General features: G+C 44.2%; 43 protein-coding genes and 1 tRNA gene. 30 read left to right on the top strand and 14 right to left on the bottom strand.

What is annotated here, in order from left to right; all coding sequences use genetic code 11:
- The first annotated feature begins 418 nt into the window (after positions 1-418).
- Complete coding sequence (locus ACTIE0_RS07235) at positions 419-3,862, top strand: CHAT domain-containing protein (protein ID WP_439516865.1); 3,444 nt, start codon at positions 419-421, stop codon at positions 3,860-3,862.
- A 390-nt stretch (positions 3,863-4,252) separates the two neighbouring features.
- Here ACTIE0_RS07235 and ACTIE0_RS07230 read toward each other — a convergent pair whose 3' ends face one another.
- Positions 4,253-4,462 (bottom strand): hypothetical protein, encoded by a 210-nt coding sequence (locus tag ACTIE0_RS07230; protein ID WP_006668464.1) that lies wholly within the window; start codon positions 4,460-4,462, stop codon positions 4,253-4,255.
- 179 nt (positions 4,463-4,641) lie between these two features.
- On the opposite strand from ACTIE0_RS07230, the gene ACTIE0_RS07225 reads away from it, so the two are divergent.
- The 3 genes from ACTIE0_RS07225 (at position 4,642) to ACTIE0_RS07215 (ending at position 7,018) form a co-directional block, all read left to right on the top strand.
- A complete protein-coding gene (locus ACTIE0_RS07225; RefSeq protein WP_006668463.1) occupies positions 4,642-4,899 on the top strand; it encodes a hypothetical protein in 258 nt (85 codons plus the stop codon).
- 272 nt (positions 4,900-5,171) lie between these two features.
- Complete coding sequence (locus ACTIE0_RS07220; RefSeq protein WP_006668462.1) at positions 5,172-5,531, top strand: hypothetical protein; 360 nt, start codon at positions 5,172-5,174, stop codon at positions 5,529-5,531.
- Between the two features lie 29 nt (positions 5,532-5,560).
- A complete protein-coding gene (locus ACTIE0_RS07215; RefSeq protein WP_006668461.1) occupies positions 5,561-7,018 on the top strand; it encodes a hypothetical protein in 1,458 nt (485 codons plus the stop codon).
- Positions 7,019-7,055: 37 nt separating this feature from the next.
- Here ACTIE0_RS07215 and ACTIE0_RS07210 read toward each other — a convergent pair whose 3' ends face one another.
- The 4 genes from ACTIE0_RS07210 to pgl form a co-directional block, all read right to left on the bottom strand.
- The gene (locus ACTIE0_RS07210) at positions 7,056-7,409 is read right to left on the bottom strand and encodes an FHA domain-containing protein (RefSeq protein WP_235720159.1); all 354 of its coding nucleotides are present in this window, start codon (positions 7,407-7,409) and stop codon (positions 7,056-7,058) included.
- 323 nt (positions 7,410-7,732) lie between these two features.
- Complete coding sequence (locus tag ACTIE0_RS07205; protein ID WP_006668459.1) at positions 7,733-8,437, bottom strand: PRC-barrel domain-containing protein; 705 nt, start codon at positions 8,435-8,437, stop codon at positions 7,733-7,735.
- Positions 8,438-8,569: 132 nt separating this feature from the next.
- Positions 8,570-9,409 carry a double zinc ribbon and FHA domain-containing protein gene (locus tag ACTIE0_RS07200; RefSeq protein WP_006623806.1) on the bottom strand — a complete coding sequence of 280 codons (840 nt, stop codon included), beginning with the start codon at positions 9,407-9,409 and terminating at the stop codon, positions 8,570-8,572.
- 79 nt (positions 9,410-9,488) lie between these two features.
- Positions 9,489-10,214, bottom strand: a complete 726-nt coding sequence (gene pgl / locus ACTIE0_RS07195) for a 6-phosphogluconolactonase (RefSeq protein ID WP_006668458.1) — start codon at positions 10,212-10,214, stop codon at positions 9,489-9,491.
- A gap of 688 nt (positions 10,215-10,902) precedes the next feature.
- Here pgl and ACTIE0_RS07190 point away from each other — a divergent pair.
- From ACTIE0_RS07190 to ACTIE0_RS07170, 5 genes are all read left to right on the top strand, one after another.
- Positions 10,903-11,205: a hypothetical protein gene (locus ACTIE0_RS07190; protein WP_006623809.1), complete on the top strand. Its 303-nt coding sequence runs from the start codon at positions 10,903-10,905 to the stop codon at positions 11,203-11,205.
- Between the two features lie 238 nt (positions 11,206-11,443).
- A complete protein-coding gene (locus ACTIE0_RS07185; protein ID WP_006668457.1) occupies positions 11,444-13,831 on the top strand; it encodes an ATP-binding cassette domain-containing protein in 2,388 nt (795 codons plus the stop codon).
- Between the two features lie 188 nt (positions 13,832-14,019).
- Positions 14,020-15,174, top strand: coding sequence for an AAA family ATPase (locus tag ACTIE0_RS07180; protein WP_235720158.1), 1,155 nt, complete (start codon positions 14,020-14,022; stop codon positions 15,172-15,174).
- Positions 15,168-15,698, top strand: a complete 531-nt coding sequence (locus ACTIE0_RS07175) for a DUF4276 family protein (RefSeq protein WP_006668455.1) — start codon at positions 15,168-15,170, stop codon at positions 15,696-15,698. The genes ACTIE0_RS07180 and ACTIE0_RS07175 overlap by 7 nt, the downstream gene beginning before the upstream one ends.
- A 149-nt stretch (positions 15,699-15,847) precedes the next feature.
- On the top strand, positions 15,848-17,401 hold the full coding sequence (locus ACTIE0_RS07170; protein WP_006623815.1) for an FAD-dependent oxidoreductase: 1,554 nt from the start codon (positions 15,848-15,850) through the stop codon (positions 17,399-17,401).
- A gap of 91 nt (positions 17,402-17,492) precedes the next feature.
- On the opposite strand, the gene psaK is transcribed toward ACTIE0_RS07170, so the two are convergent.
- Both psaK and ACTIE0_RS07160 read right to left on the bottom strand, forming a co-directional pair.
- Positions 17,493-17,741 (bottom strand): photosystem I reaction center subunit PsaK, encoded by a 249-nt coding sequence (psaK, locus tag ACTIE0_RS07165; RefSeq protein WP_006623816.1) that lies wholly within the window; start codon positions 17,739-17,741, stop codon positions 17,493-17,495.
- Positions 17,742-17,909: 168 nt separating this feature from the next.
- Positions 17,910-18,566: a class I SAM-dependent methyltransferase gene (locus tag ACTIE0_RS07160; RefSeq protein ID WP_006668454.1), complete on the bottom strand. Its 657-nt coding sequence runs from the start codon at positions 18,564-18,566 to the stop codon at positions 17,910-17,912.
- 103 nt (positions 18,567-18,669) lie between these two features.
- Here ACTIE0_RS07160 and hemH point away from each other — a divergent pair, with 103 nt between their 5' ends.
- The 10 genes from hemH (at position 18,670) to glmU (ending at position 26,937) form a co-directional block, all read left to right on the top strand.
- Positions 18,670-19,833, top strand: coding sequence for a ferrochelatase (gene hemH / locus ACTIE0_RS07155; protein ID WP_006668453.1), 1,164 nt, complete (start codon positions 18,670-18,672; stop codon positions 19,831-19,833).
- Positions 19,834-19,913: 80 nt separating this feature from the next.
- The gene (gene ureE / locus ACTIE0_RS07150; protein ID WP_006668452.1) at positions 19,914-20,354 is read left to right on the top strand and encodes an urease accessory protein UreE; all 441 of its coding nucleotides are present in this window, start codon (positions 19,914-19,916) and stop codon (positions 20,352-20,354) included.
- Between the two features lie 32 nt (positions 20,355-20,386).
- Entirely contained in the window at positions 20,387-21,070 is a 684-nt protein-coding gene (locus ACTIE0_RS07145; protein WP_006668451.1) for an urease accessory protein UreF, read from the top strand.
- A 29-nt stretch (positions 21,071-21,099) separates the two neighbouring features.
- Complete coding sequence (locus ACTIE0_RS07140) at positions 21,100-21,858, top strand: TIGR04283 family arsenosugar biosynthesis glycosyltransferase (RefSeq protein ID WP_006623821.1); 759 nt, start codon at positions 21,100-21,102, stop codon at positions 21,856-21,858.
- A gap of 129 nt (positions 21,859-21,987) precedes the next feature.
- Positions 21,988-22,473 carry a photosystem I reaction center protein subunit XI gene (locus ACTIE0_RS07135; protein WP_006623822.1) on the top strand — a complete coding sequence of 162 codons (486 nt, stop codon included), beginning with the start codon at positions 21,988-21,990 and terminating at the stop codon, positions 22,471-22,473.
- A 96-nt stretch (positions 22,474-22,569) separates the two neighbouring features.
- Positions 22,570-22,686, top strand: a complete 117-nt coding sequence (locus tag ACTIE0_RS07130; RefSeq protein WP_006618478.1) for a photosystem I reaction center subunit VIII — start codon at positions 22,570-22,572, stop codon at positions 22,684-22,686.
- A 164-nt stretch (positions 22,687-22,850) separates the two neighbouring features.
- Positions 22,851-24,167 carry a calcium-binding protein gene (locus ACTIE0_RS07125; protein WP_006623823.1) on the top strand — a complete coding sequence of 439 codons (1,317 nt, stop codon included), beginning with the start codon at positions 22,851-22,853 and terminating at the stop codon, positions 24,165-24,167.
- A gap of 99 nt (positions 24,168-24,266) precedes the next feature.
- Complete coding sequence (locus ACTIE0_RS07120) at positions 24,267-24,530, top strand: hypothetical protein (RefSeq protein ID WP_006668450.1); 264 nt, start codon at positions 24,267-24,269, stop codon at positions 24,528-24,530.
- A gap of 75 nt (positions 24,531-24,605) precedes the next feature.
- The gene (locus ACTIE0_RS07115) at positions 24,606-25,523 is read left to right on the top strand and encodes a tRNA (5-methylaminomethyl-2-thiouridine)(34)-methyltransferase MnmD (protein WP_006668449.1); all 918 of its coding nucleotides are present in this window, start codon (positions 24,606-24,608) and stop codon (positions 25,521-25,523) included.
- Between the two features lie 46 nt (positions 25,524-25,569).
- Entirely contained in the window at positions 25,570-26,937 is a 1,368-nt protein-coding gene (gene glmU, locus ACTIE0_RS07110) for a bifunctional UDP-N-acetylglucosamine diphosphorylase/glucosamine-1-phosphate N-acetyltransferase GlmU (protein WP_315639555.1), read from the top strand.
- A gap of 160 nt (positions 26,938-27,097) precedes the next feature.
- Here the strand turns inward: glmU and ACTIE0_RS07105 are convergent, their stop codons facing one another.
- From ACTIE0_RS07105 to ACTIE0_RS07095, 3 genes are all read right to left on the bottom strand, one after another.
- Positions 27,098-28,204: a hypothetical protein gene (locus ACTIE0_RS07105; RefSeq protein WP_006623827.1), complete on the bottom strand. Its 1,107-nt coding sequence runs from the start codon at positions 28,202-28,204 to the stop codon at positions 27,098-27,100.
- A gap of 6 nt (positions 28,205-28,210) precedes the next feature.
- Positions 28,211-29,734: a DNA methyltransferase gene (locus ACTIE0_RS07100; RefSeq protein WP_108614729.1), complete on the bottom strand. Its 1,524-nt coding sequence runs from the start codon at positions 29,732-29,734 to the stop codon at positions 28,211-28,213.
- 198 nt (positions 29,735-29,932) lie between these two features.
- On the bottom strand, positions 29,933-30,865 hold the full coding sequence (locus ACTIE0_RS07095; RefSeq protein WP_046320663.1) for a DUF1517 domain-containing protein: 933 nt from the start codon (positions 30,863-30,865) through the stop codon (positions 29,933-29,935).
- A 2-nt stretch (positions 30,866-30,867) separates the two neighbouring features.
- On the opposite strand from ACTIE0_RS07095, the gene ACTIE0_RS07090 reads away from it, so the two are divergent.
- The 4 genes from ACTIE0_RS07090 (at position 30,868) to ACTIE0_RS07075 (ending at position 37,037) form a co-directional block, all read left to right on the top strand.
- On the top strand, positions 30,868-31,053 hold the full coding sequence (locus ACTIE0_RS07090) for a hypothetical protein (RefSeq protein WP_008053128.1): 186 nt from the start codon (positions 30,868-30,870) through the stop codon (positions 31,051-31,053).
- Positions 31,053-31,652: a hypothetical protein gene (locus tag ACTIE0_RS07085; RefSeq protein ID WP_006623831.1), complete on the top strand. Its 600-nt coding sequence runs from the start codon at positions 31,053-31,055 to the stop codon at positions 31,650-31,652. Before ACTIE0_RS07090 ends, ACTIE0_RS07085 begins: the two co-directional genes overlap by 1 nt.
- A gap of 22 nt (positions 31,653-31,674) precedes the next feature.
- Positions 31,675-35,133, top strand: coding sequence for a WD40 domain-containing protein (locus tag ACTIE0_RS07080; RefSeq protein WP_006623832.1), 3,459 nt, complete (start codon positions 31,675-31,677; stop codon positions 35,131-35,133).
- Positions 35,134-35,231: 98 nt separating this feature from the next.
- Positions 35,232-37,037, top strand: coding sequence for an ABC transporter ATP-binding protein (locus tag ACTIE0_RS07075; RefSeq protein ID WP_006623833.1), 1,806 nt, complete (start codon positions 35,232-35,234; stop codon positions 37,035-37,037).
- Between the two features lie 17 nt (positions 37,038-37,054).
- Here ACTIE0_RS07075 and ACTIE0_RS07070 read toward each other — a convergent pair whose 3' ends face one another.
- Both ACTIE0_RS07070 and ACTIE0_RS07065 read right to left on the bottom strand, forming a co-directional pair.
- The gene (locus ACTIE0_RS07070; RefSeq protein ID WP_081587741.1) at positions 37,055-37,882 is read right to left on the bottom strand and encodes a tetratricopeptide repeat protein; all 828 of its coding nucleotides are present in this window, start codon (positions 37,880-37,882) and stop codon (positions 37,055-37,057) included.
- A 64-nt stretch (positions 37,883-37,946) separates the two neighbouring features.
- Positions 37,947-38,552: a hypothetical protein gene (locus ACTIE0_RS07065; RefSeq protein ID WP_006623836.1), complete on the bottom strand. Its 606-nt coding sequence runs from the start codon at positions 38,550-38,552 to the stop codon at positions 37,947-37,949.
- A 119-nt stretch (positions 38,553-38,671) separates the two neighbouring features.
- Between ACTIE0_RS07065 and ACTIE0_RS07060 the strand changes: the two genes are divergently transcribed.
- A tRNA-Ser gene (locus ACTIE0_RS07060) sits at positions 38,672-38,756 on the top strand.
- 270 nt (positions 38,757-39,026) lie between these two features.
- On the opposite strand, the gene ACTIE0_RS07055 is transcribed toward ACTIE0_RS07060, so the two are convergent.
- Both ACTIE0_RS07055 and ACTIE0_RS07050 read right to left on the bottom strand, forming a co-directional pair.
- On the bottom strand, positions 39,027-39,368 hold the full coding sequence (locus ACTIE0_RS07055; RefSeq protein ID WP_006623837.1) for a hypothetical protein: 342 nt from the start codon (positions 39,366-39,368) through the stop codon (positions 39,027-39,029).
- Positions 39,369-39,891: 523 nt separating this feature from the next.
- Complete coding sequence (locus tag ACTIE0_RS07050) at positions 39,892-40,062, bottom strand: ribbon-helix-helix domain-containing protein (RefSeq protein WP_006623838.1); 171 nt, start codon at positions 40,060-40,062, stop codon at positions 39,892-39,894.
- 117 nt (positions 40,063-40,179) lie between these two features.
- On the opposite strand from ACTIE0_RS07050, the gene ACTIE0_RS07045 reads away from it, so the two are divergent.
- From ACTIE0_RS07045 to ACTIE0_RS07020, 6 genes are all read left to right on the top strand, one after another.
- Positions 40,180-41,106: a hypothetical protein gene (locus tag ACTIE0_RS07045; protein ID WP_006623839.1), complete on the top strand. Its 927-nt coding sequence runs from the start codon at positions 40,180-40,182 to the stop codon at positions 41,104-41,106.
- Positions 41,103-41,261 carry a hypothetical protein gene (locus tag ACTIE0_RS07040; RefSeq protein WP_006623840.1) on the top strand — a complete coding sequence of 53 codons (159 nt, stop codon included), beginning with the start codon at positions 41,103-41,105 and terminating at the stop codon, positions 41,259-41,261. Before ACTIE0_RS07045 ends, ACTIE0_RS07040 begins: the two co-directional genes overlap by 4 nt.
- The gene (locus ACTIE0_RS07035; protein ID WP_006669822.1) at positions 41,258-41,461 is read left to right on the top strand and encodes a hypothetical protein; all 204 of its coding nucleotides are present in this window, start codon (positions 41,258-41,260) and stop codon (positions 41,459-41,461) included. Before ACTIE0_RS07040 ends, ACTIE0_RS07035 begins: the two co-directional genes overlap by 4 nt.
- Positions 41,462-41,550: 89 nt before the next feature.
- A complete protein-coding gene (locus ACTIE0_RS07030) occupies positions 41,551-42,036 on the top strand; it encodes a hypothetical protein (RefSeq protein WP_006623842.1) in 486 nt (161 codons plus the stop codon).
- Positions 42,037-42,092: 56 nt separating this feature from the next.
- Positions 42,093-42,353, top strand: a complete 261-nt coding sequence (locus ACTIE0_RS07025; protein WP_006669821.1) for a hypothetical protein — start codon at positions 42,093-42,095, stop codon at positions 42,351-42,353.
- Positions 42,344-42,940, top strand: a complete 597-nt coding sequence (locus tag ACTIE0_RS07020; protein ID WP_006623844.1) for a hypothetical protein — start codon at positions 42,344-42,346, stop codon at positions 42,938-42,940. The genes ACTIE0_RS07025 and ACTIE0_RS07020 overlap by 10 nt, the downstream gene beginning before the upstream one ends.
- Positions 42,941-43,012: the final 72 nt, after the last annotated feature.

The raw sequence follows: 43,012 nt of genomic DNA, 5'->3' as shown, positions 1-43,012 counted from the left end.
TGATTGCAGTTCCCCCATTGGAACAAGCTCAGTTGATTTGGCAGTTATCACGGGAAGAACTTTTGGCTCGCTTTTCCCGTGACATATAACCGGGGGGGTTAAGAAACCCGGTTTCTCCGAGTATACCCCATCCCCACAGAGGGAGCCGACAATATCCAAGAGGCGATCGCTTCCTGACAAGGGGCCTGTACATCCTCGTTACCCCTATAGGGCCTCAACACCCCACGCGACCTCGGCTCTGACCCGCAAAACTGGGAAATCGCCGCAGGCTAAGACCAGGCCATTTGCGCCGTGGATGCCCAATGAGCTGAGATTAACCCGGTTGCTCGGAGTCGCCGGGTGGGGTATAATCGAGTTGGGGTCGCGCGAGGCTTCACCGCACCGACTACACCGAAACAAGACTCAGGGAGGCGGAACCATGTCCAGTTGGCGTGAGAAATGGAAAAATCTATGGCAGAGGCTCAACACGCCTTTATTCACCTCCCAGCCTCCCAGAACCTCCCACCTGACTGTTGAGGCGATATCCCCTAAGTATTTAGCGATTTGGTTAGAAATCCTGGAAGCCAAAAAAAGCGGGTTAAGCGGGAAAGCAGTTTATCCCATTTTCCAAAAATACCAAGACCAACTCGACCTTGAGTTTGCCGAAACCCTCACCCAATGGTTTCACTCCCAACTCGACCTTAATTGTATTAGTAAAAATCAAAACCTCGCCGCAAATCTTAATAATTTTGCCATCGATATTCAGCAATTCCCGTTAGGCAGTCGAGCCAATAATCTGGAAATTGCCATTGTTGCCTACCAAGCCGCCTTAGAAGTCTACACCCGCACCGCCTTTCCCTATGAATGGGCAACGACTCAATGGAACTTGGGAGAAGCCTACCGTAACCGCATCCGGGGAGAGCGAGGGGACAATATTGAGGAGGCGATTCGCTGCTACCAAGCCGCCTTAGAAGTCTTCACCCGCACGGCATTTCCCGAATATTGGGCAAGGACTCAAATGAACTTGGGGAGTGCCTACTTATACCGCATCCGGGGAGAGCGAGCCGACAATATCGAGTCGGCGATTCGCTACTACCAAGCCGCCTTAGAAGTCATAACCCGCACCGCCTTTCCCGAAAATTGGGCAACGACTCAAAATAACTTGGCGGTTGCCTACTTATACCGCATCCGGGGAGAGCGAGCCGACAATATCGAGTCGGGGATTCGCTACTACCAAGCCGCCTTAGAAGTCTTCACCCGCACGGCATTTCCCGAAGAGTGGGCAACGACTCAAATGAACTTGGGGATTGCCTACTCAGACCGCATAAAAGCAGAGCGAGCGGACAATATTGAGGAGGCGATTCGCTACTTCCAAGCCGCCTTAGAAGTCTTGACCCGCACGGCATTTCCCGAAGAGTGGGCAACGACTCAAATGAACTTGGGGAATGCCTACTGGAGCCGCATCCGGGGAGAGCGAGCCGACAATATCGAGTCGGCAATTCACTGCTACCAAGCCGCCTTAGAAGTCTTCACCCGCACGGCATTTTCCCAATATTGGGCAATGACTCAAATGAACTTGGGACTTGCCTACTCAGACCGCATCCGGGGAGAGCGAGCCGACAATATCGAGTCGGCGATTCGCTACTACCAAGCCGCCTTAGAAGTCTTCACCCGCACGGCATTTCCCGAAGATTGGGCAAGGACTCAAATGAACTTGGGGGCTGCCTACTCTGACCGCATCCGGGGAAAGGGAGCCAACAATATCATCAAGGAGGTAATTGGCTGCTTCCAAGACGCTTTAGAATATTACAGCCGCATGACATTTCCCGAAAAATGGCCAGCTACTCAAAATAACTTGGCGACTGCCTACCAAATCCGCTTTCGGGAAAAGGAAGCCAACAATATCATCGGGAAGGCGATTCGCCGCTTCCGTACCGATTTTCCTGAAGATTGGGCAAGGGCTAAAAATAACTTTGCGATTGTCTACTCAAACCGCATCCGGAGAGAGCGAGCGGACAATATCGAGTCGGCAATTCGCTCCTACCAATCCGCCTTAGAAGTCTACACCCCCTCCTCCTTCCCCCTCTACTGCCTCCAAACCGGACGCAACCTCGGCAACCTCGGCTATGACCTGCAAAACTGGGAAATCGCCATCGAAGGCTACGACAACGCCATCCGCGCCGTGGAACAGAGCCGGGACTGGGCCACCTCCCCGGACACCAAACGGCAAATCCTGGAAGATGCCCTGCCCCTCTATGGCAAAATGATACAAGCCTGCATCCACCTGGAACGCTACGAGCAAGCCCTGCTGACGGTCGATCGCAGTAAGTCCCGCACCCTCATGGAAATGCTCACCAGCGCCGACCTGGTTCCGAAAAACGCCACCCCCGAACAACAGGAACAATACCGCCAACTCAACCGGGAAATCGCCGCCCTGCAACAATCCTTCGCCCCCACGGAGAACCCCACCGACGGGAAGACCGGGACACCGGGAAGCCGGGAAATCCGGGCAAACCTGGAACTCGCCACCGCCACCGAGGCACGGGGAACCACTCCCCTGCAAAGCCTGCTCCAACAACGGCAAACCCTGCTGGCGGAAATCAACGACCCCGCCTTTAACGCCTTCCAGACCGTGCGCCCCCAACTCCCCGACTTTCGCCAACTCCTGACCCCGGAAACGGCTCTCATCGAATGGTATCTCCCCCAAGACCCGAACTTGGGAGCCTGGGCGTTCACCGTCACCCTAGACCAAGACCGCCCCCATATCGACGTTCACTGCTACAGCGCCGACCAACGCCAGCGCCTCGACCAATTCAACCAAACCTACTTCGCCGACTACCGCCAAGGGAGTTGGTATCAAGCTCTAGGCGATCGCCTAGATGACCTCACCGAATATCTTCACCTATCGGATATCATCGCACCCCTGCCGCCGATTTGTCAACGGCTGATTCTGATTCCCCACCTCTACCTGCACCTGTTCCCCCTCCACGCCTTATCCGTTGACCTCAACGCCCCCGCCACCCCCTTACTGGAGCGCTTTAGCCAAGGGGTCAGCTACGCCCCCAGTTGCCAAATCCTGGACTACCTCCACCACCGCCCCCAACCCGCCACCGCCCCCCAATTCTTCGCGGTGCAGAACCCCACCAAAGACCTCAAGTATGCCCAAATGGAGGTCGAGTTCATCCGCCCCTACTTCGACCCCAACTGCTATATCCTCAGCCAGGAAGCCGCGACCAAATCCGCCCTCAATCGCCTGGAAACCCTAGAGAAACTGCGCGAGAGTCATCTGATTCATTTTTCCTGTCACGGAGCCTTTGACGGCGAAAATCCCCTCAATTCGGCTATTATTTTGGCAGGGGATGCACCCCCCGAATCTCCCCCCACGGAGAAAGAACGCCAGACCCTGACCCTCCGGGATGGTCGCCGCTTCGACACGGGACAGCAAGGCTTAACCCTAGGGGAAATTTATCGGAATTTAGACATTCCCGCCTGTCGTCTGGTGATGCTTTCGGCTTGTGAGACGGGACTGATGGGGAGTTTATTAACGGATGAATATATTGGTTTAGCGAGTGGATTTTTGTATGCGGGAACTCCGACGGTAGTGAGTAGTTTATGGTGTGTGGATGATTTCGCCACGGCTTGTTTAGCGATTCGTTTCTATTATGAATTTTGGAAAGATGCGCGGGTCGTGATGGCGTTACATAAGGCACAAAATTGGCTAAGGGAGGTTTCGGCGGCGGGGTTTTTAGAGTGGTGTTCTGAGGGTCTAAAAATGACAGAGGAGGAGTGTGATAAAATCGATTTGAAGTTGATGGATTATGATGAAAGTTGCCCGTTTGGCGATCGCCGTTACTGGTCTGCTTTTGTGGCGATCGGCTTGTAATCAATTAATAATTAATAATTAACAATTAATAATGAATTGTAGGTTGGGTGAAGCGCAGCGCAACCCAACACCCAGTCAATAATGAATAATGAACAATTAATGAATTGTAGGTTAGGTGAAGCGCAGCGCAACCCAACACCCAGTCAATAATGAATAATGAACAATTAATGAATTGTAGGTTAGGTGAAGCGATCGCCCAATTAGTTAAAGGGGCAATGACTCATTCCCCGAATAAACAGAGTCAGGACCAACAATTTGAATTCCATAGGGCTGAAGAGCAGGGTTCCGCATCGAGCAGATTCAACGATAGGACGAGCTTCGGAATGACGCGGATCTTGACTTAGCAACGCCCCAATAAAAATTCCCGCATCCAAAAAGACTAAATCGGGGTTACTCATGGTAAATCGCGTCTTTCCACCCTTGGGGTACATAACCATCAAGTTTCGGTAAAGGTGGGAGTTCTAGGCTGGCTTTAATTCTCACCACTTCATGGGTAGAAACTTGCACGATTAAAGTTTCTTTTTGTCTTAATAAGCTCAAAAAATCCTCAATAGAAAGGTTTTTGATAGTTTCGAGTGTGATTTGGGTTGTGGAGTCCATTTAACTAGCCTCATGTGAGTGGCGGCATCATTGGGGTTTGTATGAGTATAGCATGGGTTGTCAATTCTTCGTGAGTTACAATAGGGTAGGTTGGGTGAAGCGCAGCGGAACCCAACACGGAACCCAACCAGCAACCCAACAGCCAGCGATTGTAATTGATAATTGGAGGTAAACAACAGATGACAGCCCGAGAACAACTAATTAAAGCCATTGAAACCCTGCCAGAATCCCAGTTAGCTAAGGTTTTAGCCTATATTAATCAGGTCATAGCTGATGAGGGTAAAACGCCACAAAAAGACTCTGATTCTCAGGGATATTTTGATAACAATTGGTGGAATAACTTATCTGAGTTTACGCCGGACTTTTTAGAAGTTCGAGAACAACCTCAAATAAATTGTAGGTTGGGTGAAGCGCAGTCAATAATTAATAATGAATAATTAACAATTAATAATGAATTGTAGGTTGGGTGAAGCGCAGCGGAACCCAACACGGAACCCAACCAGCAACCCAACACGGAACCCAACACGGAACCCAACCGGAACCCAACACGGAACCCAACCGGAACCCAACACGGAACCCAACCGGAACCCAACCCAAGAAGCCACAGCCAAAACCAAGTGGTAAAAAAGGGGGGTTTCTGTGTTAAAATGAGGTAAGACAGCTTAAATGCTGCCAGAAACAGGGTTTTCTAATCTAAGGAGATTGTACCATGAGCGATCGCATTCCGTCAGATTTCTTACAAATTATTGAAGACTTCCTGACCTGGCTGGAACAAGCAAAAACCGACCCCCAAAATTACCCGCAACTGTCGGAAAATCTACAAGCATTAGAAGACGAATTGACCGCCGCCGAGGATAAAACCTTAAAGCTGGCTAAAATCATTAAAGGCTGGTGCAACAAGCATCAAATCACCTTCAACCGAGAACAGTTAATAACTGTGCGCCTTCACATGGCTCAACAAGGGGATGAAATCCCGAAGCCAGCGGAGGGAGAACGCCCAGAAATTGTCTATAATAAGGCTTTATTAGTGGCTAGGGTGCGAGAGGGGAAAGAAGCAGCGCAGTCTTAACCTTTTTAGCCAACTTAGCAGCCAGAAACATGAGCGATAAAATAGCCCCAATTTATGCCCCTAGTTTATATTGGTTCGCCTATCAATATCATCGAGGGTTAGTGACATCAAATGATGATACCCCCGCCCAAACTTTAGACGACATTAACCCCCAATGGGTGCGGGCAAAATATGGCAGTATTTTTAACAAGTTCAAGGTAGACTTACCGCTAGATATTCGGTTAGATGAACCCTCCCAAAATTTCGATTTGCTCGTGGGGGCTGATGATAAAAGAGCTATCAAATTTTTTACCACCAAACAGGATTTGGAAGGGTTTATTTATCCTCAATGTCTCCATGATAGTTATGCCCTAAATCTGAATATTTACCAACCGGAAAACCCCGGACAAGATGAATATCAACTGGCGGATTTAGCTAAATTTAACCCGGAGAATTGCTTTAAACCGGAACCGGAATCGGCTGCTAATTTAGGGCAAACTCTGTTATTAAGTGCCTATTTAAACACGACAAAACCGGAGCATATCCGCGACTTGGAACCCTTGGCTAGAGAGGGCTGGATTAAGTTTTTTCACCTGGAAAATGGCGAAAATTTACCCCGTCTCTATCGCGCTTATAATCTGCTGGGGGGATATCTCTACGAGTACGGTAGTCCGAAGGCGGATTTACAGGAAAATCCCTACGGTCATTTATTGACTTGGTTTCTATTTGAAGAACAGCCAACTGTAATCCTGCAAAAGTGTTATTGGGAATTGCCGGAATTACTACTATATTATCACAAAATCGCCAAAAGTTTTCAAGATAGTCGGATTTATTACCATCACGCCGATCGCATTGTGACGGAAAATGAAATCCAATTAAGTGAGTTACATCAAAACTATCTGAATCGGGAAAAAACGGAAACGCTGTCCGCCGCCGAATTGCAAAAGTTGAAAATCACGTTAAAAACGCTGCTGGCGACTTCCCTCAACTATTCTCAACAACTGCGAAATATGGAATATGCGCGCAATACGATCGCCATCAATAGCAAAAACTATCAAACGACCTTAGAACGCATGGAACAACTAGCGGACACCACCCTAAAAGATTGGCGGTTATTTTACGAAAAGGAAGCGATCGCCTTTCAGGAACAAATCCGCGCCGATTTAAACTATTTTAACCCGGGTTCCAACCTACTTAATCAAGCCATTGCGACGATTCGGGGATTAGTAGAAATTGACCAAGCGGAACGCGATCGCCACATACAAGAAAAGCAGCAACAACTAGAGGATCACATTCAGGCGTTGGGGGTAGGAATTGCTGGGGGTGCGATCGTTGCTTCCTGTAGCGGATTGTTATTTGAACAGCAACGGATGACCTTTCCCTGGGAAGCAGAATTTGGCAAATATCCCCATCCGTTTTTGAGTGCGATCGCTATCAGTAGCCTGATAGCTTATTTAGCCTTCAAAGCTGCTCAATATGGGATTAAAAAAAGGCGATCGCGATCGTGATTTGACCAGATTAAAGCTAGTTAAATTCCCTGAATGTTTAATCATCATCATCATCATCAAACTCGATCCGGGTGGTATGACCTGGGTCGGATTCCGTGATATCATTGGCTGCTAAATCTTCTAAATCGGGGATATCTAATTGCTTGTTGAGTTGAATATCATTAACAAGTTTTAAGCGAATTAAAAGCCGGGGTCCGGTATGTCCTAAACGGACTACCATACCATCTACAATTCGCCTCTTGTTAACCATCTGATTATTAACATAAGTGCCATTAGCACCAAAATTGACTAATTCCCATCCAGAGGTTTTATTCCACAATTCCAGATGATGTCTTGAAACCACGGCACTACCAATAGTAACATCATTATCTTTCGAGCGACCAATACGCAAGATCGGTTTATCCTAAAAAGTCCAACGATGCAAAGGAATAGGTCGGCTAGAATGAAGCAGGATGAGAGTAATCACACCAAAATTTAATAGGCAAAAATATACAACAAACTGGTGAAGGATAGATAACCCACCTATAAGTTATAGTGTGATTAGCAGAGCAGATTTTGAGCCTTTTCTGCTAAGTTTTTCACTGGTCATCATAGGTGTAATCAATGACTACAGACAGCTTTAATATCAAATAAGTAAGTTTCCCAAAATCAAGACTAAGCCTTATATATGGTCATGGGAGGCATTTGGATCACCTACTTATTAATCTGATTCATCTATTGTGGCTGGCTTGAATCCTTAGAGCCAACTTTTTCGCTATCATCTTCGCGATCATCTTGATCAGCCACCCTTTCCAATGATTTAGATAACTTTTGGGCTTCTTGTTTTAAGCCTTCCAGGTCGCTGAGAGTCCTTTCCAAATCCTCCTGTAAAAATTCCGCCGCCTGACGAATTTTTTGATCTAAGCCTTCTGTATACTGGGGCGGATTTTCAACCATTGATTCTGACACAATTACTCGCTTACTACCCGCACTGGTCATGGCTGATGCTGGCATAATATAGACTCCCTGTAAAATGCCTCGCAAACCACCATCAGTTTTGAACAAATAATTAGTCACTGTACCCGTATCATTTTTAATTAGATAGTCAACCAGAACCCCCACTTTTTTACCAGCATTAGTCCACACTTCATGATTAATGCTAGAATCAGCATTTTCTGGCAATATAAAATTGCCCTCATCTGAGGATTTATTCACCAGAACAGCATCGACCCCAATAGTCTCAATTTGTTGCCAACTAAATGCCCGTTTTTTGCCTCCCACTGGTAACATTCCTGACTTGGTAGTGAAGCCTATCACTTGGTTGGAGTTCAGATCTGCTGCTCTTTCTTCGATGTGGCCTAATTGTTCGACACTTTGGCGATCGAGGACTAGGCGACCGATTCGGTCACTACGTTTGATGATTCCTTTCTTAGCGTTCATAGCCAATTTTTCCTTTTACAGTTACAGCCATTATTAATTGTAACATAATTGTTGACAAAGCACAGCCAATGTGTTAAAAATCATCCCGGTTTCCAGTGAGTTTTGAGTGGCTGGCAATTGACGGGTCAGGTCTTAGGACAACTGAAAAATAAACGACACCAGATCCCCTTTACCTAAAGCGATGCGATCGCCTGGTCGCAACCGATGACGGTTTCCTTTTGGCAGAGGAATATTGTTAATATATGTTCCGTTAGAACTACCCACATCCTCAATATAATAGGCATCGCCTTCTAGGCGAATATTAGCATGGGTTCGCGAAACGATTTCCGCATTAGTAAACCCAGAAACATCTATATCCGGGGGAACTAGATCATTAGGTTTACCAATATGAATCACGGGTAAGTTTTGGGGGATTTCTAGCGGAGTTGTACTTTGAACATGAATCAATTTAGCAGTTTGTTGCTGAAGTTGGGTGGCGTGAGTTCCCGCGCTCACCACTGCTGCTGGGGGGGGTGAGGATGGTAGGGGTATGGCTGTGGTGGGGACTGTTGTTGACTGAGTTGGGGGTTGTACTGGGTCTGGGTCTGGGTCTGGGTCTGGGTCTGGGTCTGGCTGAGGTGGCGGGAAAGATGGACTAGGACTAGCAACGGGTGAGGGACCTGATTTTTGTAAATTCACAGCCGAATTAGAACCAGATGCTACTGTGGGGACCTCTTCATCTGGTAAGGGGTCAGGAAGTACCAAATCTGGTAGCGGCGGAACTACTGTCGGAATTAAATCAGGGTTCTGGTTTTCTTCACCGCCTGGGGTCGGTAGCAAATTATAACCACACTGACCGCAGAAAGAAGCATCGGCTTGGACTGTTGCGCCACAATTGGGACAACTGGTGGTCGTGGGAAGGGGAGTATAACAAGATTCGCACTGAGTTGCGCCCTCTGGGTTCTGATGATTACAGTTTGGACAGACAATCATAGAGTTCTCCTTACGCTATCGAAAGCGATCGCACCATAGCTAACAATTAGATCCTAACCTAGCATCAGTCTCTAAAATCTCAGCTTTTCTGGATTTCTTCTCCCGCCGCCGCATCAAGTAGCCACCAAAGTTCACCCTGGGGTTGAATGAAGCGACTGGGGTAGGCGTTTGCATCCCCTGTGGGTGCAAAAACTTCAGCCAAAGCCGATCGCTTACTAGCCCCGGCTACCAGGAAGACGACACAATCAGCTTGATTGATTAGGGGAATGGTGAAGGTGATGCGAGGTTCACCGTCTTTATTGCCAACTGTTACTAGGCGATCGCACACTTGTAGTGCATCTGTAAAAGGAAACAGAGAGGCTGTATGGGCATCATCCCCCATTCCCAACAATATCATATCAAATCTGGGAAATTCTCCGGGAGCCACCCCAAAAAATTCTCGAATTTGGCGATCGTGCTTTTCTGCGTCTACTTGGGGATTGCCACTACCTGTGGGCATAGGATGAATGTTAGACTCTGGGAAGTTTACCCGATCTAACCAAGCACTGCGAGCCATTTTTTGGTTACTATCTGGGTGGTCTGGGGGTACATAGCGTTCATCTCCCCAGAAAATATGGATCTGGTCTAGGGGTAGATCTTGTTTGGCTAAGGCCTCATAAACGGGTTTGGGAGTCCCTCCCCCAGCTAAGGCTATGGTAAACCGATTTCGGCTTTGAATCGCCGCCTCCATTTTGCTGAGGATGATTTCTGGCGATCGTCTGACTATTTCCTCGCGGGTAGCTAAAACTTCGATTTTTTTGTCCATCATGTCCTCAAAATCAGCTTTCACCACATCATAAAGCCTTTTTCTGGCAAATCGTCAATTAGTTACCGAGTCTACCCTCACCGGGACAGTATAGCCTCCGAAAAATCACGGATTCAAGATCACAAGTCCTAGGTGTTTCATATCACAATCATATCTGATCAATTTCACCTGAACAAGGGCATAGTATCACTGAAATAAGAGATGTTTCCCACAATAATGAACATACAGGGCATAGTTTTTAGAGTTCATACCGATTTCAACCCAACTCTAACCCTCTAGTCCTCCCGCCCCTGATCTGTAAAGACTGAGGGCGATTTGATCAGAATTAAGCAGATGGATACTCAAATTGGTTACAAAAAACTAAAGTCTAATCCATTCACCACTTACCGTGACCCCATAAGTGGCAAATGGATCGTGATCAAGTCTGAGGAAAAAAAAACTCAAGCACAAGCGGCTTGAAGTGGCCAGAAACCTCAGAGTTAAACAATGGTCATGACAGTTGAAAGGTCGCCAAACACCTAGGTTGACATCTCAGTTATTATGCCAGTCTTTCTGGTTTTGGGTGACTACTACAGATCTAAATTTGATGGTTTTGGGAACTGTCACAGTTCAAATACTGTCACATACACTATCCCAAAGTTAATCAGACACTGGGTATATTACAGTTATCGAGTTCACACAAAAAACGATGACATCTACCATTTTTTCCCCTACTACCTCCGATGTTGAATCCAATTCTTGGCTATATCTAATTGCCGATGAGGTTGATCACTTTACTGGAGATGATTGGCTGGCCTTGTGTCCAGATATTGACGAAGGCGAACTTTATCGCGACTGGTTTATCTGGTATGATGCCGATGTTAATGGCAGTTGGGAAGCCTACGACCACTTAACAGGTGAACAAATTATTTCTCCTGATTTGGAGTGGATTAAGTCCCAAATTGATGCTATTGAAAATCGCCGACAACTGTCATATATTCATATAGCATAAACTTCTCTATTGGTGAAGAAAATTTTGATAAAACCCTATCAATTCTTGGGGATATTACCCCAGATTACTAAAATTATCCAACTGATTCAACCCTCGGCTACTTCCTTCGGTCCCCCTAATTCAGGGGGATTTTTAATTGTCCCTAGTCCCTAGTCCCCTGTCCATAGTCCCTGGTCTGTTAACTCAACAGGTGCATATATTTGCTATGCTGACCTGATAGGATTTGGGAGGTGTAGGGATGACGCGTTTAAATGGGAAGTCCAACTTATCTAAGAAGTCCCCCTATTTAGAATTAAACAATCAGGGACAAATTATCACCTTTGAATTGACCCAAAATCAGCATATTTTGGGGCGCGATCGCAGCCGCGCTGATTTAGTAGTTCCCGAAACCTGGCTGGTGATTTCCTCCGGTCATCTAATGCTACGCCAAATCGGAGACACCTACCATATTTTTGACGGAGACGGACAGCAACCCAGCACTAATGGTCTGTTTGTCAACCATACTAGAATTACAGTTAAGGAAGGCTATCGACTACATAGTGGGGTGGAAATTACCATCGGTCAGAATCCCAAAAATCAGATTAGGTTGCGCTACTTTGACCCTAATAATCCCAGCACCTCCCCCTATTCAGCCATTCCGGCTATCTCTTTAAAAGAGCGATCGGTGATGTTAGGTAGAGACTCCACCGCGACAGTACAGTTAGATTCCCCTATTGTATCACGATGTCATGGGATTATTGAACCATTAGACACGGGTCATTATATTTTAAATGATTATAGTGCTAACGGCATATTTGTTAATGGTAAAAGAATCGAGAAAGCTACGCGATTGCTAGATGGCGATACCATCAGAATCGGTCCGTTTACCCTGATGCGTCAGGGGGATAATTTAGAAATCATGGATTTAGGCGATCGCATTAGATTAGATGCTCAAAGATTGCTGCGATTAGTTCGCGATCGACGAGGGAAATCGAAGGTATTATTAAGTGATTTAACCTTCGCCATTGAACCCGGACAATTTGTAGCATTAGTGGGGGGGAGTGGTGCAGGAAAATCTACCCTAATGCGAACGTTATTGGGTCTGAGTCCGACTACTAAGGGTTCCGTTTATTTGAATGGTGACGAATTACAACAAAACTTTAATCTCTATCGTCATCAAATAGGTTATGTTCCCCAGGATGATATTATTCATCGCCACTTAACGGTAGGAGAAGTTCTCACCTATGCGGCTAAATTACGCTTACCCCCAGACGCAGATATTGAAGCCACAGTTACTAAAACTCTCTATGAAATAGAAATGCTCGATCGCCGTGATGTCATGGTGTCGCAACTTAGCGGCGGACAACGAAAACGGGTTAGTATCGGGGTGGAATTGTTAGCGGATCCTAAGTTATTTTTTCTTGATGAACCGACATCAGGACTTGATCCGGGGTTGGATAAAAAGATGATGGAATTGTTGCGTCGTTTGGCTAACCAAGGACGGACAGTGATTTTAGTTACCCACGCCACCGCCAATATGATGATGTGCGATCGAGTCGTGTTTTTAGGAAGGGGAGGAAGGTTATGTTATTTTGGACCCCCAGGGGAAGCCTTCGAGTTTTTTGATTTAGATACGGGAGATTTTGCCGATATTTATAATTTGTTGGAAGAGGGAGAAGCGATCGCTCAAGATTGGTCTTTACGGTTTCGCAAATCTCCCCAATTTCAGAATTATGTAGTTAATCATCTAACTGGGGGAGAAACACCCGAAAAACAGCGGCAACCTGCCACGCAAAAACTCGCCAATATTCCCCAACAATTATCAATTTTAACTCAACGCTATTGGCGGCTTATTAAGCGAGATCCGTTTAATTTATTACTGAATTTGCTAACCGCGCCTGTGGGAATTTTATTGATTAGGTTAGCTATAGGCGATCGAGACCCCTTTCTGGGAGATGCTGACATCAGTTTAGCATCTTTAGCGCGACAAGTGTTATTTGTTTTTACCTGTGCCTCTATCTGGGTGGGTTTATCTAGTTCTCTGCAAGAATTAGTGAAAGAAACCGCTATTTATACCCGCGAAAGGTTAGTAAATTTACGGATTGTTTCTTATTTAGGATCCAAATTCATTGTCTTATCAGGATTGGCCCTTTTACAAACCCTGTTCATGGTAGGGATAATTGCCATCTGCTTTCAATCTCCATCAACCCCTTTATTCCCATGGATTTTAGGGGTAAGTATTACCACCTTTTTGACCCTCATATCAGCCATGGGTTTAGGTGTGTTAGTATCCGCTTATGTGCAAAATAGCGCCCAGGCTAATAGTGCATTACCCCTGCTATTATTACCACAAATTATTTTTTCTGGGGTATTATTTCAAATGTCAGGAATTAGCCGAGTAGTTTCTTGGTTAATGGTCAGTCGCTGGTCTATGGGTGCTTATGGTTCCCTGGTCGATATAAATTCCCTAATTCCCCCACCCGTAACCCTCCCTGATGGCACAATTATTCCCCAACCCTTTGAGTTATCATCAGTTTATGAACCCACCTGGGAAAATTTATTATTAAATTGGGGTATATTGGGGTTACATTTATTTATTTATTGGGGATTAACTGCGATTATTCAGAAGCAAAAAGACATCATTTAGACTACTTACTATTTTACCATATACCCCGGCTAGGCTGCCAATCTTGGAGGATGGCTATAGTATGGCTACAGTAATCTCTCTGTCAAAATTGACCATGAGCCGGGATTTGTGTTATATTAGATTAGACCTATTTACCTATTTACCTATTTAAAAATTTAATGGTGTCCCAGTTTATTCATAGTCTAAAGTTGCGAAACTTGCTCTCCTACGGGAGTGATACAGAACCGCTTAAATTAGAGTCTTTAAATGTATTAATCGGTCGTAACGCTTCCGGTAAATCTAATTTAATCGAAGCCTTGGGGATTTTAAAAGCCACTCCTACAGATTTAACTACTCCCATTCGTCAAGGAGGAGGAATTAGTGATTTCCTGTGGAAAGGAACCCAAAAAATTCCTATAGCCGAAATTGACGCAACTATTGCACCCCTAGAAGGTTCAATGAATCTGCGCTACAGAATCAGTTTTACCGAAACTGGTCAGAGGTTAGAAATCATTGATGAAGCAATCGAAAATGAACAGCCTTATCCAGGAGAAAATGAACCATATTTTTTTTATCGTTATCAAGGGGGTCGTCCAGTTATCAATGAGGCTACCGAAGTTGATGGATACAAAAAAAGAGCCTTACGTCGAGAAACTCTGAGTCCCGAACAATCAGTTTTATCCCAAAGAAAAGATCCAGATATGTATCCTCAGTTAAGTTATCTGGCTGCTCAATTTGCACAGATTAATCTATATCGTAACTGGCAAATTGGCAGATATTCTGAACCCAGATTGGCTCAACAAACTGATTTACCTTCCCACCCAATATTAGAAGATATTAGTAACCTGGGATTGGTGTTAAATAACTTACAATATCAATTGGGAAGTCGGGAAATTATCGAGAATTTACAAAAATTTTACGAAGAAGCCGAGGAACTGATCATCAAAATTTATGGTGGTACAGTCCAGATATTTATTCGCGAAAAAGATTTAATTCAGCCGATCCCAGCTACTCGTCTTTCTGATGGTACACTGCGTTATTTATTTTTAATGGCTTTACTACTTGATCCGACACCAGGACCGATTTTATGTATAGAAGAACCCGAAATAGGTTTACATCCTGATATACTCCCAATGATTGCTGAAATGCTAATATCCGCCTCAGAAAGAACTCAACTGATTGTTACAACCCATTCTGATGCTTTAATATCAGCACTTCCGCCGGAGTCAGTATTAGTATGCGATCGCCATGAAAGTGGAAGTTTTATTCGTCGATTGGAAGCCGATAAACTCAAAAAATGGCTGGAAAACTACACTCTGGGAGACTTATGGAGAATGGGTGAAATTGGGGGAAATCGATGGTAAAGGAAATTCGCATTTATATTGAAGATGGGGGAAATAGTAAAAATACTAAAGCTCGACTTAGAAGTAGTTTTAATCAGTGCTTTAGAGACTTGGTAAAAAAGGTTCGTGTTCGCCGGATCAAATGGAATATAATTATCTGTGGCTCGCGGAATAATGCCTATGAATGTTTTACCAAGGCTTTAGTAGATCATCCGAATTGTTGCAATATTTTATTAGTTGACTCAGAAGCACCTGTCACCAATAACAACCCATGGCAACATTTAAGAAATCGAGATCACTGGAATGATGCCCAAGTTAGCGATCGCTACTGTCATCTTATGGTACAAGCAATGGATGCTTGGTTTATTGCTGATATTGATGCCTTAATTAAGTTCTACGGAAACGGATTTAGAAAAAACTTAATCCCTGAAAATTCTAATGTGGAAATCATAGCCAAGGACAGATTACAAACTATTCTCAATGAAGCAACTCGTCATACCCAAAAAGGCAAATATCAGAAAATTGCTCATGGTTGCCAGCTTTGAGAAATCATAGACATTAACAAAGTTCGTGCTGCTTCTAGTTATGGCGATCGCTTTTTCAGAACTATGGAAGAAATTATCGCAGAATAGAGTTAGAATATGAATAATTATTCCCAGTGTATTATCAAACTTGAAGATAACTTGTAAACGCCATGTCTCTGACTCAACAAATTCTGTCGCAAATTCCGGGAAACCCTCTCACCGGACTACAAAACGCCGATCGCCTTTGGGAAGCTATCAAAAACCATAGCCTACCCATACCAGAAACCGTCACAGAAACCGATCAACCCCTTAACCAAATTGATTATGATGTCATAGTTTGTGGGGGAACATTAGGAATTATTATCGGTGCGACCTTAGCCAAAAAAGGATGGCGCGTCGCCGTCTGTGAACGCGGACAATTGAGGGGACGAGAACAAGAATGGAATATTTCCCGCCATGAACTTCAGGTATTTGAGCAATTAAATTTACTCTCTCCAGAAGAATTAGAAAAAGCGATCGCCACTGAATATAACCCCGCTAGAATTAGCTTTCCTGACATTCCCGATATCTGGGTTAGAGATGTTCTTAATATTGGTGTTGACCCAGTTTATTTGCTAGAAACCATCAAAACCCGGTTTTTAGAAGCTGGCGGTCAACTCTTAGAAAATACCCCCTACCAAGCCGCCACCATTCACCCCAATGGAGTTACCGTAGAAACCGGAGTCAATCAAACTTTAACCAGCCGACTATTACTAGATGCAATGGGTCACTTTTCCCCCATTATCAAACAAGCCAGACAGGGAAAAACTCCTGATGCTGTTTGTTTAGTGGTCGGGACTTGCGCCACCGGATATCCTAGCAATGAAACCGGAGATATATTCGCTTCTTTTACTCCTGTGCAAAATCAATGTCAGTATTTTTGGGAGGCTTTCCCAGCCCGAGACGGACGCACTACCTATATGTTTAGTTATCTTGATGCACACCCAGCTAGACCCAGTTTAACAGACTTTTTTGAGGATTATTTAACCCTACTTCCTCAATATCAAAATGTGGAATTATCCCAGTTAAATTTTAAACGAGCCTTATTTGGTTTTTTCCCCTGTTATCGCCAGAGTCCCCTAGCAACTCCCTGGAATTCTATTATCCCCATTGGTGATAGTAGCGGTAGCCAGTCCCCTTTAAGTTTTGGTGGTTTTGGCGCAATGGTACGCCATCTGAATCGCTTAACTAACGGTATTGATGAAGCATTGAAAGCTAATATTTTGGATAGTAAATCTCTGGCTTTGTTACAACCCTATCAACCCAGTTTGTCGGTGACTTGGTTATTTCAAAAATCTATGAGTGTCCCGATGGATAAAACCATTAATAGTCATAGTATTAATCAACTTCTCGCCGCCGTATTTCAGGATATGGAACGTTTGGGGGAACCAGTGCTTAAACCTTTTTTACAAGATGTTATTCAATTTCCCGCCTTAGCTAAAACTTTATTTACTACCGGAATTCTACACCCTGCTATTGTCTTAAAAGTGATTCCCCAGGTGGGGTTAGGAAATTTAGTTGATTGGACTATTCACTATTTGAATTTAGCCAGCTATAGTCTACTGTACCCTCTCGGAAAGTCTCTGAACCCTCTCACTCAAAAATTATCTGCTCAACAACAGTATTATATTCATCGCTGGGTTGATGCTTGGTGCTATGGTTCTGGGGGAGATTATCATAATTAATCTCCCATAAATAAAACCTCCTTTCCTGGTCTAATTTAGACTGAGGAAAGAAGGTATAAAAACCCTTGACAATCAGTGCCAAATCTAACTTTTAAAGTCCACCGACGTTAGCCAGTCCCAGAATTACACCAGCACCCAGGATATGACCTAAGCAAGCACTTCCAACTACAGCACCAGCACTCATACCAGCAATGGGGGTGGGTGCGCCTACGTTTTGTTGTTTAATGGTGAATTTACCAATAGCGATCGCCAAAACATTACAAACAATCATCACAATGGCAACATTGGGACTCCAGGGTAAAGTGCTAGGAGCCGCTGCAATTAAAGTTGAGTAAATCAATGGACTTCTCCTAATCTAAGGTTTAAACTTCAGCAGAATTGACAAATTTTACTATCTTTAAGTCCAAGTTTTTATCACAAAATTTTCGCAACTGCCTCAAAATGTAGCAATCCTTAATATTTCCACATATTTGTTAAAACTTGCTCCAAAAACTTAAACTTCTGTCAGTCAACTAGGCTTTTGGGCCTGAATAACTTGTAAACTCCCCCCAGCATAGAGACGAAAAGCAGTCCGGTCCGCCATGGGTGAGGAAAGATCCACTTGAAACCCCATAGAAGCCAGTAAGCCTTTTAAGTCGGTATCAATTAACTCCCAAGCGGTTTCCGTTTCAAACAACCATAGAAACATCGCCACACCCGGCCAAAATATGGGATTAGTCGGTTTATGGAAATCCACCAGAGTAAATATACCCCCTGGCTTGAGTACCCGGTAAACCTCCCTTAAAATTTGTTGTAACTGGTCGGGGGCCATCTCATGGAGGGCGGCGCTAGTATGGACTAAATCAAAACTACAGTCCTCAAAAGGCATATTTTCGGCAAAGGCTTCCACATACTCAGCAGTGGGGACATTAGCCCTGGCCCTAGAAAGCGATCGCCTTGATGCGTCCAAACCCGTGACTTGTTGCGAGTATTGTGCGATAATCTGGGTAGCCTGTCCGCTGCCACAACACAAATCTAACACCCGCGTTTCTGGGGTGATAGACAAACCCTCTAGGGCGAGGCGGCGAAACCGACTTTCACCACCTACAGCCAAAGCAGCCACGGCGGAAATCCCATCATACAGCCACTGATAGCGATAGCTTAACGGTCTCAGAAATGTTGCCATCAATCAAAAATCCTTAACTTCTGCTATAGACTTTGATCCTATTGATATATTATTTTGTTAAAATGGGTAACAATAATTAGAGTCTGGGAACCTGTTAAGCGCCATGGGAAGAGTTGGAGTCTTACTATTGAATCTAGGCGGACCTGAACAATTAGAGGATGTCCGCCCCTTTCTGTACAATCTATTTTCCGATCCAGAAATTATCCGGCTGCCATTTACTTGGCTGCAAAAACCTCTAGCCTGGATGATTGCCACCATGCGCCACACAAAATCCCAGGAAAATTATAAAGAAATTGGGGGTGGGTCTCCACTGCGAAGGATTACCGAAGAACAGGCGGTCGCCCTGGAAGAAAAACTTGGGGAAAAAGGTAATAATGCTCAGGTATATGTGGGAATGCGCTACTGGCATCCCTTTACCGAGGAAGCATTGGCTAAAATTAAGCGCGATCGCATTGACGAATTAGTGATTCTCCCCCTATATCCGCAATTTTCCATTAGCACCAGTGGTTCTAGTTTTAGGCTGCTTGAGAGGATTTGGGAAGATGACCCGGAACTACAAAAAATTGATTATACCGTGGTTCCCTCCTGGTATCAGCGATCGGGATATTTACAAGCTATGGCGCAACTAATCGCCCAGGAACTTGATCACTGTCCTAACCCTGATCAAGTCCATATTTTCTTCAGCGCCCACGGAGTCCCCCTTAAATATGTTGAGGAAGCCGGAGACCCCTATCAGGCTGAGATTGAAAGGTGTACTGAGTTGATTATGAAAACTCTTAACCGCCCTAACCCCCACACCCTGGCCTATCAAAGCCGCGTTGGTCCGGTGGAATGGCTAAAACCTTACACCGAAGAGGCTATCCCTGAATTAGCACAGCAAGGGGTCGAGGATTTATTGGTTGTACCGATTAGTTTTGTATCCGAACATATCGAAACTCTCCAAGAAATTGATATGGAGTATCGGGAATTAGCCGAAGAGTCCGGGATTAAGAATTTTTACCGGGTTCCGGCTTTGAACACTCATCCGGTTTTTATTAATGATTTGGCTGATATGGTGGTTGAGGCTTTAGAAAGTCCTAGTGTTCATTTCTCGGAAGTGGTGCGCCCCAGCAAACGGGTCAAAATGTATCCCCAGGAACGTTGGGAATGGGGTATGACTACAGCAGCGGAAGTCTGGAATGGTCGCTTGGCTATGATTGGAATTGTCGCTGTGATTGTCGAATTGATTACTGGTCAGGGACCTTTGCACTTTATCGGTTTGCTTTAGCAAAGTTGGGAAGGCTTATCCCCCTGATTCAAAAGGCGGATAAGCGTCCCCTAGTCCGAAATTACTTGGTGGTGACCATCATGTTGGTTTTTACTCAAAAATTAGCACCGGATCTCGATCGCATACCGGACTGGACGATCGCCCTAACAGCGGAACAACGCACTAAGACTAGACAACATATTGATATCCCCGGCGCCGATCGCATGACTTTATGTTTGGATCGTGGTGTGAATATCTCCGAGGGCGATCGCCTAATTTCCGAAACCGGGGATAAAGTTGTAGCTATTGTCGCTCAACCAGAACCCGTCATCACAGTTACAGCCCAGACTAATTTAGATCTCATTCGCGCCGCCTATCATTTGGGCAATCGTCATGTTCCCCTAGAAATTACCAGCCAGTATTTGCGCCTGGAACCTGATGGAGTTTTAGCAGATTTACTGATTAAGTTAGGATGCCATGTCACCCAGGAAATCGCCCCATTTTACCCCGACAGGGGAGCCTACCATGGGCATGATCATTAATTGGATAAGAGAAGGGAGGGAAGAGACAGGCTTTGATTTTACCATTATTACAACTATCTAGTCCGGCGTTGCCTTTAGGTGCTTATAGCTATTCTGATGGATTAGAAACTCTGGTCGAAACTGGATCTATCGCCAACGCCGAAGACCTGAATCACTGGTTAATTCAAGACCTCAATTATGGCGCGATTCGTCTGGAAGCCGCCCTAATGATGAGAGCTTTTCAGAGTTTTATCAATCAAGATTTAGCCAGTATATGTTATTGGAATAGTTGGTTAAGTGCCAGTAAAGAAACATCAGAATTGCGTCTGCAAAGCTGGCAGATGGGTAACTCTCTTTTGGCACTAATGGGGGAAATCTACCAGGCAAATAATGGCGATCATGATTATTTTCAATACATAAAATCAGCCATTGATCAGCCTTGTAATTATGCGATCGCCTTTGGAATTACCGCCGCCCATAGCCAGATAGACCCCCAAACAGCCCTACTGGGATATCTGCATAGTTGGGCTACCCATATCATCGGTGCCGGAGTCAAACTCATTCCATTAGGTCAAACCATCGGACAAAAACTGCTCTGGCAACTTTCCCCAACTCTCACCGAAATTAGCCAGCAAATACTGATGTTAAACGATGATGATTTAGTTAGCTGTAGTTGGGGATTAGGATTAGCAAGCATGGCTCACGAAATCCAGTATACCCGTCTGTTTCGCAGTTGATATATAATGCTACCAGTAATTGGAAACAGATGACCATTTTCAAGCCAGGAACCCCTAGATTGACCCAACCCCATAGCGATCGCCATATTGCCAACATTCCCCACATCTCAATTGTTATCCCCGTCCTCAATGAAGCGCAAACCCTCCCCCATACCCTCAAGCAATTGCAGGGTATCAAAGGCATTGAAGTAATTGTAGTTGATGGTGGCAGTCAAGATGAAACCGTTACCATCGCCCAATCTTTCAGCGTCCAAGTCATCACCACAGCAGCCGGGAAAGCCCGACAAATGAACGCAGGAGCCGCGCGCGCCACCGGAGATACTATCCTCTTCTTGCACGGTGACACCCAGCTTCCCGACGCTTTTAACCATTGGATAGAGCAAATTCTCCGTCAACCTGAGATTATCGCGGGAGCCTTTGAACTGGAAATCGCCGCCCCCATGTTACCACTGCGTTGGGTGGAATTCGGGGTAAAAATGCGATCGCATTATTGTCAACTCCCCTACGGCGACCAAGCCTTATTTATGAAAACCCAAACCTTTAGGGATATTGGCGGTTTTCCCGATTTACCAATTATGGAAGACTTTGCACTGGTGCGGCAACTACAGAAACGGGGCAAAATTGCGATCGCCCCAGTCCCAGTCATCACCTCAGCCAGGCGCTGGGAAAAACTAGGTATCCTGCAAACCACCCTAATTAACCAAATCGTCATTATCGGTTACCTTCTCCGTATTCCCAGCCCCACCCTCTCCCAGTGGTATCGGGCCAGAAAACGTAAAAATTTATGAACTTTTAGGATTATATGTGAACTTTTTTAACGCTAACTCCAATTTTTGTCGATAGTTTGCACAGGGCTGCTTAAAATATGAGCTTAACACCTGAACTCAAGATTTTAAGCGAACAGGAGAAAAATCAGTATGCCTCAAGCAACGGATCAAGGGTTGATTCAAGCCTACAACGGCGATCCCTTTGTAGGTCATCTATCCACCCCCATTAGTGATTCCGCCTTCACCCGCACCTTTATCGGCAACCTTCCCGCCTACCGTCCCGGTCTGTCTCCTCTTCTGCGAGGCTTAGAAATCGGTATGGCTCACGGTTACTTTATCGGTGGTCCCTGGGTTAAATTTGGAACCCAACGCGGCACTGAGTTCGCCAACCTCAATGGCCTGATTTGTGGCTTGGCTATGTTACTGATTGCCACAGCCTGTTTAGCCGCTTACGGTTTGGTAACTTTCCAAGGGGATAAATCCGAAGAAGGTGATTCCCTGCAAAGCGCCGCCGGTTGGAGCCAATTCGCTGGTGGATTTTTCATCGGCGGTATGGGAAGTGCATTTTTGGCATTTTTCTTGTTAGAAAACTTTGCTGTTGTTGACGCAATCTTTAGAGGTTTTGTCAATAATTAATCAGCACGATTCTGACTGAATTTTCACACAAATATCAGTCTGTCGGTTTTTTTGTAAAAAATTAACCTGAACTTTTGAAATTAGGAGACCTATAGCATGACTGGTGATTACGCTGCTTCCTTCCTGCCTTGGATTTTGATTCCTGTTGTTTGCTGGTTGATGCCTGCAGTTTTGATGGGTTTGCTGTTCATCCATATTGAAAGCGACGCCTAATATCAACCCTATTACCTAAACCGCTTAATCCTCCGCCTTTTGGTGGGGGATTTTTGGTGACTGATAGCCGGAATACTTAACTATATAATTATCAGAACTTTGACGATTTCAGGAAGTCCATGATAGCCTGACGGCGACAACTGTTGAATTATCCAAGAATTATCATGACTCCATCAGAATTAGGACTGGAAGCCTTGATGTCATCACAGCCAGGTCTGAATATCAGTCTGGAAGGCTTAAATAATACCATCCAATTTGGCACTGTAGCTAATGATACAATTGATGGCAGTGTTGGCGGTGGCAATAATCAGATCTACGGATTAGACGGAAATGATGTCTTATTAGCAGGCAATAATGATATTCTGTATGGTGGGTTAGGTTCTGATATCCTAGACGCATCAACTGGCAGCAATAACCAATTATTTGGTGGTCAAGGAGACGATGTATTAATTGGTGGCATTCGTAGCCAACTATTTGGAGACTTGGGGGATGATCAATTATTTGCTGGAATTGATGGCGACACTCTTACAGGTGGCCCAGGTTCTGACCAGTTTTGGATTTTAAATAACGGCAATTTCCCCATTAATCCCAGTGTAATTACTGATTTTGAACCCGGAGTTGATGTCATTGGTTTAGATGATCCTACTCTCAGTTTTGAACGGCTGACACTCACTGAAGTTAACCCTGATATAGTCATTAGTTTAGATGGCGTACCCCTGACCATAGTATTAGGAAAAACAGCGGCTGAGTTAACAGCAGATAACTTTGTATTTGCTTCGTCCCCTCTCAGCGAGGACTTGATTACCTATCCCTTATTCTGGCAAGGAATTTTCGGCTATACCGCCATCGGAGAATTTAGTTATGATAGGCGTTTTGAGGGAACCATAGTTACCCGTGATCAACTCAGTGACCTACAAATAACCTTCTTTGACCCTGATGGGAACCCCATACAAAGTTTTGACTACGATTTTCCGCTTCCTCCCACCAGTGAATTGAATTTCAACTTTGACACTACCACCACTACCATTTTGCAAACTGGCAACTTTAACGAACCTGATGGATTGGATTTGGGGGTAGAATTTAACCTGGAAACAGGTATAGACTTCATCACCTTTTTACAACCGCCAGACTTTCCCGAAGCAGTTATCTTTTTAGAAGAAGTAGTGGTTCCCGGTTCTGATGCTGATTTGATTGGACTTGATGAGGGAGGTATGTTAACTGTTATTGGTCTCGAAGTTGTCCAAGGTGTTTTGGCGGCAGCATCCCAACAGTTCGTGTTACCAGATTCTGAATTGAGAATCATGGAGGCTCAACCAGTATTATGGCCTGATGGTTGTTTGGGATTACCGGAAGATGGTGCTTTTTGTACTTTAGCGATTGTCCCTGGGTGGAAGGTGAAAGTAACGGACGGCGCAAATGAATTGGTTTATCGTACCAATGAATCAGGTTCGTTGGTCAAATTGGATATGTCGGCTAGTTGAATTTAACTCGATCCTAACTTCTGCTATTTTGGTTTTATCCTGAATGGCTGTCCTGGTGGCTGCAATAGACTAACAGTTGACCACCAGGGAGAAGTTACCATGAGAGGTTCAAACCGTGATAGAATTCGCTACGATCGCACCGAAATCGAAGGAAAAAATATCCATATTCACGTGGATCTTAACTCTGACCCTCGTTATCGATACGACTACGATTATGAGTCTCAAGGGTTGGGATCGGTTGGGTTTTTGTTTTTGTTACTGACAGCGTTAGTTATTTTTGTCGGTAGTTATGGCGGTCCAGATACTTACGCCGTCCCCGATTTTGACCTATCGCCAATTTTGCCTCAGTCTACTTCTAAATAGTGGGAAAAGTTGCACTAATCTGATTACCGGCTTCCCCGGCTGTAAATTTGCTATAAATCCCCCCAGATTCAAGATATGATTACCAGAGATACCCAACGGTTAAACATGATGTCGGCACCGCAGGATTTACCCCTACAGCCTACCGAGGATGGTTCTTTTACATTTTTTTCCCCAGAATTTGGGGAGGCTTTCCATAGTCGTTTTGGCGCGAAGGGAGAGGCAAAAAGTAAATTTGTCGAACCCCTGAATTTAGCGGCTAAAGCTACAGCACCCAGTCTGAAAATCTTGGATATTTGCTATGGTTTGGGATATAATACGGCAGCGGCTTTAGCTGCTATTTGGGAAGTTAACCCTCATTGTCAAGTTGAAATCATCGGATTAGAATTAGATCAGGGAGTCCCCCAAAGGGCGATCGCCCAAGGTTTATTAAATGATTATCCGCTTCCTATTCCCGAATATCTCAAGACTCTGGGGACTCAATTACAGGTAACATCCCATAACCTCCAAGCCACACTGCTAATTGGTGATGCTAGACAGACGTTAAAACAGGTCTATGATTCCGGTTTTCAGGCTGATGCTATTTGTCTTGACCCCTTTTCTCCCCCCACCTGTCCGGGACTGTGGACGGTGGAATTTTTGGCTATGGTGGCTCAATGTCTAAAACCTGACGGACGTTTAGCCACTTATTCCTGTGCGGCGGCGGTGCGAACTGCTTTAATGATGGCAGGATTAGCGATCGCTTCTAGTACCCCCTTTGGTCGCCGCGCCCCAGGAACGATCGCCAGTTGGGACGGGGTAGGTTTACCACCTCTAAGCGAAAAGGAACTGGAACAGCTTAACACCCGCGCGGCTATCCCCTATCGTGACCCGAATTTGGGCGATCGCCACCAGTCAATTATAGACCGCCGCCAAACGGAACAAGCCACCTCACCCCTAGAACCTAGTAGCCACTGGAAAAAACGCTGGATTTCAGCTACTATAGACAACCAGTAATTTTGAGTCCGGGGCAAATTTAAAGACCCTATAAGTATTAAAACCGATGGTAGCAGTAGCAATTCTAGCAGCAGGACGAGGAACCCGCATGAAATCTGACCTTCCCAAGGTCTTACATCAATTGGGAGGGCGATCGCTTGTCGAATGGGTTTTAGAAAGCGCCCGAGACTTACAACCCTTACGAAAGTTGGTGATTGTCGGTTATGGCGGCGATCAAGTCCAGGCTTCTCTGATGGCGAAATATGCGGACGCAGGCTTAGAATTTGTCGAACAGAAACAACAGTTAGGTACTGGTCACGCTATCCAACAGGTTTTACCCTATTTACAGGATTTTACTGGGGATTTACTGGTTCTTAACGGGGATGTGCCACTACTGAGACCCCACACCCTGCAACAGTTGATGACGATTCATAAACAACAGGGAAATGCTGCTACTATTTTAACGGCGAATTTGCCGAATCCCACCGGATACGGTCGAGTTTTTTGTGATAGTAAAAACCTGGTTAAAGAAATTGTCGAACATCGTGATTGTACGGAAGCGCAAAAGCAAAATCATCGCATAAATGCCGGAGTTTATTGTTTTAATTGGCAGGCTTTAGCTAAAATTCTGCCCCATTTAAAAGCAGACAACGACCAACAGGAATATTATTTAACTGATACGGTTCATGACCTAGACCCGGTAATGGCGGTTGATGTGGAAGATTTCCGGGAAATTATGGGTATCAATAATCGTCGCCATTTAGCCGCCGCCCATGAGGTATTTCAAGAATGGATTAAGGAAGAATGGATGGATGCGGGTGTAACTTTGATAGACCCTGATAGTATTACTATTGATGATACGGTGCAATTGGAACCAGATGTCATTATTGAACCACAAACTCACCTGCGAGGAAAAACTCTGATTAGGTCGGGAAGTCGTATCGGACCGGGAAGTTTAATTGAGAATAGCGAAATCGGGGAAAATGTGACGGTTTTATATTCGGTGATTTCTGATAGCACGATCGCCTCTAATACCCGTATCGGTCCATATACCCATTTACGAGGTCATGCTAACATAGCTGAGGGGTGCAGAATTGGCAACTTTGTGGAGTTGAAAAATGCGGAAGTCGGACCAAAAACTAATATTGCCCATTTATCCTATATTGGGGATGCGACCCTAGGGGAAAAAGTTAATATTGGCGCGGGAACTATTACGGCTAATTATGATGGATTTAAGAAACATCACACCACTATAGGCGATCGCACTAAAACCGGCTCTAACAGCGTCATAGTTGCCCCTGTAACCCTCGGAAATGATGTGACAGTAGCAGCAGGGTCTGTGATTACTAATGACGTGCCAGACGACTCCTTAGCGATCGCCAGAGAAAGGCAAATCGTCAAACATAATTGGCGATCGAACCAGCCACAGGATTAAATAGGATAGCTTACGCTATTCACAGATTAAATGGGTTATTTTTGGTTATGGGTTATGGGTTATTCTTATTGTAAATAACCCGTAATTAATAACTAATCAACCATAAACAATATGGTTTAGCGATAATTTCGCGACAACTTCTTATCAGATTTTTGCCAGGCTACTTGACCACAAAAATTACGTCAGTGAGAGCCGTAAATGTCTGTGGCTTGCCTTTATATTTGAAAGAAATTTTCAGATCAGAAAGATTTTTATCGGCAAAGTTATCCAGGTAGCTATTAATCACAGGTTGCAGCAAATCCAGGTTACGCTTCAATTTCCAACTTCCACTGAAATCATTGGTATCTACCAGCACAAGAAATAGCCTATTTTCAGAGCCAAAGCGCATCTCACCCTGATTTTCATATAACCATCTCGCTAGGTGCTTAGGATGCTCTTGTGCGTGTAGGAGAATGTTCATTGTTTGAGCTTTTAGAGTATCAATTACTTGCTTATATTCTTGAGTATTCTTGTCATTCATTTTTTCAAAAATTTCATAGTAAATGTCACTTGGTTTGCCCTTTTTATCAAACTCAATCTTTAACTCTTTGGCTTTTTGCTTGAGATAAGTCAGTTCTACAGGGAGCCCAAGGTCTTTTCTTTGAGCTTTTATATACTCTGCTGGCAGATACGTTACTTTTAAATCAAAGGGAGTATTTCTAATAAAGAAATCAAGATGTTTGATTTGACCCACTGTGGGTAAAACTTCTGGGTGGGATTTAAAAATGTGTTCAATGAGGATACTCGACCAATGATTGTACCAACTATTCAGAACATATCCTTGCACGGCGACACTGATCTCGGTGGCAAATTTGGAAACCAGTATTTCATAAGATTGCAGAACTTTTACATAACGACTGACCAAATATTTATCCAAAGAATTTTGGTAATCTCCACCCCACTCAAAGGACTTTAGTTTGTATAGCTCTGAAACCAGCTTGGTTGTATCTAGGCTGTGCAAAGCAATCTTGTTCTTTTTTTTCATGTAGGCATTTAACATGATATGTGATTTGGATTGTTCTTTGACTAGCAAAGCGTACAATTCTATAAATTTTTGATTTAAAGAAGTTTGATTTAAGGAAATCTGGTTTTCTGCCACAAATTCATCAATCAGGGGCTTTCTCATAATTGACTTGAGTTTAAGCCAAAGAAGCGCTGCCTCATCCGAGTTAAATTCCTCCCAATTTTCCCTTTCATATAAAGTCTGCCAAGAGTGAAAATCTTGCATTAAAAATTACTCTACTTCTTTTCGGGGCAATTGCGCTGACCAGTTCGGCAAGTTGGTAAAAGCACTGCACAAGGGATAATCACCATTAGCTTCTTGCTTCTGGTAAATGATAATATAGTCACTTTTCATCGCCCCTTGACGATTATCTTGGACAACCGAGGTGGCGGAGTATATCATCGGGAAGCAGCCGATAAATTTCAAGCACTCAGATGTATTTTCAATACATTTTAGGTATTCCCAGCTTTGCCGATCGCGAGCATTAAAATATAATGCCATATAACCAGAAGGCTTGAGAACCCTAGATGCTTTGACAAAAAACTCTGTCATATCAGCGTTATAAATCGTCTTTGATTTTTGTCGCTCTTTAGCATTCGACACCACAATTTCTCTCTCAAAATCAACGGTGTAACCCAATAATGAATTCCATAACTCACTTAATTCCAGATAAGGAATGCGATCGCTATGAGGCGGATCGGTGCAAATGAAAGAGACAACCTCTGATGGAATTTCTTTCAGTGCTATTCTAGCGTCTGCATTGATTAGCCATGAGTTTAGATGAAAATCTAAAGTATTAAGAGACGTTAGATTATTAGACACAATAAATAGGTTTTTTTCTTGCTCAGGGAGAGATTTAAGCAGTTTATTAGCGCGGTTTTGGAAGCAATTCCAGACGTTAATTTCAAAATGGGTATCGGGCAACCAAAACCCAATAACCCAACTACCTACCTCGATTTTTTCGCCATGGCTGTTTCTTTTGCTATTCCGCCGATTCTTAATCGCAAAGACCATATTAGACATCTGACCGGCGGCAGAAGTTAAAGTCAGCATTAGTGCGCGTTTCAAGGATGACGGATAACCGGAAATTGCTTCAATCAGCAGGTCAATATTTCGCATAGCCCGACCTGTAAAGATGTCACTAACAGACATAGTTGGCTTGACATTAATCCGAGAATTGGTAAAAAAATGGAGATGACGAAAATTCTTGGGTTGGTAGTGTTGGTAAGCAGAGTAAGACTGGAAATCTATGTCAGAAGGATCAATTTCAATTCGCCCTCGACCTGTTTCTGGTTTGCACCATACCGATACAATGCGATCGCCTTCCCACAGATAATGAGAAGCGATTTTTCCTGCCGTTGTCCGATAAGTATTGTGAATATTTTGAGCAACTTTTGTTTCAATTTCGATTAAAGCCTGATAATATTCTTGGCGATCGGGAAGATTGAGCATCAAAGAGGTATGCTCGATAGAAAATGGATTGATATCAATGCCAATAAAATGCCGATTTCGCAGCAGGCATTCACGAGATATTAAACCGGAACCGAGAAATGGATCCATGACGATATCACCTTCCTGGGTACAGTTTTCAATCAGATAACTGATGCTTTCTATGGGTTTCTTGCCCCAATATTTATGAAAACCAGCCAAACCAGTATATGTTTTGGGAGCCATCAAATCAGCTACCTTAGTTGTGGATACTGATTCAGGAAATAGGCTCATCTGTAAGAAACTTGATGGCTTTGTGAATGTCATGGTCATCCTTTTTTAGTTGGATTTTCTAAGATTCATCAGCGATTTACCAATAATCTGCAATTGGGTTATCAGTTATTAGTTATTAGTGTTTGTAGCGAAGTACCAATAACCAAGCACAAGATTAAGTCCCCTGAATATCGGGGTTGAGGTGCGTCAACTCCACACCAGCCGTGATGATTTGACGCACCGGACGACAGCCTAAACCAATCTGAGATTAGGATAGTAAGCCAAAATATCATCAGTGCTAAGGGTATCGCCACTGGCTTGGGGAGTCCAAAGAACTTCGATCGCCAATAGCTGTTCACTACCAATGGAACCTAAACGACTGATCGCCTGTCTCAAATCCTGGGAACTTTCAATTTTAGGCAATTCAAGCTGACCCAAAACTCCCACAACTAGGGTGACAATAATATATTCCCCTGGATTTTCGGTAGCATCTTGACTGACGATCGCCCCTTTGTCATCAGTAGCAGAAATGCGCTGATTATTGAAGTTTGAGAGAGTTTCTTCGGTAAACTTACTACGTTCTGCGATCGCCAACTGATTAAATTTCGCTTCCGCCGAATTTAAACGCATCCGATCCGCCTCACTCGCACCATAGACCCAATATTCTGGGTGACGTAGTAGGGCTAAAGTCGCTTCCTGAAGGACTTGGGCGCGACCTTCTGGGGTTCCGGTGTCAGCAGTGGCGGCGAGACGCGCGAGGTCCTGTTGGAGGTAGCGACCCTCAGCTAATAAACCCACCTGTACCTCAGCCACGGAAACTGTGGGATTATTATATTCGGCTTCTTGGACTCCTTCACCGACAGCGCGGAAACTTCTCACGATAAAATTGGCAATGGCCACGAAAATCAGGATAGAAAATAGTCCTCCGAAACCGCCAAAACCAAAGAAGGGAAGTAAAAATGGAAATCCAAACCCACCGCCGCCGTAATATCCACCCCCTGGGGCTTGTCTGGGACTGGGGGCTAGTGTGCGACTGGGGGCGCGAAATGAACCACCGCCAATCCGACCACCACTCCTGGCTGCTAGGGCGCTGTCAGCATGGCTAAATCCTAGGGCGATAACCAGGGCGATCGCTATTAGTGGTTTAAAAAACGGTTTAACAATTGCCAACAAATTTTTCAACATAAATGATCCTAATGTCTGCTTGGGACTGGAATTTGATCGAGGTTAGCATCAATTGTATTTCTTCCGGCGATCGCTTATCCAGTCGATATATCTACTACTTTAACGCCTCTAGCGTAACTGCTACAGCCGATCCAAGGTACGGACTTCCCCAATATAGGGGAGATATCCGCACCTTACCAGATTATTAATGGTTGATTATACCGTTGTGTCAGTTTTGAGCCAACTGGCTGCCAGTTTGGGGGCTATGGGACTAATGGTGGGAGTCAGAGTGTCTGATGGACAACAACAGACTCCTAGAATTTTACCTGTCCAACAAATTATATCCGCCCATCCACGATGTCCGGTAGATTTAAACCAGTTACTGACTGAGTTGGTGGTGGATTTACCCGCCTATGCTAACCGTGTGATTACGCGATCGCCACCTACCAACCATTTACAGGATATCCCTACATCAGTGATTTTAGCCACCAGTTTACCCCCAGAAACTATACCTGTTTCTGAGCATTTACCCACCGATTTACCTACTGGTGATGATATTGATTTGGGATTCATTCTTACCCGTGAAAGGTTGTATATTAATAATAGAATGCTCGTGATTCAACGGTATCATTGGTTATTCTTGCGTTCGACTCCTAACGGGTGGGAATTGGTGAAAATGTTATCTAAATCAGACCCTTATCCTGGTTACAGGATTTTACCCCAGCCTTGGGATAGTAGCCAAAGTGCGATCGCCCGCGCCATTCGCCTCTGGCTGCGAGACTGTCAATGGCGGACAGTCCCCAGATAAAAATGACTAAGAGGTTTTGATTATGTATCAAGTTGGTGGTAGCTTAGAGCGTAATGCTATTAGTTATGTAGAAAGACAAGCAGACCGAGAACTTTATCAACATTTGAAAGCCGGAAAGTTTTGTTATGTTCTTAACTCTCGTCAAATGGGGAAATCCTCCTTATTGGCTCAGACAAGATACCGCTTAGAATTAGACGGATTTCGATGTTCTAGTATTGACTTAACCCTAGTAGGTCAAGACCAGATTACTTCTGCACAGTGGTATAAAGGTATTATTGTTGAATTACTCAGAGGATTTAAGTTATGGGAAAAATTCCAATTTTTTAAAGCCTGGTGGCAAAATCAAGATAACCTTTCCCCAGTACAGAAATTAGGCTATTTTATTGATGATATCTTATTGCCAGAAATACCCCACAAAAATCTGGTCATTTTTATAGACGAGATTGATAGTATGTTAAGCCTGGATTTCCCCTCTGATGATTTTTGGGCGTTGATCCGTTTTTTGTATAATCAAAGGGCCATTAATCCTGAATATAATCGCCTCACTTTTGCCATTTTTGGAGTAGCTACACCCTCCGATTTGATTCAAGACCGGACTCGGACACCTTTTAATGTTGGTAAAGCCATAGATTTAACAGGTTTTACCCTCTCAGAAGCACAGATATTAGCCCAAGGATTAAATATCACAGGTGGCGACAAAATAGCAGTTATTGAACGCATTTTATTTTGGACTAATGGGCAGCCTTTTTTAACGCAAAAAGTTTGTGATTTAATTAATCAAATTAATTTGATAGTCAATAATGCACCTGTGTTCATTAAGCCGGGAGAAGAAAGCCAGTTTATCGATGAAATAATTGGGAGTAAAATCATCTATAAATGGCAAGAACAAGACCAGCCAGAGCATTTAATGACTATCTTAAACCGAATCAAGTACAGGGTAGATATCATCCCTAAAATGCTAGGAATTTATCAAAAATTGCTAGAAAAAAGCCCGGTAGAAGTTGATAATACCCGCGAAAAATCCGAGTTAATTCTGTCGGGATTAGTTATTAAAAATCAAGGAAGTTTACAGATAAGAAACCTCATTTATCAAACTATATTTGATTCCACTTGGGCTGCTCAAGAGTTAGCCAATATTCGCCCCTATTCTCAGCTTTTATATTCTTGGGTTAAATCTGACAAAAATGATGTGTCTCGATTACTAACCGGACAAGCGTTAATAGATGCTAAAAGTTGGGCTCATTCCCGGAGTTTAAGTGACTTAGATTATCAATTTTTAGCCGCTAGTCAAGAACTAGAAGAACAGCAAATCAAAACCAGTTTAGAAGCTGCTAGAGTCCAAGAAATCAATCACCGACTCGCTCAAGAAAAAAAAGTCGCAAAATTGCAGCGGCTACTGTTACTGATAGCCACGGTAGCTTTGACCATTTCCTCTGGGTTAGGTGTCTTGGTATGGCGACAAAATCAGCAAGTACGGATTAGTGAAATTAGAGCCTTAGCATCTTCTTCTCATGGTTTATTAGCCTCCCATAACCAGTTAGATGCTATGGTGGATGCTATTAAGGCTAAACGTCGTTTAGAGGGTTTAGGCAAAGTTGATAGCTATACTGAATCCCAAGTTACATTTGCTTTAAATAATGCCATTTATAATAGCAATGAATTTAATCGTTTAATTGGTCATAAAGGCTCGGTTTTGAGTGTAGATATTAGCAGTGATGGTCAGTTAATTGCTACGGCTAGTAATGATAAAACTGTGAAAATTTGGCGGCAAGATGGAACCTTAATTAATACCCTACAACATTCGGGAACAGTCCATCGTGTGGCTTTCAGCCCTGACGGTAATTTGGTGGTTTCTGCTAGTTTAGATGGTCAGGTAAAACTGTGGAATGTAGATGGTGAATTATGGCAAAATATACAAGCTCATGATGCGGCAGTTTGGGGAATCAACTTTAGTCCTAATGGTCAAATTATCGCTTCTGCTAGTGGCGATCGCACTGTTAAATTATGGCGACTAGATGGCACATTGCTACAAACTTTGACAGGACATACAACCAGTGTTTGGAATGTGGCTTTTGATAAAACCAGTCAAATAGTAGCTTCTGTCAGCATTGATGGTTTAATCAAATTATGGAGTATCGATGGCAGATTATTAAACACCATAGAAGCACATCAAGGAGCTGTTTGGGGTGTAGCATTTTGTTATGATACCAATTTACTGGTATCTGTCAGCACAGATAAAACAGCTAAAATCTGGACAATAGATGGCACCTTGGTGAGAACTATGCAGGAAAAAGATGTAATTCTTGGGGTTGATTGTAGTGCTAATGGTGAATTCATTGCCACCAGTGGTACAAATAATACAGTAACCATTTGGAAAACAGACGGCACTTTTATCAAAACCTTACAACGACATAATGCCGTGGTTAGAGGTGTGGCATTAAGCGCTAATGGTTTGATGGCTGCTTCCGCTAGTGATGATGGAACCGTCAAACTATGGCGACGTAACGCATATTTATTACAACCCCTGTATAATCACGATGATATCCTGTGGAATATAGCCACCAGTGCCGATAATCAATTGATTGCTTATGTGTCTGGTGATCAAACTTATTTAAGACAAACAAATGGTCAGCTTTTAAGCATAATTAGTCACTCAGGAAAGTTAAATCGCGCTGTGGCTTTTACTCCCAAGGCAGATATATTAGCACTTGGTGCTAATAATGAAGTTCAACTTTGGGATATTAGAAATATCAGAAAATCTCCACCCGAACTACTCACCATATTAACTGGACATGAAACAGTTATTTATGCTATTGCTATTAGTCCTGATGGTCAAATGATTGCTTCCGCTGGGGATGATAAAACCATTAAATTATGGACGATTGATGGGGAACTGATCAATAGTTTTCCGGCTCATAGTGAAAGGATTTGGCAACTAACCTTTAGTCCAGATGGTCAAACTCTTATCTCTGCTAGTGAAGATAAGACTGTCAAATTATGGACTACAGAGGGTGGGCTTGTGAACACCCTAAATCAAGATGGAGTTATTTGGGGAGTTGACATTAATCCTGAAGGAAATTTGATTGCTTCTGCTAGTCGTGATGATACTTTAAAACTGTGGAGATTAGATGGTAGTTTGGTCAGAAAAATTCGAGCGAACAGCGGTGGATTAACCAGGGTTACCTTTAGTCCAGACGGTCAAAATATCGCCACTGCTGGTGTTAACAATCAGGTGAAATTGTGGAATCTTGAAGGGGAGTTACTCCAAACTTTACCCGGACATAATGCTATGGTAGTCAGTCTAGCATTTACGGCTGATGGTAATTTTTTGGTATCTGGTGGGGATGACCGGACGCTGATTATATGGGATTTAGAGGGAATTAAAAATCTCGATCCTATGGAATATGCCTGCAATTGGGTCGGGGATTATCTGCGGACTAATGTGGAGGTACAAGATAGCGATCGCCTTTTGTGTCCCTAAAATCTCAGCCCTTCATTGTGCATATATCTGATTTTTGGGTATAATCATTATTTACACTTGTTAACTTAGTTTCTGCTGACCCACCATTATCATTAACAATGCTTTCATCTCAACAACAAAGAAGCCTAGAAACGGACTGGCGGCTATTTTTGCGATTGCGAGACTATGCCAAACGCCATAAAAAACTGTTGGCGATCGCTATTATTTTACTCATTCCTCTCTCTATTTCTAGTGCGATCCAACCTATTTTGATTGGACAAACTATTTCACTAATTCGCCAAGAACCCACCTATAAATTTTTACAGGGATTATCTCTATCAGCAGGCTTAAATCTCTTAGCTTTCCTGTTATTATTGACAATTTCCCTCAGATTCACTCTTCAGGCTATCCAAGGATATGTCGTCCAGACCGTTGGACAAAAAATGACCGCAGATATTCGTAACGATTTATTTGACCATGTTACCTCTTTAGCTGTCAGATTTTTTGACCGCACTCCTGTCGGAAAACTCATTACTCGTCTCACCAGTGATGTCGATGCTTTGGGGGATGTATTCTCTACTGGTGCTATTGGCATTATTAGCGATTTATTCTCGATTTTAGTAATTGCGATCGCCATGTTTAGCCTTCAGTGGCAGTTGGCTTTAATGTTGGTTTTATCTATGTTCCCCGTCACCGCAATAATTATCTATTTTCAACAACAATATCGCACCGCTAATTATAAAGCACGGGAGGAACTCTCCGACCTCAACGCACAACTACAAGAGAATTTGATTGGTATTGGAGTCGTGCAACTATTTCGCCGGGAACGTTACAATGCCGAGTTATTTCACATCACCAATCAGCGTTATATTAAAGCCGTTGATAAAACCATTTTTTATGATTCGGCTGTCTCGGCAACCTTAGAATGGATTGCCCTAATAGCGATCGCCGCCGTCCTCTGGTTTGGAGGCAAACAAGTATTAAATCAAACCCTCAGCTTTGGCATACTTTCCACCTTTATACTATTCGCCCAACGTCTATTTGACCCCCTCCGACAATTTGCCGATAAATTTACCGCTATTCAAGCCGGTTTAACTGCTGTGGAAAGGATTAATGACATTCTGAACCAACCCATAGAAATCCGCGACCCCGAAATCGGAAAAGCCAGTGTTTTACCAACTAATAAATATGAGGCGATCGGCGAAATCAAATTTGAAAACGTCTATTTTGCCTATAAAAATGATGAATATGTAATCCAAAACCTTAATTTCACTATTCATCCTGGCGAAAAAGTCGCCCTAGTCGGACCTACTGGTGCTGGCAAAAGTTCTATTATTCGGCTATTATGTCGTTTATACGAACCTAGTCGCGGTCGCATTTTAATCGATGGCATTGATATCCGTGATTTACCTCAAGCCGAATTACGTCGCCATGTGGGGGTAATCTTACAAGATGGGTTTCTATTCGCCGGAGATGTTAAAAGTAATATTACCCTGGGGGAAACCTATACAATCGATGCCATTCGACAGGCGGCGGAAAAGACGAATGTATCTCAGTTTATTGAGGCTTTACCCGAAGGTTATGATACCGAACTTAGGGAAAGAGGCACTAATCTTTCCAGTGGTCAAAAACAGCTTTTAGCTTTTGCTAGGGTAGCCATTAGAAACCCGCAAATATTAGTTTTAGATGAAGCGACTGCTAACCTAGATGTGATGACAGAATCCCTAATTCAGGATGCCCTTGATCGGATGTTAATCGGCAAAACTGCCATTATTATTGCCCACCGTTTATCAACGATTAAAAATGTCGATCGCATTTTAGTTTTACAACGAGGAAGACTGATAGAGTCCGGTTCCCATGACCAATTATTAAACCAGGGCGGACTCTACGCCAGTCTGTATCAGTTACAGATGTTAGGTTCGTGATCCTCGGCAATTTCCGCCTATTTGAGATTCAAAAATCTGTCTAAGGCTGCCACCAAAGCGGGAGGCCAACGACGGATATTAGCTACCCAATCAATATCTCGATAACGGGGGTCTAATCCAATGGCTGCTACCCAATTACTTTCGGCTTCCCCTATTTTACCACTATCCCACAAACAGGCGGTTAAAGCTGCCCGCATATCGGCAAAATTGGGGTATTTCCGAATCAGATTTTTGATGTTGCGGATAGCTTCTTTAGTCTCACCAGTCTGATACAAAGCCAGGGCGTAGTTAGCCCTAGCAAAAGCATAGTTAGGGTCTAATTCCGCCGCCTGGAAATAGTCGGCGATCGCCGCTTCCCAGTTTTCTTGTCCGGCTTCCGCATTACCTCGATTATTATAGGCGATCGCATCAGAGGGGCTTAACTCTAAAGTCCGATTATAATCAGCGATCGCATCAGACCAACGCCCCAAACCCTCATAAGCCACTCCCCGGTTAAGGTAAGGGTCCGCAGCCGTCGGCGCTAATTCAATAGCCCGGTTATAGTCCCCTATGGCTTCCGTGAGGCGGTTTTGGCTAACTCGGATATTACCTCGGTTACTCCACATAGCCGGGTTATCCGGGTAACGATTAATAATTTCAGTCCAGTAATTCTCAGCTTCCGCAAACCGTCCCGCTTGGCTAGTCGCAAAAGCCCTCTCTAGTAGTTCATCCAATGATAAAGTAGAGATTTCCGCTACCGTTTCCCCCACGGTGTCAGTAGCAGCCCAGGCTAAATTATATGGCGATACTACCCCTAGCCATAGCCAGCAAAATACCACGGTTAGAAAAAGTATCAATCGGCGCATCATCAAAAAAAAGCCACAACAATCTGAAATTATACCGAAGTTAGCCACATATTGACCAGCTACGTCAGACTTTTACCCATAGCGCCAACCCTCCCCCTCGACCTCTGGCGGCGATGAAGTTTTCTTGAATTAGGAAATAGGCAAAAAAAGCCTGGTCTTTAACTAGGCGTTGATAAAAACTTTCCTCGCTAGTTTTCCCCCCACGAATATAGTTATCATAAAGTTTTATCCCCACGGCTTCCACGGCTAGACGGGTAAAATCAAAAGCCAGAATATCATTTTTGTCCAAAAACTTAGCCGGACCGCTAACAGTTAATGTCATTAGTCCGACTTGGATTTTGTTTTCGATTCTACCAGCTTCAAAGGTTTGGCGATCGCCGCTTTCCACCCCCGAAACTGGGGAATAGTTTAATAATACACTAACTAAGCCCGGCAGATAACGACCCGGCCCCATAATCACCCCTGCTTTAGCGCGAGTTTTTTTGGTTCCGGTAATGAAATATAATTGCCAACACCCACACAAACTCTCGAAGGGGTGCGGTTTCCGATTTTGGCGACCCGCCTTTTCCGCCGCCAATAAAGCATTAACCACCTGGTCAGGAGAAAGGCGATCGCCCCGAGATTTTAGCGATCGCGCCGTTTGGTCTAGGATGTCCAGATATTCAGCCAAGGTTCTGATTTCATCAAGATATGATAATTATCTCTTATATCATTTATTCGCATACCAAGACAAACTGATGGCTAATCTCAGCAGCTTTATGTTATAATAGTCAATGCTCACATCCCCTTGGAGAGGTGGCAGAGTGGTCGATCGCGCTCGACTTGAAATCGAGTGAGCCGCAAGGTTCCGTGGGTTCAAATCCCACCCTCTCCGTTGTTTCAGCCCCTAAACAAATACTTTTGGCTATAATTTGGCTATAATTTGGCTATAAATTTAGGCGATTATAGCCAAAACAATTTTTCAAAAAATCACCCCCCCCGCCCCCATCCACAAAATATAATCCGTTCCTTATATATGCGTTAGCCAAACGGATTGCTATTGTACAGTGGTTAAATTTTGGGGCTAGATACAAAACACAGCCAACCTGTACCATGTCGCCTCCAAAACTGCCATAATATCAATGTACATTGATACATGAGAAGATTAACGGGAGCCTTTTTGTGTCAATTTGACATCAACTCCTAACAGCGTCAGAGCCTTGGTAATCTCCAATTTGATCGCGCCTCCATTGCCAGCCTTCATTTTTGTAGCAGCCAGGAGGATATCAATTATCTGTTGGCGACTCTGATCAGACAGAAGCTCACCGACTGCCTGGTGGTTGCCATTACTGTTTGCTGGCTTCTCAATCACATCACCCTGATCCAAACGATGAGCGATCGCCAATAGTTCATCTGCAAATACATCAGGAACTCGGATCGCGCGGGTCGGGGTGTTGATCCATTTGGGTTGTTTTAAACCACTGGTATCAGGATTGTAGTTGGCCATAATCATCCTATACATCTATCATTGTACATTGATAATGCTATCATTGTACATTGATAGCAGTCAAGTAGGCGATCGCACTTTGCGCCCTATTGTCCAATAATCTGGCCATATATTAGCCCCTTGCCTTAGATGATTACTATATCAATGTACATTGATAACCCGATAGGCGATCGCCTCAACCCTAAACCCACCAATCGCCAACAATCATCCTGTCCCCATCAACCCGTCAAGAGTAGGCCCAAAATATAAAACGGGCCATTTTTGTGTACAGCCAGTAATGGATTGAAAAAAAATCACAAATTTTTATTTTTGGGTGTCCTGCCTGTCCACTGTGGCTGTAACTGCTATAGCAAGGGAGTTACAAGGTGGACACCCAGAAAAAATTCTGCCTGTCCTCTGCCTGTCTGCCTGTCCGCTTCTGTTGGACAAAAAAATACCCGACCTGGTGCGATCGGGGGTTGGTGATTGTGTATTGATTGAACCTGCTATTAGAGAAACGCCCGCACAGACAAGGAGTGGGTGTTCAAATTTCACCTTTGTTCTTGGCTTCCTCAATTTCCAACTGCAACAGGCGGCGGATAAGGCTTGAAAGAGATCTTTGTCTCTTCTCTGCCAATTTTTTACCCTCTTCTAACATCTGTTCATCCAGGTAAACCTGTAGCTTTGGCTTGTTGCTAGGCACTGTGGCAGTCATATAGGTGTTACTCCAATTCTACTCTTGCTCAAAAAAATATGCTAGGGGTATTTACAGAGCATTCACTTTTATGTTACAGTTAATTTACCGAAAGGTCAAACACAAAATAACCCACTGGTGTCAGCCGCCAAGCAAGCCACCAGTGGGTCTGAAAACCCCTTTACAGGAGTAACTATGACTTTAGCAGAACTTAAAGCTAATGCGATCGCCCTAGGATTGTCAAAAGATGATATCCGCCAGTTTGGCGACCTGCGGTCAAAATCCACTTGGGAAGCCGCTATTGCCCAAGCCGAATCCGAAGCCGTACCAGAGGCCGAGCCTATCCCCGAATTTTTGCCAAACCAGGCTATGGTCAACCCCTTACATCAGGTTGAATCCGACCCCACCCAACAGCCAGAAAATCAATGTACATTGAAAGAATCGGAGAATCATTGCCGCTACCAACAAGATGTAATTTTGGTTACAGGGGCCTGTGATGGTATTGAGGAAGTTATTAGCTCTGGTGCTGACATTAAAGAGGCGAAACACATTGCCGATCAAGTTAAGTTAACTTTTGGGCAGCAAATCATAATCCGAGAGTTTGATGGTAGTGGTCAGATGTTCTACCGTCGCCACGATGATGAGGTTGACCCCGACATCCTGCCCGAACTCAAGGATAAAGACGATCGCTTTGATTGTTGGAGCCCATGGATGAAAGTAGGCGCTAAATTTACTACACCCCGGGGAAACCGCTTTACCATTGTTGGTTTTGACAAGTGGGGGAACTGTCACGCGATCGCCGATGGGGATGAGGAAACCCAAACCTTTCGGCTTAGTCATCTGATTCAGTACACCCCAGAAGCTGACGATGATACCCGTGACGAAATTATTGAAAAATTCCGCCAAGCCGGGGTATCCGATGCCGATATTGCTGAATTGAACGCCGCGCCCCTTTGCGTTACCGGAGCCGCAGTCGTTTTGGGTTTTCTGGAAGGCTTACTTGAGCCAATCCCTGCCACTGGTGTAGTTGTTGGTTTGGTGTTGAGTTTTTTCGCCCTGGGGTGAGGGATGCCGGATGGGTGGGGTTCAAGGCTTCCCTAACTGCCATGGCGATCGCTCTCCTGTGGCTAGGATTCTGGCTAGGGACTGGTGATCTGAGAATCCCCCCCTTTACCCTCACTGTAGATATTGCCAACCCCAACACAGAGCAACAGAAATGAACCCTAAATATGGGCAAATCAAACAGTTAGCCATGAAATTGTATTGTTTCATGCTTTCCCATCCTGAGACGATACCACTTAAATCCGAGTCGGTGCGCCGCCATATTGCAGCACTCTGTTTTGATGCCGCCGCCGATTTCTTGGCAGTCCAAGACCAGTGGATTGAGGAACAAGAATCCTCAGAAAAATCCGGCAATTAACACTTGATAAAAAATGCGATTGCCACGCGAGTGAGGGTGGCTGCCCGTTATCACCAAGCCTGTTAACCATTAGTTAGGAGCAATAAACCATGATTGGATTTCTCAGAGGCGACGATGTAAAAGGTGGAGCGATCGCACCCGTAGAGGGTCAGCATAGCAACCTTGACAAAGGGTCGGTTTTTGTCACCAGCCCGAACGGCATCACTCCCGACAACCCCGGTAGTTGGGAACATTTCCGTTTCGCTCCCGTGCTTGACCGTCCCCGTGTCCTTGATCCGGCCGAAGCCGATGCCCTCACCGACCTGGCTGATGAATCCGATAAGCACGTTGTCAGTACCCGCAAAGGATACCGAGCCTTAAAGCGACTAGATAACAATAGCCGCAAGGTCAACGAATCTTATGAGAAACTCCGTCGCCATCAGGCTGGAAATGAACACAAGATCCAATCGGCTAAACACGATTCTGCCAAATACCTGCACGGATTGCGACCTAAATATGCACGTTTAGGGCAGGGTCTGGAAAAGTCTGCACAACTGGCTGACCAGAAAATTAACGCCCTGATGTCTACTCTGTAATCCCATAAAAATGCCCCCATCATTGGGGGCAAAAATGCTAAAGGAAAGTGAGCAGAATGATTCAATTGTACAGAATTCTTGGATTGATTTTGTTATTTGGTGCTAGTGCTTCCACTGTATCACTGTTGGCTGTTAGCTACCAAAGTTTCCGCCTCCCGGCTTTCTGGCTTGCCTTAATTGCCGCCAGCATCTTGGGTGCAATGGGGGCGATCGCTTACTATCACAAAGGTAAATCTGAGGAATGGTGGCAGTGGTTAGTTTTTGCGATCGCTGTGGCTGCCGTTCTAATTATTGGGGGTGCAATCCAGTGGACGTAATTAATCCCAGCGCCAATAATCAGGCGATTCGGAGCAATTGGAGATTGTTAAACGGCATATCAGTCTTAATAGCAGTTACTGCTACACCAGTTTGGTTTTTTACGCCCTTCCTCACCCATCAAAATACCCTAAGATGGTTATCTATTGGCTATGGTATGGAGGGCGGTGCCGGATTACTCTTAACCGGTAATGAATTAGCCAAACTCAAACCAAAAATTACCGCATTAAATAAACAAGAGGAGGCAGACTTTAAGCATTCGGTCGCCAGTTCACTGTATTTAACTCAGCAGACTAACCAGGCAATTGCCGAGTTCCTAAATTTTCAGAGACATGACTCCCTTTATGCCCAACCAGAACTGCTAGAGTCCGCAGTATATGGGGAGTTAAGCGAGTTACCAGAAAAGTTAGAAAGTTCTGAGTTAGCTAGTCAGTTTGAACTTACCGAACTTTCTAAACTTGCCGAACGCTATCGCCAAGCCGTATTAGATGCCTTGGATAAAGGAGTAATAGAATCCAAGATTATCAAAGACATAATAGGGTTAGGCGGTGCTAAATATTCCAAGGGCCGTGCTGTACTTGAGTTATAGCACAAGACAGGAAAGTTAGGACGTATAATGGAGAGGACGAGATGACTAAGAAGACCAAAAATGCCAGCCCCC

Source organism: Limnospira sp. (assembly GCF_051859755.1).
GTDB classification, from domain to species: domain Bacteria; phylum Cyanobacteriota; class Cyanobacteriia; order Cyanobacteriales; family Microcoleaceae; genus Limnospira; species Limnospira fusiformis.
This window is presented reverse-complemented; position numbering and strand designations above follow the sequence as displayed.

Bases quoted from the DNA above. Each gene is read 5' to 3' on its own strand.
- ACTIE0_RS07235 (WP_439516865.1), top strand. From the start codon at position 419: ATGTCCAGTTGGCGTGAGAAATGGAAAAATCTATGGCAGAGGCTCAAC.
- ACTIE0_RS07230 (WP_006668464.1), bottom strand. From the start codon at position 4,462: ATGGACTCCACAACCCAAATCACACTCGAAACTATCAAAAACCTTTCT.
- ACTIE0_RS07225 (WP_006668463.1), top strand. From the start codon at position 4,642: ATGACAGCCCGAGAACAACTAATTAAAGCCATTGAAACCCTGCCAGAA.
- ACTIE0_RS07220 (WP_006668462.1), top strand. From the start codon at position 5,172: ATGAGCGATCGCATTCCGTCAGATTTCTTACAAATTATTGAAGACTTC.
- ACTIE0_RS07215 (WP_006668461.1), top strand. From the start codon at position 5,561: ATGAGCGATAAAATAGCCCCAATTTATGCCCCTAGTTTATATTGGTTC.
- ACTIE0_RS07205 (WP_006668459.1), bottom strand. From the start codon at position 8,437: ATGAACGCTAAGAAAGGAATCATCAAACGTAGTGACCGAATCGGTCGC.
- ACTIE0_RS07200 (WP_006623806.1), bottom strand. From the start codon at position 9,409: ATGATTGTCTGTCCAAACTGTAATCATCAGAACCCAGAGGGCGCAACT.
- pgl (WP_006668458.1), bottom strand. From the start codon at position 10,214: ATGGACAAAAAAATCGAAGTTTTAGCTACCCGCGAGGAAATAGTCAGA.
- ACTIE0_RS07190 (WP_006623809.1), top strand. From the start codon at position 10,903: ATGACATCTACCATTTTTTCCCCTACTACCTCCGATGTTGAATCCAAT.
- ACTIE0_RS07185 (WP_006668457.1), top strand. From the start codon at position 11,444: ATGACGCGTTTAAATGGGAAGTCCAACTTATCTAAGAAGTCCCCCTAT.
- ACTIE0_RS07175 (WP_006668455.1), top strand. From the start codon at position 15,168: ATGGTAAAGGAAATTCGCATTTATATTGAAGATGGGGGAAATAGTAAA.
- ACTIE0_RS07170 (WP_006623815.1), top strand. From the start codon at position 15,848: ATGTCTCTGACTCAACAAATTCTGTCGCAAATTCCGGGAAACCCTCTC.
- ACTIE0_RS07160 (WP_006668454.1), bottom strand. From the start codon at position 18,566: ATGGCAACATTTCTGAGACCGTTAAGCTATCGCTATCAGTGGCTGTAT.
- hemH (WP_006668453.1), top strand. From the start codon at position 18,670: ATGGGAAGAGTTGGAGTCTTACTATTGAATCTAGGCGGACCTGAACAA.
- ureE (WP_006668452.1), top strand. From the start codon at position 19,914: ATGTTGGTTTTTACTCAAAAATTAGCACCGGATCTCGATCGCATACCG.
- ACTIE0_RS07140 (WP_006623821.1), top strand. From the start codon at position 21,100: ATGACCATTTTCAAGCCAGGAACCCCTAGATTGACCCAACCCCATAGC.
- ACTIE0_RS07135 (WP_006623822.1), top strand. From the start codon at position 21,988: ATGCCTCAAGCAACGGATCAAGGGTTGATTCAAGCCTACAACGGCGAT.
- ACTIE0_RS07130 (WP_006618478.1), top strand. From the start codon at position 22,570: ATGACTGGTGATTACGCTGCTTCCTTCCTGCCTTGGATTTTGATTCCT.
- ACTIE0_RS07125 (WP_006623823.1), top strand. From the start codon at position 22,851: ATGACTCCATCAGAATTAGGACTGGAAGCCTTGATGTCATCACAGCCA.
- ACTIE0_RS07120 (WP_006668450.1), top strand. From the start codon at position 24,267: ATGAGAGGTTCAAACCGTGATAGAATTCGCTACGATCGCACCGAAATC.
- ACTIE0_RS07115 (WP_006668449.1), top strand. From the start codon at position 24,606: ATGATTACCAGAGATACCCAACGGTTAAACATGATGTCGGCACCGCAG.
- glmU (WP_315639555.1), top strand. From the start codon at position 25,570: ATGGTAGCAGTAGCAATTCTAGCAGCAGGACGAGGAACCCGCATGAAA.
- ACTIE0_RS07105 (WP_006623827.1), bottom strand. From the start codon at position 28,204: ATGCAAGATTTTCACTCTTGGCAGACTTTATATGAAAGGGAAAATTGG.
- ACTIE0_RS07100 (WP_108614729.1), bottom strand. From the start codon at position 29,734: ATGACATTCACAAAGCCATCAAGTTTCTTACAGATGAGCCTATTTCCT.
- ACTIE0_RS07095 (WP_046320663.1), bottom strand. From the start codon at position 30,865: ATGTTGAAAAATTTGTTGGCAATTGTTAAACCGTTTTTTAAACCACTA.
- ACTIE0_RS07090 (WP_008053128.1), top strand. From the start codon at position 30,868: ATGATCCTAATGTCTGCTTGGGACTGGAATTTGATCGAGGTTAGCATC.
- ACTIE0_RS07085 (WP_006623831.1), top strand. From the start codon at position 31,053: ATGGTTGATTATACCGTTGTGTCAGTTTTGAGCCAACTGGCTGCCAGT.
- ACTIE0_RS07080 (WP_006623832.1), top strand. From the start codon at position 31,675: ATGTATCAAGTTGGTGGTAGCTTAGAGCGTAATGCTATTAGTTATGTA.
- ACTIE0_RS07075 (WP_006623833.1), top strand. From the start codon at position 35,232: ATGCTTTCATCTCAACAACAAAGAAGCCTAGAAACGGACTGGCGGCTA.
- ACTIE0_RS07070 (WP_081587741.1), bottom strand. From the start codon at position 37,882: ATGCGCCGATTGATACTTTTTCTAACCGTGGTATTTTGCTGGCTATGG.
- ACTIE0_RS07055 (WP_006623837.1), bottom strand. From the start codon at position 39,368: ATGGCCAACTACAATCCTGATACCAGTGGTTTAAAACAACCCAAATGG.
- ACTIE0_RS07050 (WP_006623838.1), bottom strand. From the start codon at position 40,062: ATGACTGCCACAGTGCCTAGCAACAAGCCAAAGCTACAGGTTTACCTG.
- ACTIE0_RS07035 (WP_006669822.1), top strand. From the start codon at position 41,258: ATGAACCCTAAATATGGGCAAATCAAACAGTTAGCCATGAAATTGTAT.
- ACTIE0_RS07030 (WP_006623842.1), top strand. From the start codon at position 41,551: ATGATTGGATTTCTCAGAGGCGACGATGTAAAAGGTGGAGCGATCGCA.
- ACTIE0_RS07025 (WP_006669821.1), top strand. From the start codon at position 42,093: ATGATTCAATTGTACAGAATTCTTGGATTGATTTTGTTATTTGGTGCT.